Consider the following 56165-nt stretch of genomic DNA (forward strand, 5'->3'; position numbering starts at 1 on the left):
ATGCCGATCTTGCCGAGCTTCGCGGCAGGCTTGCGCTTGTCCCGCAGGACGTCGCACTGTTTGCCGACACCGTCGCCGAAAACATTCGTTACGGTACGCCGAACGCAACACTGGCGGATATTCGACAGGCGGCGATCGCGGCCCAGGCCGACGGCTTCATCAGCGCGTTGCCCGGTGGATATGACTGCAAGCTCGGCGAGCGCGGTGCGCTGCTGTCGGGTGGCCAGCGCCAGCGCATCGCCATCGCCCGCGCGATTTTGAAGAATGCGCCGATCTTGCTCCTCGACGAAGCCACGAGCGCGCTCGATGCCGAAAGCGAGCATGCCGTGCAGCACGCGCTCGACGGCTTGGTGAACGATCGCACGACACTGGTGATCGCCCACCGCCTCGCAACCGTGCAGAAGGCCGACCGCATCCTTGTCATGGAAAAGGGCCGCATCGTCGAAGCTGGCACGCACGCCGAGCTGGTCCGCCGGAACGGAACGTACGCGCGGCTCGCCGAGCTTCAGTTCGGTCGCGAAGCGGCGGAATAAGCGGGCGCCGGACGCCGGTTAGCTGCAGTCTTAACTGCCGGTTAACGCCCGCCACTCATGATGGTCGCATGAGAGGATTGCTCGCCATCGTCATCCTGTTCGCGGCCTTTGCTTACGACATGTCGTACAACGGCGGCGCAGGCATCGATTGGGTTCTGACAACCTTGGGCGTGCGATAGCGCGCTCGACGTCTACCCCTCGACCAACGTCTACGCCTCGGCGCCGCGCCCAACTCAGCGGCTGGTCAGCTTCAGCTCGATACGCCGGTTGCGCTGGTAAGCCTCTTCCGTGTTGGAAGCATCCACCGGCTGAAATTCTCCATAACCCGCCGCAACGAGCCGGTCTGCCGGAACGCCCCGCAACACCAGATATTTCACGACGGAGGCCGCGCGCGCCGTCGACAGTTCCCAGTTCGACGGATACTGCGGATTCGAAATCGGGCGCGCATCGGTGTGACCGTTGATCTGCAAAGCCCAGTCGATGTCGCCAGGAATTTCCTTCTGAAGTTCCAGGATCGCTTCAGCGATCTGATCCATCGCCGCCATACCTTCCGGCGTCAGCGAGGCGGAGCCGGATGAAAACAGAACTTCCGATTCAAACACGAAGCGGTCGCCGACGACGCGGATATCCTTGCGATCCTTCAGCAGCTCCCTGAGACGCCCGAAGAAGTCCGAACGATAGCGCTTCAGCTCCTGCACCTGCTGCGCCAGCGCCGCATTGAGACGCGCGCCGAGATCCTTGATCGTCTTGTCGCTCTCAGCGCCTTTCTTTTCTGCCGCGTCGAGCGCGTCGCTCAAGCCCGCGATCTGCCGGCGCAATGCAATGAGCTGCTGATTCAAAAGATCGACTTTCGAAAGCGCTTCATCCGAAATGTTCTTTTGCGACTGCAGGTCGGAGCTGAGCCCGGCAAGCTTGTCCTCAGCGGACTTGGCGCGCTCATCGGCTCCAAGGCCGACGCCTGTCAGCTTCTCGTTTTCCGTCTTGAGGCTCGAAAGCGTCGCCTGCAGCGCCGCAAGCTCATCCTGCGAGGACTGCGCCTTTCCTTTTTCGAGCGACAGCATCGACGTCAGCTCGCTGATCTGCCGCGTCAGGCGCTTCAACGCGGAGTCTTTTCCTGACGCTTCCTCGGCGGAAAAATACTGCGCGATCATGAAGATCGACATCAGAAGCGTGACGACGAGCAGCAGCGTCGAAAGCACGTCGACGTAGGCAGGCCAGAACTCTCCGTATTCTCCGCCGCGGCGGGAGCGTCCGCGCGCCATGGCTCTAGTCTCCGCGCTTCATTGCGTCAGCGAGGTTCTTCAGCATGCTCGCGACTTCCGCCTGCTGTTGCGCCTGCTCGTCGACCCACTCGCGAACGACCTTCTGTTCCGAACGCATCTGCGTCACGAGCTGATTGACGCCGCGCGCGAGGTCGCGAACCTCTTCCGGATTGGCGCCCTGCGGCTGCCCCAGCATACGCGGCGGAACGACGGGCTGCTCGCCGAGGCGAGCCGTGAAATCTTCCAGCGCCTTCTGCATGTCGACGACCGCGCCGAGAAGCTGTCGGTTGACGTAATCGCTGGAACCGACCGCCGTGCCGCCCGGCGTCAGCTCGGTGATGCCCGACAGCCATTCTTCCAGTTCGTTATAGAAGCGATTGTGCGCGTGGCTCGCCTGCAGTTCGAGGAAACCCAGAATGAGCGATCCTGACAAACCGAGCAGCGAGGATGAAAACGCCGTGCCCATGCCTGCGAGCGGGGCGGAAAGACCTGCTTTCAAATCGCTGAAGAGTTGGACATTGTCCGACGCTTTCGTGTCGAGTGTATCGATCGCACGGCCGACGGATTGGATCGTCTCAAGCAAGCCCCAGAACGTTCCGAGCAGGCCGAGGAACACGAGCAGCCCGACCATATAGCGGCCGGTATCGCGCGCTTCGTCCAGGCGCGAGCCGATCGAATCCATGAACGAGCGCATCGCCGCCGTCGACAGCGAGATCGTTCCCGTCCGGTCGCGCAGCATCGTCGCCATAGGCGCGAGCAGCACCGGCTTGGCGCTGATCGAGAGTCCAGGGTCGGCGATGCGGAACGCGTTGACCCAGCGGATTTCAGGATAAAGCCGGAAGACTTGCCGGTAGGCGTAGATGATGCCGAGCGCCAGCGTGCCGACGATCAGTCCGTTAAGGCCCGGATTGTTCAGAAACGAATGCTTGAGCTGATCGAACAGAATGGCAGCCAGAAAGCCGACCAGCGTCAGAAATATCGTCATGCGCAGCAAAAAGACACCGGGCGGTGTCAAACGGCGCGAAACCGGTGCGAGTGCCGCGGTATCGCCCGGGCGGATCTTGGCCATTGGTGGTCTCCCCGAACGTCCCCCGCGGACTATCACCAAACCTTAGCGCAAGCGTCTCCCATCGAAAACCGGCAACATCATGCCGAAATGGCGTTGCATTCCGATCTCAGGTCACGCTTTCGTAAAAAGCAATCCACCAAATGCCTTATGAAGCGTCGTGTTCGCGGCAAGAATATCTCCGCTTTCGAGGAATTTATCCCCGCCGCTCAGATCGCTGACCAGTCCTCCCGCTTCCCGAACCATGACGATCCCGGCCGCGATATCCCAGGGCTTTAGGCCATGTTCCCAGTAGGCATCGAAGCGTCCCGCAGCCACGAACGCGAGATCCAGAGCCGCTGAACCGGAGCGCCGGATGCCGGCGACTTCCTGCATCAGGGTTCCCATCTCTTGCAGGAACCGGGAATGGTTGGCACGGCCCCGATGCGGAATGCCGGTCGTGACCAGCGAATCCGCCAGCGTCTTGCGCGACGCGACGCGCAGGCGCCGGTCGTTCATGTACGCGCCTTTGCCCTTCTCGGCGGTGAAAAGCTCGTCGCTGGCCGGGTTATAGATGACGCCCGCGATCAGCTGGCCTTCGCGTTCGAGCGCGATCGAAATCGCGAACAGCGGATTGGAATGCAGAAAGTTCGTCGTGCCGTCGAGCGGATCGACGATCCAGCGATGCGTTTTGTCGGCGCCTTCGATTTCGCCGCGCTCTTCCATCAGGAAGCCGTAGCCCGGACGCGCCTTCGACAGTTCCTTGAAGATGATGTCTTCGGCTTTGTGATCCGCCGCCGACACGAAATTCGCCGGACCCTTGATCGAAACCTGTAGCTGCTCGACCTCGCCGAAGTCGCGGGACAGGCTGCGTCCAGCCTTGCGGGCTGCCGTAATCATGACGTTGAGGGTAGGCGATACGTTGATCATCGGGATGAAGGTCCGGGCGCGCTGCGCAAATGGCGAGAAAGGGCGGCTCTAGCCCCTCTCTAAACAACAAGCAAGGCTTGCAATGGCTTAGAGGTTTACACGGGCTTTGCGAGCGGCGTTAGGGCGCGGACCCGACCTGAATCTGGTCATGCCAGGCCGACGCCGCCGCTTCCGCTTTCTGGCGCTGGGCCTTAGGCAGCTTGGCAACCATCGCGTCGAGTTCTTTGTCTTCAAAGCCGTTTTTCTTGGCGATCAGCCGCCATGTCGCCGCTTCGACCGGGTCTTTGTCGACCTTGATGCCGTCGCGATAGAGATAGGCCATGCGGTTCTGCGCGCCCGGAACGCCTTTGTCGGCCGCCGCCTTCATCAGCACCGCGATCTTGGATTCATCCTTCGAAAGTCCGAACCCCTGCAACAGTTTGACCGCGTAGTCATATTGCGCCGGTGTCAGCCCTTGCTCGGCCGCACGTGACAGCCATCTCGCCGCCTCGAGCGCATTGGCTTCGGTCCCGGTGCCCGTCTGATAGAGTTCGGCGAGATCGTATTGCGCTTCCGGAACGCCCTTCTCGGCCGCGTAGCGGATATGCTGAAACGCGCGGATCGGGCTCTGTGGTTTGCCGTCCCCTTTGAGGAACAGCATTCCGAGATTGTAATTCGCTTCCGCGTTTCCGGTGAGCGCCGCCTTCTCGAAAAGCTCCGCCGCGACCTTGCGGTCTTTCTTGACGCCGCGTCCCTCGGCAAGCGCCAAAGCAGCCGCAAACGATCCCGGCACGTCGCCGAGCTGCGACGCCTTCATGTAATACTCGTAGGCCTTCCGCTCGTCCTTCTGGACGCCGAGACCGTCGCCGTAGATACGGCCGATCAGCGTATTGGCTTGCGCTTCGCCGCGTTGGGCCGCTTCCTCCGCGAGCTTCAACGCCGTCAGGTATTGCCCCTGATCGAACGCGAGGTAAGCGGCGTTGTCGCCGGTCGCAGGCACCAGCGATGGGATCGCCTTCTTGATCCCCGTCGCACCGGAATCCTGCGCGGCTTCGGGCGAAGGCGCTCTGGGCGGCGGCAGTGGGGACGCTGACGGCGCCGGAGACGATTTTGGCACCGACGTTTCGCGCGCCGACCATGAACTCGTCTCGGCGCTGAGCGGACTTGCCGCGCAGAGCAGCAGCGCTGTCGTCCCAAGGCGCAGGATGAGGTTCGGATTGCGCGTCACGTTGCATCCTCGTGGACCGAAACCGCTTCGCTGTAGGCGCGAACGCGTGCTGCGGCATCGGAAGCCGATTGGTCCGAAGTGATCGTGATGCCGACGAAATCCGCCCCGGCGGCGCTGAGGGCGCGTGCATGCTCGGCATCGACAACATCAAGCGCCACGCACGGAATTTCGAAGACCTCGCTCCACCATGCAACAAGATCGAGCTGCCGTTCGGCGGCGCGGCTGCGGTCGTCCACATGCGGCGGAATTCCAAACGCAACGTAATCGGCGTCCGCCTCGCCGATCTGCATGGCGTCGTCGCGCGTTCGACCTGCGTCCGCTCCGACGATCAGGTCCCGGCTGGCCGCTTGCCGAACGCCTTTGTAGTGTTCGACGACATCGGCGGACCACGCGACGTGAACGCCGTCTGCGCCCACGTCACGGGCAACGCGCACGTCATTGACGAGAACAGCGACGCCCTGCTTCTGCGCGAGCGCCGTCAACTCTCGAACGACTTGGGCATCATACGCTGCGCCAGGCCCTGGACGCATCAAAAGGCTCGCGACCGGCGCCGCTTCGAGTACCGCAGACAACACGGCACGAGCCGGTGCCGATGGTCCGGTAATCACATAGTCTAGATAGAGCTTCGACCCGCTCGACACGCTCAATTCTCCGCATTTGCGTTCGCTCTTCGAAGCCGATTGCGGCGGAAACAAGAACGACTTTTGCTGCCTGGGACTTCTGGTTACACTCAAATAGGGTTTTCCGGGACACAGCACTGTTTTTTCGCCGGATTTTTCTTGGCCGACGGTTTACCAGACCATGCGAACGGGCCATGTTCCGCTTAAGCCCCATTTTTTCGGCGTTTTTCCGCCAACATGAGGGCTCACCAACTGTCAGACGGGTACCTGACGTCGGCGTGCTTCTCGCCTAACGGAGCCATTTGGGAAATGAACAAGCTTTCCGCTCTGCGCGCTTTCAGCTTTGGAGTTTTGGCGTTCTGTACGGCTGGGAGTGTAGCGGCGCTCGCTGAAACAAGTTCCGACACGTCGGGAAGCGGCGCGACGACGACATATTTTCCGCCTGCGAATAATTCGACAGCACCGGTTCCGCAGACGACGAGCGCACTTCCTGAGACGGATAGGTCCGCGCCGCCATTAGCGGAGCCTGCTCCCGCCGCCGCAGTGGCGCCGTCAGAACCAGCCCCAGCTAATGCTGCTCCTGCAACTGAAACGCAGCCCGCGCCGTCGACGGCTGCCGTGACACCACCCGCGGAAACGCCCGCTACCGCCCCGGCGCCGACGTCAACCGAATCCGCGACAGCCGCACCCACGGCAACGCCGGCTCAGCCGGAAGCTCAGCCATCGACGCAGCCTGCTGCCGCTGCAGCCGCGCCTGAAACGCTGGTCAGCCCGGTCGTCGAAGCTGCGCGCAGAAAGCTGGCCGACAAGTCGCTCTCCGGTAGGGACAACGTATCGTCTGACATCGCCGCAGCCGCTGACTACTACAACTCGCGCAAGGAGCCGATCTGGGTTCACGACGGCAGCTTCGACGAAAAAGCCAAATCCGTCATCTCCGAGCTTCGCAAGGCGGACGACTGGGGCCTCGAGTCCTCCGATTTCACCATTCCCAATCTTGCCAGCGGCGCTGACGTCGACGCGCAGGGGGCGGCGGAAGTCCAGCTGACGCTTTCGGCGTTGAAGTATGCGCGTTTTGCGCGTGGCGGGCGTCTTGATCCCGTGTCGCTCAGCAACATCCTCGACATGAAGCCGCCGGTGAAGGATCCGAAATCCGTGATGCGGGAACTCGCCGATGCGTCGCATCCCGGCACGTTCCTGCGCGGCCTCAATCCACGTCATGACGGTTTCGAAAAGCTCCGTCAGGAGCTTCTGAAGGCCCGCGGCGCAACCGTCGAGGAAGAGCCCACGAACGATCCGGCCGAAGAGGTGAAGCTGCCGCGCGGTAAGGTGCTCCGGCTCGGAACGCGAGATGATCAGGTCGCACTGCTTCGTCAGCGCCTGAAAGTCCCGTCCGAAAACCCCGATAGCAATGATCTTTACGACGACGCCTTGCTCGATGCCGTGAAGGATTATCAGCGCGCGAACGGTCTTGCGGCTGACGGCCTTGTCGGCAACGGCGTGCGCAATGCGCTGAATGGTGGCGGCAAGTCGAAACGCATCGATCCGACGCGCAACGTCGATCGCCTCATCGCCAACATGGAGCGCTGGCGCTGGCTGCCGGAAAATCTCGGCTCATTCTACGTGATGAACAACATTCCTGAGTTCACCAGCGAAATCTGGAAGGGCAAGGAACGCGTTCTCAATCAGAGAATGATCGTCGGTCAGCCATCGTGGCCGACGCCCGTCCTCGCCGCCAACATGCAATACGTCATCTTCCGGCCCAGCTGGGGCATGCCCGACGGCATCAAAGCCAAGGAGCTTGCGCCGCGTCTCAGGAAAGCGTCGAACACCGGCTTTGATTTCTTCGATCAGCTTTTCGGCGGCGGTGGAAACAGCGGCGGCGCGCGCGTTCTGCAAGCCTATAAGCTGCAGGTGTCTTACAATGGGCGTCCGGTCGATCCCAATTCGGTCAACTGGAACACGGCCGATCTGAGAAGCTACAGCTTCGTGCAGCCGCCCGGCCCCGATAACCCGCTCGGCATGGTCAAGTTCCGTTTTCCGAACAAGCACGACGTTTACATGCACGACACGCCGGAACGCGGTCTGTTCGGACAGAGCAGTCGCGCGCTGAGCCACGGCTGCCTGCGCGTCGGTGATCCGCGCCGCACGGCGGAAGTGATCTTGCAGGAAGACAAAGGCTATTCGCCCGAAAAGGTCGGAGAGCTTTGGAACGGCGGCGCGGACGTCACGCTCAGCAAGCCCGTTCCGGTCTACCTCGTGTACTTCACGGCGCGCGTTGACGAGGACGGCAAGCTGCGAACTTACGGCGATATCTACGGCAACGATAATCGCGTCATGTCGGCGTTGCGCGGACACCCCGTTCGCTACAACGCGCCGGAAGCCATCGACCCGACCGAAGCCGATGCACCCGGCGCCATCAGCGACGGCTCGGACTCTATGAGTGATGCGCCGCCTGTTGCCCGCAACAACCGCAACAGCAAGAAGACCGCGTCATCCAAGAAAAACCCGATCACGCCGGCAACGACGCTGCAGGATGCGCTTTCAAGCATCTTCCTGAACTAGGCCCGGTCGCGGCTCGGCTGAGCCTGATCGTCGGACAAGAAAAAGGGCGGCTTCGAGCCGCCCTTTTGATTTTCAAACGCGACGCCGCGTGGCGGCGAAAGCCGCGTTGATTACGCGGCCTTCTCCAGCGATTGGCTCCATTTGCCGAGCGCCGCCAGTCCGTTCATCTTTGCGCGATGCGCGAACGCGCGCTGGCCGGCGGCGACGTTCTCCGGCTTCCCGGCCCAGGTCTTGATCGCAGCCGCCTGCAATGCGCGGCCGTAGGAGAAGGTCAGCGCCCACGGCAACGGACCCGACGCGTTCATCAGCGACAGATGCTCTGTCGCGACCTCGTCGGATTGTCCGCCGGAGAGGAACGCGATGCCCGGAACCGCCGCAGGCACGGTTTCCTTCAGCACCTTCACGGTCTTTTCCGCGACCTCGGCCGCGCTCGCCTGCTTCGGCGACTTCTGGCCCGCGATGATCATGTTCGGCTTCAACACGATGCCTTCGAGATTGACCCGCGCGTCGTAGAGTTCACGGAACACGGTGCGCAGCGTCCACTCCGTCACGCGATAGCATTCGTCGATATCGTGCGAGGAATGCGGACCGTCCATCAGCACTTCCGGCTCGACGATCGGAACGATGTTGGCTTCCTGCGCGAGCGCGGCATAACGGGCGAGCGCGTGCGCGTTGGCCTTGACGCAATTCCACGTCGGATAACCGTCCGCGATCGTGATGACCGCGCGCCACTTCGCGAAGCGCGCGCCGAGCTTGTGGTATTCCGCGAAGCGCTCGCGAAGTCCGTCCAGGCCTTCGGTGATCGTCTCGACCTTTGACGTCGGCCCCGCCAGCGGCTTCGCGCCCGTGTCGACCTTGATGCCCGGGATCGATCCTGCGGCCTTCATGATGTCGACGAGCGGCGTGCCGTCCTTCGCCTTCTGACGGATCGTCTCGTCATAGAGAATGACGCCCGAGACGTGATTTTTCATGGCCTCGGTCGAGCGGAAAAGCATTTCGCGATAATCGCGGCGGCTGTCCTCGGTCGAGGCGAGGTTGATCGTGTCGAACCGCTTCTTGATGGTGCTGGTGCTTTCGTCCGCGGCCAGGATGCCCTTGCCGGGCGCAACGAGAGCGCGGGCGATATCTTCGAGTTTCTCGCTCATAAATGCCTCCGAATGGCCTTTGAGGTTTTTGTTCTTTAAACAAAGACGGGCGCCGATCAGGGCGCCCGTCCGAGTTTCATAAAAGGGTTAGATCAGTTTTCCCATCGCGACGGCGGTGTCCGCCATACGGTTCGAAAAACCCCACTCGTTGTCATACCAGGCGAGAACGCGAACGAGCTTGCCGTCCAGAACCTTGGTCTGATCGAGGTGGAAGATCGACGACCGAGCATCGTGGTTGAAGTCGATCGAAACGTTCGGCTGGTCTGTAACCCCGAGGATGCCCGAGAGTTCCTGCGACGCGGCGCGCTGGATCGCAGCGTTGATGTCGTCCTTCGTCGTTTCGCGCTTGGCGACGAACTTGAAGTCGACGACCGAGACGTTCGGCGTCGGCACGCGGATCGATGTGCCGTCCAGGCGTCCATTGAGTTCCGGCAGCACGAGGCCGACGGCCTTGGCGGCGCCCGTTGACGTCGGGATCATCGACATCGCGGCGGAGCGGCCGCGATAAAGATCCTTGTGCAGCGTATCGAGCGTCGGCTGATCGCCCGTGTAGGCGTGGATCGTCGTCATGAAGCCTTTGTCGATGCCGACGAAGTCATTGAGCACCTTGGCGACCGGCGCCAGGCAGTTCGTCGTGCACGACGCGTTCGAGACGACGAGATGATCCTTCGTCAGCTTGTCGTTGTTGACGCCGTAGACGACGGTCAGGTCGGCGCCGTCAGCCGGAGCCGAAACGAGCACGCGCTTCGCGCCCGCATCGAGATGCGCCTTGGCTTTTTCTTTCGATGTGAAGATGCCCGTGCATTCGAGCGCGATATCAACGCCGAGAGCTTTATGCGGAAGTTCGGCGGGGTTCTTGATCGCCGTCACCTTGATCGGTCCGCGACCGGCGTCGATCGTATCGCCAGAAACTTTCACTTCGTGCGGGAAGCGGCCGTGGACGCTGTCGAAGCGCAGAAGATGCGCGTTCGTTTCAACCGGACCGAGATCGTTGATGGCGACGACTTCGATATCCGTGCGTCCGCTCTCGATGATTGCGCGCAGCACATTGCGACCGATGCGGCCGAAACCGTTGATCGCGACCTTCACTGTCATTCTTAGGAATCCTCCAGATCAGGAAGAAAGATCGGGCTCAAACAGCAAACGGGGTTTGACCAGACCGTTTCTCGTGTTCTCTCGATATTTAAGGGGTCTTAAACGTGACGGTATAGGACTCTGTCAATGTGGCAAGGTCCGACTCCAGTTGGCCGCTCTTCAAATTTTCATCGGAATGCGCCCAAACACGCTGTCGTTTATTGACGTCGTTTACGATACGCACGTAACGTAGGAAACGAGACTTTGGTGATACGCGTGTCAATCGTGTCGCCCGAAAGGGCGTAGAGAGGCCATGACTGTACGCAACACCGCAAAGCGGGCTGATAATATTAAGCCTGCCAGGAAGCCCGCCATTGACGGCGACGTGCGGGCGGAGAACGCTCGGCTCCGGGCCGAACTCGCAACCGCTCAGCAGCGCATCGCAGAGCTGGAACAACGCACCGCAGACGCCCTAAATCGGATTGATTGGGCTCTCGATTCGCTTCATAACCATTCCCCAGGCGAATGAGGTGCGCGTCATTCGATCGGGGGGACGGCTGCGCCGTCGACGTGAGTGGCTGACGTTGCAATAAACTTCAACGGCCGCAGCTATCGTTTCGCTTGTGGCGATAACGAAGTTCAGCGCCTCGAAGAAATCGCGAAATATCTGACCGGCAAGCTCGAAGCCTTAACGCGCGAGCACGGCAACATCGGCGACGAACGGCTGATGCTGATGGCGGCCCTGCTCGTCGCCGACGAGCTTTTCGACGCTCGCGCCGATATCGACGAGCTTTTGCAAGGCCCGTCCGACAAAACGGACTCGACCGAGCCGGCTGCGACCCGGCGCACGGCTTTCGGCTGAGCACATCCATCGCGCCGAGGTTGGCTCTGGATTTTTGACGGCTACTCGCCTACTTCTGGGATGCTGCGGGGCTCGTTAGGGGCAATATGACCCGGGGGCCTATAAGATCCGCACGGGCGCTGTCCCTGACCGGAGCCGTGGCTTCGGACACACGGTGCCCACCTACGCTCGTAGGGACCACGCGGGATCATGATCCCGACGGCCTTCGCGGCACTTGATTTCCTAGAGGTAATGCTGGGTGACGGACGAAACGAAGCTTGAGGCTAAAAAGAAGTTGCGCGCCGAAGCGCTTGAGCGCCGCAAGGCCGCTTTCGCACAGCATGGCGCCGAAGCGAGCCGCAAGATCGCGGCGCACGGCGTCGATTTTCTGAGCGCTGCCCCGGGCGCAATCGTGTCTGGTTTCGCGGCCATCAATGACGAAATCAATCCCGCGCCCCTGATGACATGGCTGCAGGCCGAGGGCTTTCGCCTGGCGCTGCCGGTGATGCAGGGGCGGGGCAAGCCGCTGCTGATGCGCGCCTGGACGCCGGGCGATGCGATGAACGTCGCGGCTTGGGGAATTGCGGAGCCGATGGAAGACAAGCCGGCCGTCGATCCCGATATTCTGCTCGTGCCGTTGCTGGCCTTCGATGCGCGCGGCTATCGCTTGGGTTACGGCGGCGGTTTTTACGATCGCACGCTGCAAAGGTTAAGAAAGCTGAAGCCGATCGTGGCTGTCGGTCTCGCCTACAATGAACTGAGGGTCGACGCCGTGCCTGCCGAAAGCTATGACGAGCGCCTGGACTGGGTGCTGACGCCTTCCGGTCCGATCCATTGCCTCGACTCCTGATCCAGGCCTGCTGATGCGATTGTTGTTTCTCGGCGATATTGTTGGTCGGCCGGGCCGTACCGCGATTTGTAACGCGCTTCCCGCCCTCATTACGCGCTACGGGATCGATTTCGTCGTCATCAACGGCGAGAACGCCGCCGGTGGCTTCGGCATTACTGAAGCGATCTTGAACGACGTGCTCGACGCTGGCGCCGATTGCGTCACGCTTGGCAACCACTCGTTCGATCAGAAAGACACGCTCGTTTTCATCGAGCGCCACGACCGCCTGATCCGCCCTCTCAATTATCCGAAGGGCACGCCCGGCAAGGGCTCGACATTGCTGAAGGCCAGGAACGGCGCCGACGTCCTCGTCATCAATGCGATGGGCCTCGTCTTCATGCCCGATCTCAATTGCCCCTTCCGCGCCGTCGATGCGGAATTGACCGCGTGCGCGCTGAAGCGCGGCGCCGACGTCATCCTCGTTGACTTTCACGCCGAGGCGACGAGCGAAAAGCAGGCGATGGGACTTTTCCTCGATGGCCGCGCCAGCGTCGTCGTCGGAACGCACACCCACACACCGACCGCCGATGCCCGCGTTCTGCCCGCCGGAACTGCCTACATGACCGACGCTGGCATGTGCGGTGACTACAACTCGGTGCTCGGAATGGACAGCGACGAGCCGATCAATCGCTTCCTGACCAAAATCCCGCGCAGCCGCTACGAGCCAGCGACCGGCCCCGGCACGCTGTCCGGCCTCCTCGTGGACATCGACGATGCGACCGGCCTCGCGACGCGCGTCCAGCCGCTCCGCCAGGGGCCCTGCCTGGCGCCCGCAACGCCGGAAGTGTGAGGGACGCCGCGCGAGGCTTGACCGTGGCAATCGGAGCCGCGAAAAGGAGCGGCAATCTTCAGAAACTGGACGCTCGACGGACTAGGACTCATGGCCGGCCATTCGCAATTCAAGAACATCATGCATCGCAAGGGCAAGCAGGACGCCATGCGTTCCAAGCTGTTTGCGAAGCTCGCACGCGAAATCACCGTTGCAGCCAAGTCCGGCACGCCCGACCCCGACATGAACCCGCGCCTGCGCCTCGCGATCCAGGAAGCACGCGCCGAAAACATGCCCAAGGACAACGTCGAGCGCGCGATCAAGAAGGCCGCGGGCGGCGATCTCGCGAACTACGAAGCGGTGCGTTACGAGGGCTATGCACCCGGCGGCGTCGCGATCATCTGCGAAGCGTTGACCGACAATCGCAATCGCACGGGCGGCGTCGTGCGCAGCGTGTTCACGAAATACAACGGCAATCTCGGCTCGACGGGCTCCGTCAGCCACATGTTCAATCACATCGGCGAAATTACCTATAAGCCCGAGACCGGCTCGGCCGAAGCCGTGCTCGACGCCGCGATCGAGGCTGGAGCCGACGACGTCCAGTCCGATGCGAACGGCCACGTCATCGTCTGCGCGTTTGAAACGCTCGGCTCGACGGCGGCGGCGCTCGAAAAGGCGCTCGGAGAAGCACAAAGCGTCAAGGCTGTCTGGAAACCCAATCTCACGACGCAGGTCGATGAGGACAACGCTCAAGCGATCATGAAGATGCTCGCGGCGCTCGAAGACGACGACGACGTTCAGAACGTCTTCGCCAACTTCGAAATCTCTGACGAGGTGCTGAAGAAGCTGACGGCGGCCTGATCAGGCGCCGCTTCAGCTTGCGACGTAGAAGATGCCGAGGAAGATCGCCATCAACCCGGCGAGCATCATCAGAAAGCCGACGATCCCGAAAAATTGCGACATCGCGCGTCGGAAGCTTCCCGGCGGGGATGCCTTCGCGCCTGCCTGACCCTTCAAAATCTTTCCGAAGTTCGCATCGCGCTGCCCGGCGGTCGTCCGCGCCGGCGCACCGAGACGCCGGGCCCATCGGAACAACAAAAAGCCGACAAAGACCAGCAAGACGCCGGACGCGATCCAAAGCGGATGACCGAATGTCGGGTCCATTTCGCCCCCCATTTCTGGCAACGGATGTGAGGCTGCGCCTCCCTGATTGAGTGACAAGTAGTTAAAGGGAAAGAATGGACTTGGCGAGCCTTGTCGGTTCACGCGTTTTGGGTCGCGCGGCGGAAAAAAGGCTTTATAATTAGGTCGGTGTAGCCGGTCGCGTGGGAGACGGGCATGTCGTCGGACGTGCGAGCTAGGGGAGGGAGCCGGACGCGTATCGGCTTGGTGGTCGTCCAAGGTGTTGGTGACACCGAGCCCGGATATTGCGTTAACGCTCTTCTCGATACCCTCGCCTCGACAAGGCCCGGCTATAGCGTCCTGCCGGCGAACGAATTCAATCGCATCGCGGAGCCGGGCGTCGAAGACCCGGCGCCGGTGTTTCCGGTCATCCGCCGAGGCGGACGTCACACCAGCGGCGTCGATATCGAAGCCGTCGAAGTCCATCTCGCCGATCTCGCGGCGATGGGCTCGGGCCGTGTCGACACGATGCTCGGCTTGTTCCGGGTCATTTTCGAATCCCACCATCTCGTTGACGCGATGCTGTCGCGCTCGCTGGGTCTGATGGCCGTCGTCGTGCGAACGATCCTCTGGTTCTCCGCCTGGTTGCTGCGCGGTCCGATCGCGGGGCTGACCGTTGCGACGTCGCTGATCTGCGCCGTCTATCTCTACGAGCCGAAATGGCTCGGCATCGATCGCTTCGATGCAGGATTGCAATTCATCGTCGTGCAGACGGCGTTATGCGCGGCCGGGCTCTATCTCGGCTATCGCATCGTCAAGGGCCAGGATTACTCGTGGTACGACGCGGCGTTCTGGCTGGTGTTTACGAGCGCGGCGCTGGTCGTGCTTGCCGCAAACGGCGCCCTGATCCCACTGACCGATCTCTTTCCGCCTCTGAAAGTCCGCGGCGCTCAGATCGCGATGGAGACGAGCAACTGCCTGCCGAGCGACCCGTTGGCGGCGTGTTACGTCAACGGTCTCTATCGCGTCATCATCTACGGCTGGCGCTTCTGGGGTGCGCTGATCCTGGTCGCGACGCTGCTGTTGCTGACCGCGCTGGGCGGCAAGCGGCGCTCCGGCGACCCGTCGCGGCTCGCAGCGCTTTCGACGAGCGTCGGCATCCTGATCATGCAGTTCCTGCTGTGGACGACGATCGTCGTGACCATCATCTACACGATGCTGACGCGCGCCGAGACCGGCTCGTCGCTGCAGGCGGTGCGCGACGCTGTCCTGAGCGCCGTGCGCGAGAAACGGATCGCCGTCGACAACCCGATCCTTCCTTACCTGCAGGTGCCTGACCTGAAGCTCGAATGGATCGCGCGGTTCAAGTTCATCTATGCCGCCGCGGCGCTGACCGTCATGGCGTTCCTGCTCGGCGCCTGGCTGCTGATGAAAATCCGGCGCTACCGCGCTCGCACCGGCCTCGACGATCTCGAGCACACCTCGCGGACCATGCCCCGGCTACTGTTCAATCCGTGGCTGGTGGCGCTGTTGATCGGGTCGTTTGTGATCGTGCTGACGTTCGTTTTCTTCCAGCCCGAAATGGAATCGAGCCACGCATTCATCTCGTTCCGCAGCTTCGTGCTGCCGCTGGCGGCGGTTGCGGCGCTTCTCGTGCCGCTGTCGTTCGGCCATCGCGTCGCGAACGTCATCCAGATCGCGCGCGACCTGATCGATCACAACTATCGTCCGACCCTTGAGGCCGCGATGTTCTTCATCCCGGCGCGATTCCGCCCGGCCTCCGAACGCCCGCGCCGCGCCCGCATTCAGGAGCGGCTGAAACTCGTCCTCAAAACCTTCGTTCAGCATCAGGGCTACGATGGCGTCATCTTCCTGGCGCACAGCCAGGGCTCGATCGTCGCCTACGACTATCTCCGCGACAACGGCCCGGTTTACCCGGAACTCGGCGACGCGGCGCCCGCTCTTCTGACGTTCGGATCGCCGCTCGGGACGATCTACCAGAAGTATTTCCACGAATACGCTGCTTCGCATCCCGTCCCGCATGGCATCGCGGCGCGTTTGAAATGCTGGATCAACCTGTATCGCGTCGACGACTACATTGGAGGACGCGTGATCGCGCCGTCCGGACTGCGCGTCGACAATCACGTGATGGGGCCCGGCGGCCACACCGGCTACTGGACCGAGCCCGATGTCGCCGAGGCACTGGACGCGATTTTAACGGGAAAAGTCGCCGATGCGACCAAGCCGCCGCCACTTCCGCCGCTGCTCGCTTCGCCTTCGGCCTCCTATGCGGTTCGTGCTATGCGCAATGCATGACTGCACGAGCGATTCGCATCATCGGATTTGATCCCGGCCTTCGGCGCACGGGCTGGGGCGTCGTCGAAAGCGACGGAGTGCGCCTCGTTTACGTGGCCTCCGGCGTCATCACACCGCCGAAGGAAGACGATCTTGCCTATCGCCTCTCGGCCCTGTTCGATGCCGTGACCGGTGTCATCCAGAGCTTCAGCCCGTCGGAAGCCGCTGTCGAGGAAACCTTCGTCAACGAGAACCCGCGCTCGACGCTGAAGCTCGGACAGGCGCGCGGTGCCGTACTGCTCGCCCCTGCGCGGCTCGGTCTGCGCGTCGCCGAATACACGCCGAACCTGATCAAGAAATCCGTCACCGGCACGGGCCACGCCGAAAAGCAGCAGATCCAGGCGATGATCTCGTTCCTGCTGCCCAAGGCGACGTTCGACTCCGCCGACGAGGCCGACGCGCTCGCCATCGCGATCACCCACGCGCATCATCGTTCCAGCCGCCAGCGGCTCGCGACGGTCGCAGCGAAAGTCGCCGGCACATGATCGGCAAGCTCAAAGGCAAGGTCGACGCGATCGGCGAGAGCTTCCTCATCGTCGATGTGCATGGCGTCGGTTACGAGGTCCAGGCCTCCTCGCGGACGCTGCGCAATTTGAAGCCCGGCGACGACGTCACGCTGACGATCGACACGCACGTCCGCGAGGACGCGATCCGCCTGTTCGGATTTCAGAGCGAATTCGAGCGCAGTTGGTTCCGCACACTGCAAACGATCCAGGGCGTCGGCGCCAAGGTCGCCTTGAGCGTTCTCGGCGTGCTCGGGCCGCAGGAGATCGCCAACGCGGTGGTGCTCGGAAACTGGGCGGCGGTCGAGGAAGCGCCTGGCGTCGGCAAGAAGCTCGCGCTGCGCATCGTCGCGGAATTGAAGGACAAGGCGCCGTCGTTGTCCCTGGCCGGGCTTCCCGCAACTCCAGGCGGCGGACCAGTCGCAGCCGTCGCGCCGGTCGGCCTCCCAGCCGCCGAAGCCATCTCTGCGCTGACCAATCTCGGCTATAATCCGGCGCAGGCTAATCAGGCCGTGGCGCTCGCGTCGCGCGATCTCGGCGAAGCCGCCGACACGGCCGCGCTCATCAAACGCGCCCTCAAGGAACTTGCGCGCTAGAGTGCTTCCGGAAAAGTGGGCACCGGGTTTCCGATAAGAAGCACGACCAAACAAATGACCTGAAGCCGTTCCGCTATTCAACGAAAAGCGGAATGGATCTAGGTTTCACCGCGAACAGGATTGAATGAAAGTGAACGACGTGAGCAACGGACAACGTGCCCTCTGGATGGTGCTGATCACGTCGCTGGCCGCGCCGTTTTTCGCGAGCCTGCTGTGCACTGGACTGGCGCTCGCACGGCCGCTGACCGAGTTCTTGATGCCGGAAGCCCCGATGCCGGCGCCGGGCGAGTTCGCCGTCGATGTCTTCGCCTGGAGCGCGCTTCCCGCAACCGTCGCGGCGCTCGGCCTGACACCGTTCGTTCTTCAGCAAGGCACCTATTCGTGGCTGCATGCCGCCGTCGCAGGCGTTCTTGCGTTCACCGCCGCGTCGATCATCTTTCCGTTTCCGAACCAGGCCGCGTTGCCGGTTCTGGCATTTCTGGCCGGCCTTATCGCCATCGGCATGCGGCAGCTGCTGATCACGGGCCGCATTCTGCTCGAAACTCCGAAATCCTGATTTTGACTGCGCCGGCCTTTGTCGTTGGCGATTGGAACGCTCAGCTTGACGTCATCGCCGAATAGCCCCACGAACAAACCATGACCGACCGGCTCGTCAGCAGCGCGCGCAAGGAAGTGGACGCCTACGAGGCGACGATCCGCCCGCAATCGCTTGATGAATTCATCGGCCAGGAGCAGGCGCGCGCCAACCTCCGTATTTTCATCACGGCGGCGCGCGGACGCGGCGATGCTCTCGATCATGTGCTGTTTGCTGGACCTCCGGGCCTCGGCAAGACGACGCTGGCGCAGATCATGGCCAAGGAGCTTGGCGTCGGATTTCGCGCGACGTCGGGCCCGGTGATCTCGAAGGCCGGCGACCTCGCGGCTCTGCTGACCAATCTCGAAGAACGCGACGTGCTGTTCATCGACGAAATCCATCGCCTCAACCCTGCGGTTGAAGAAATTCTCTATCCCGCGATGGAGGACTTCCAACTCGATCTGATGATCGGCGAAGGTCCTGCCGCCCGCTCGGTTCGCATCGATCTTCCGAAATTCACGCTCGTCGGTGCCACGACGCGCGCCGGACTGCTGACCAATCCGCTGCGCGATCGCTTCGGCATTCCGGTGCGATTGAATTTCTATTCCGTGTCCGAATTGGAGTTGGTCGTGTCGCGCGGCGCGCGTGTGCTCGGCGCCAACATGGCGAGCGACGGCGCGCGTGAAATCGCCAAGAGATCGCGAGGAACGCCGCGCATTGCCGGACGCCTGCTGCGCCGGGTTCGCGATTTCGCGGCGGTCGAAGGCGCGGCCGTCGTCAATGCAGCCGTCGCCGATCGGGCTCTCAAGATGCTGGAGGTCGACGGCGAGGGGCTCGACGCCCTCGATCACCGTTACCTCGGTTGCATCCTGAAAAATTACGAAGGCGGACCGGTCGGCATCGAAACGCTGGCGGCGGCACTCTCCGAACCCCGCGACGCGCTCGAGGAAATCGTCGAGCCATATCTCTTGCAGCAGGGTTTCATCAGCCGCACCCCCCGCGGCCGCGTCCTGACGCTCAAAGCCTACCGCCACCTCGGCGTCAGCGGTCCGGCACGGACGGCGACCCCCGATTTGCCGATTTTTGACGACGGCGCTGACGAGACTTAACGCCGCTATCGTATGCGCGCGCGGTAAATATTCACGATTCTGTCCGCATTTTCGGGCCATCATCCGGCGCTCACAGTATAGATTGCGCCTCATCGGTCGAAGGACTGCCTCGTGATCACCCGCCGCGATTTGCTGAAGATGCTTGCTGCCGTAGGGGTCGGCTCCACGGCGCTGAGCAGCTATGCCGTCGCGGAATCGTTTGGCGAATGGGTAACGCCTTACTCCCTGACGCCGCCCGGATGGACGCCCGGCTTGCGACTGCGCCTTGCGGTGCTCGCCGATCTCCACGTCTGCGAACCCTGGATGTCCGTCGATCGCGTCGCGGCCATCGTCGATCAGACCAACAGTCTCAAACCGGACGCGATACTGCTGCTCGGAGATTACGTCGTCGGGCGAAGCCTCCGCAGATTGTCGACCTCGGTTGTCAGCGCCGGAAGCTGGGCGACGGCGCTCGGAGGCCTCAAGGCGCCGCTCGGCGTGCACGCGGTTCTTGGCAATCACGATTGGTGGGATGACCCCAGCGTGCAGAAGCGGCGGGCAGGGCCGACACGCGCGGGACTTGCGTTACAGGCTGTCGGCATCCCCGTTTATGAGAACCAGGCAGTCCGGCTGCAGAAGGACGGGCAAGCATTCTGGATCGCAGGCCTCGGCGATCAGTGGGCGTTCCGTTCGCGAGAGGGGGACGACGAAATCCCGCCCAGCAAAGGCTTCCGCTATCAAGGCGTCGACGATCTCCCGCGCACGCTGGCGCAAGTGACCGATGATGCGCCGGTGATCCTGATGGCGCACGAGCCCGACATTTTTCCTGAAGTGCCCGACCGCGTTTCGCTGACAATTTCCGGCCATACGCACGGCGGTCAGGTTCGAATTTTCGGCTTTGCGCCGATGGTGCCGTCACGGTACGGGCTGCGTTACGTGTACGGCCATAAAGTAGAGCAAGGCCGCAACCTGATCGTGTCCGGAGGCCTCGGCTGCTCGACGCTTCCCGTGCGGCTCGGATCGCCGCCCGAGATCGTCACGATCGACCTCGGCGGCAGCGGGGGCGAAGTGTGACCGATAAGAAATGGCCGGATCTCGCTGGCCGTATTTTCCGCGACGAAGCAGGCCAGCGCCATGTGCTGCCGGTGCGCGTCTATTTCGAGGATACCGACGCGGGCGGCGTCGTCTACCACGCGTCCTACGTCCGCTTTTGCGAACGCGGGCGGACGGATTTCCTGCGCCTGCTGGGAACCGACGCGCGCCGTTTGATCGACGGCTCCGACAACCGCGAGCCTGCCGCGTTCGTCGTCCGCCGGATGACGTTCGATTTCTTCCGCCCTGCGCGCATGGACGACCTGCTAGAGGTCGAGACCCGCGTCAAGGAAATCGGCGGCGCGAGTGTCACGCTCATTCAGACGGTCACGCGCGACGGCAATCGCATCGCCGAGGCCGAAGTGACCGTGGTGCTGATATCGGTATCGGGAAAGCCGTTGCGTCTGAGCCAGGCGGTGCGCGGCGCATTTCTCGCGCATACGCACGCGCAGGTTAGCTAGCTAACGCGGGACCTTTCAGCGAAAGCCTTACGGATTGCGACGCTTCCAGGCTTCCCAGTTGACCCGCGCCATACGGTAGGCATCCGGGATCGACAGCGCCCACACGAACAGGCCGAGCGCCGATCGCCCGATGATCGAACGATCCGGCGGCGCGAATTGCCAGGTGACCAGGGCGAGCAGCAGCGTGAACAGCGCGAACATGAATCCGCGCTGCTGCTGGCCGATCGCAACGTGTCCCATCCCCGGAAGAACGATCGCAAGGGCAAGGACGAGATACGGGTTGATCGGTTTGCGATCGGCTTGCAGCGCATTCATGCAGCGGACACCAGCTTGACGTTGAGAAGCAGACCCTCGACTTCGAGCACGTCCGCGAGGAGTGCTCCAAGGTCGTCCGGGTTCAGCCGTGCGTTTTCGAACACGATCTGTCTGAGAATGAGGTGGTCGCCGCGTTTGCCTTCGGCAAGTTGGCGCATGATGCGAATGCCGCGCGGCGTGATCACGACCTCCTTGACGTAGGGATCGCGAAGAAGACCGGCGACGTAGGGCGCAACCCGCTCGAAGATATGACGCGCGCCGGGGCCGTCGCCCTTGATCAGGCACATTTCGGGAAAGTTCGCAGGCGGCTCGATCCGGTCGGTCAAGCGATCGGTCATCGAGAAATAATCAGCGCCCGTCGGGCGGATCAGAATGGCGACGCTGCCATCGATCGGCAGGCTGCGCTTCATCGTGACGTCGAGCCAAAGCTGCGGCAGCCGGCGGAACGTCAACGTGTCGGGAACGAGGGCAACGCGGAATGCGCGTCCGCGGAACGTTCCGTCCATTTTCGGAAAGCTGCACGTATCGATTTCAACGCGCGCGTCCTCGAGGACGTTCTTTGCGGAATCGAGAATGGAATGTCGGGCGGCGGCGGCGATGCGTGCCTCGCGGCGACCGTAAATGACGAAAAACGCGATCGCTGCAGCGATCAGCAAAGCGGCAAGCGTGAGAGGCATGAACGGGTTTCCCGCAAAAGAGGAAGGTGGCGCATCGCGAGGATGCGCCACCTTTGGGTTAGCGTTCTCAGTAGCCCTTCGGCCGCGGCCAGTTCATCGTGAACTGGTCGCCGCGACGGACGTACTTGTAGCGGTGGAAGTGGAACCAGAGCGAAGCGACGATGAAGAACACCATCATCGCGACGAGCTGGGTGCCGTATCCGAGGAACACCGCGAAGTACGTTGCCGAGCAGATGGTCAGCAGAACAAGCGCCGGGATCGGATGGAACGGATGCACGTATCCGCGTTTGATCATGTCCAGCGGCCACATCTGCCGGAAGAAGATCACCTGGATCGACATGTACGTATATCCGAGCAGACCCGACAGGATCGAGAACGTGATCACCTGATCGAGCGGCGCGAAGTACGCAAAGGTCAGGGCGACGGGCACCAGGAACACGATCGACCGGAAGGGCGTTCTGTTCTTGGGATGCACGGCGCCGAACCAGGTCGGCAGATAACGGTCGCGGCCCATCGAGAACCAGGCGCGCGACGCGTCGTTGATGCAGCCGTTGGCGGATGCAAGCGTCGAGAACATCGTGCCGATGAACAGCAGGACCATCAGCGGCGTCGAGCTTGTCAGCCGTGCGGCGTCGAAGAGCGGCGTCGTGGCCTGACCGAGGTATTCCCACGGCATCAGACCGGAGCAGAGGTACCACGTCATCGTTGCTGCGATGAGCAGGGTCATGATGCCTGCCATCGTTCCGAGCGGCAGCGAGCGAGCCGGCGAGCGGACCTCTTCGGCAGCCTGACACGTTCCCTCGATGCCGAGGTAGTACCAGAGACCGAAGTGGAGCGAAGCAAGCACGCCGATCCAGCCATAGGGCAATCCGTTCAGGATTTCCTTATGATTGAGCAGCTCTGTCGACCACGGCTTCACGGCAGTGAACAGGATGATGACAGCAATGAAGGCCGTTGCGGTCAGCACCAGGTTCACCGTCAGCGTCGCATAGACGCCGCGATAGTTCAGCCATGCGAGAAAGACGATGGATAAAACGATGAACGGTTTATCCTGTGCTTCTGCGAATCCGGCCATCTGTCCGACAGTCTGAACGAGATAGCCAAGCGTGATGGCATTCGCGGCTTCCAGCATCGTGTAGGCAAACACGAGATAGAGACCGACGTTGAACGCCATCAACGGTCCGATGATGTGTTTCGACTGCGCGTACTGGCCACCGGCGGCAGCGACGGTCGACGTCACTTCCGAGTCGATCATGGCGACGCAGGTATAGAGAAGGCCGGCAGCCCAGCAGGCGATCAAGGCCGCGATCGCGCCGCCCTTGCCCACCGCGAAGTTCCAGCCCATGTACTCGCCGACGAGCACGATGCCGACGCCCAATGCCCACACATGTGCAGGACCGAGGACGCGGAGCAGAGAGATTTTCTCTCCGTGAACAGCAGTTGTCTGATTCACAGGTGCCCCCCTTGGTGCGGCGGATCGATAACGAGCGCGTCATCGATTTCGCCTTCGCGCGACGATGTCAGCAAGTCTTCGCTGTAAGCGCGATTGGTTCTGATGGTGTCGAAGAGCATGTAGAGACCGAGCACGATCGAAAGTGCCCAGGCCGCGTATTCAATGAGTTGAAAATTATTCATCGCTGCCTCTCACTTTCTGCCGAAGCGCTCTTCGAGCACTTCGATGTATTCACGCTTCGAGAACATAAACAGCAGCACGAAGTACCCGATCACCACCACCGCGGTGATGCCGAGTTCGAGCGGGCTGAAGCTGTAATCGAATCTGGACGTGATGAGCGGTGCAGCAGTGTCGGGAGTGAAACCGAGCTTTTCCCATTGTCCGGCTTGCGCGGCGTTCTGGCCGAGTCCGGTCCACGTCGATTTGTCGGCAACGGGAAGATCGATTTTGCCGCCGCCGGCGAGTTTCAAATAGAGAGGCGTGAAGAGCGCGGCGAGCACGAGGACAAGCAGGAACAAGCTGTCGAAGAGCTGACCGAGTGCGGATTGCTTTGGAGGTTCGTAGTGAGGCTTTTCCACGGTACCACCTATCAGCTGTAAGATTTTTTCTTGGCGAGATCGACGTAGTGAAGATCCAGCCCATAGATCTCATCACGCTCCTCGCTGAGGTGCGCGACCATCGCCAGAATGGCGGCGGTATTGAATAAGAGGACGAGCCCACCAAATACTGCGAGCGTCCAAGCAACCTGTTGGTCGACGTAGTCCTTCACTTCGTAGAAGACGAAAGCGTAGAGCGCCCACAGAACGCCAACTGCGACAAATGACCAGTTACGGTCACCCGCAAACTTCTTGGCTATTCGTGGGTCAGCTTGAGGATTTTGCTTGTTCATCAGCGTTTCCCTGTCATTCAACGTGTACGGATTAGTTTCTTTTTTTGATGCGCATTTGAGCACGGGCCAAAGCAAAGTGTGTCACTTTGCCTGATTGCCCAAGCTCGTACCAACTCGCGTATCTGTTGGCTCCTAGTCAACTTTTTTTCGTAACATGAAAACAAAATTCGATGACGCGCTGCGCATAACGCAGTGCAGTCAAGCTGGATATTTTTGATAGAAATCAAATCATTGAGCGCGTGTTGCGACGCGAAATGCATAAAATTTGATCAATTGCTTAAATAGAGTGCATTCATTCTTGGCCTCGATCAGCGCGGCGAGCGCTCCGAGCCCGCACGAAGGACTTTATTTCCGCGGCCGGGACGGCGCCAACACCCGACGCGCGCGATTGTCGCATGTTTTGCGTGGATAAACCACCGTCTGCGCCATCGCGTCTGCGGCGCAGGGGCCCTTGTTTCGTCATATTGCGCGGCGAAAGCTCTGATCCACGAAAAGCGCATGCGGCGGGGCATGTCAGTCAGGGTGGACGTCATATCATCGCCACACGCTATCGCGAGCGACCCGCGGCGCGCGATTGCCGGCGTCTTCTGGCTTTAATCTCATGCGCGCTCCGACCGAGCCCTGCATTTCTTCGACATGGATGGTGAAATGAATCCCGCGGATGTCGCTCAAGGCGTCGTTGCTCCGGTCAATGCAGCTGGATTTTCCTTCATCGAACTATTCATGCAGGCCAGCCTCGTCGTCAAAATCGTGATGACGGGATTGGGCCTCGCCTCGATCTGGTCGTGGGCGATCATTTTCGAGAAGCTGCTGGCGTTCCGCCGCGCCCGCGTCGAGAGCGATAAGTTCGAGCAGATGTTCTGGTCCGGCCAGTCGCTCGACGAGCTTTACGCCAATCTCTCGCGCGGACGGACGATCACGATGGCTGCGCTGTTCGTCGCCGCGATGCGCGAATGGAAACGCTCCGTCGAAGGCAACATCCGCGCGCTCGGCGGCATTCAGCTGCGCGTCGAGAAGGTGATGGACGTCACGATCAGCCGGGAGATGGAACGCCTCGATCGCCGGCTGCTCTTTCTCGCAACCGTTGGCTCGACTGCGCCGTTCGTCGGTCTCTTCGGTACGGTCTGGGGCATCATGACGAGCTTCCAGTCGATCGCTGTTTCGAAGAACACGTCGCTGGCCGTCGTTGCACCGGGTATCGCGGAAGCGCTGTTCGCAACGGCGCTCGGTCTCATGGCCGCTATTCCGGCCGTCGTATTCTACAACAAATTTTCCGCCGATTCGTCTGCGATTTCTCAACGCCTGTATGCGTTTTCCGATGAGTTCGCCGCGATCGTATCGCGTCAGATCGACGTGAGGACCTGATTACATGGGCGCCAGCATCAAGGTAGGCGGCGGGGGCGGCGGTCGTGGCCGCCGGCGTCGCGGCCGCAACGCTCCGATGAGCGAAATCAACGTCACGCCGATGGTCGACGTGATGCTCGTGCTTCTGATCATCTTCATGGTCGCCGCGCCGCTTCTGCAGGTCGGCATCCCGGTCGATCTGCCGGAAGCGAAAGGCCAGCAGATCCCGACGCCGAAGCAGGAGCCGCTCGCGGTCACCGTGAAGGTCAACGGCGACGTCTTCATCGGCGATACGCAGATCAGTCTCGATGAACTGGCGGGCAAGCTCAAGGCCATCGCGAAAAACGGATACGACGAGACGATTTTCGTGCGCGGCGATAGAGGCGTGCCCTATGGCGTCGTCATGAAGGTGATGGGACGCATCAACGACGGCGGATTCAAGAAGCTGTCGTTCGTTCTCGATCAGGAGAAGGGAGGCACTTAGCGGTGCCCTTCGGACTTGTCCTGTCGCTAGCATTTCATGCCGCGCTCCTCGGATGGGCGCTTTTTTCCATGCGCTCAGTTCCGTCGCTGACGCCGGACACGCCGGCGATTGCTGCCGACATCATCACACCGTCGGAATTCCTGCGCCTGAAACAGGGGAGCGAGGACGCGAAGAACCTCGAAACGAAGGCCAAGGAAGAACCGAAACCCGACGACAGCCAGAACGACACCGCCAAGCCGAGCAACGCGGCGCCGCCGCCACCTCCGCCGCCGCAGGAGCAGCAGGTCGCCAAAGCTGAGCCGCCACCCGAGGCGGCCGAGCCTCCTCCGCCCGCCGAGCCCCCGAAGGCAGCCGAGCAGGTGAAGCCTCCGCCGCCGCCCGATCCGATCGCGAAAAAACTGGAGGAGCCGCCCCCGCCGCCGGAGCCGGCCCCCGGCCCGACGCCGGATGAAAAGAAAATCCTCGAGCAGAAGCTCGAGGAAGAGCGCAAGGCTGAGGAAGCCAAGAAGAAGGCCGAGGACGAAGCGCGCAAGAAAGCCGAGGACGAAGCAAAGAAGAAGGCTGAAGCAGAAGCCAAAAAGAAAGCCGAGGAGGCCGAGAAGAAAAAGCGCGCTGCCGAGCTGAAGAAAAAGAAACAGGAAGAAGCCAGGAAAAAAGCCGAAGCCGCGAAAAAGCAATTCGATCCGAGCCGCATCGCCTCAATCCTCGACAAGTCGCCGAACGATGCGCCACCGAAGGCGCTGCTCGACAAGGACCCGAGGAAAAAAGGTCAGCAGGCGGCCGGCTCGAGCGCCACCGCGGAAAAAACCGGCCGCGAAGCCGGAACCGCGACCGGCACAGACACCGTGCTGTCACTGCGCGAGCAGGATATGCTGAAAGGCATGATAAAATCGCAGCTCAACGGCTGCTGGCGTCCGCCCGGCACCGGCGGCGGCGAGGAGGTTCCGGTTGTCGAACTGCATTGGGAAATGAATCCCGACGGCAGCCTCTCGGGCGAGCCTCGCGTCACCTCCGCGCCACCAACCACGGCGGGGCAGGTTTATACGGAAGCCGCACTCCGCGCGGTACGAATGTGCGCGCCGTTCAGATTGCCTCCTGACAAATACAACGCATGGAAGATCGTCGACTGGACTTTCGATCCGCGCCAGATGTTGTAAACGCCAAAAAGTTGCTTCATTCGACCGTGAAGCGAACACGACCTGTGATGGCCAACGATTGACGGATGAGAGATCGAGCATGAGCCCGAAAAATCCACTGCAGCACGCGCTTGCCTTCATCTGTTTGATCGCCGTCGGGCTCGCGCTCGATTGTGGTTTGGCAACGAGGGCGCAGGCACAACTCAAAGGCACGCAGACGGAAGGCACCATCGCGCCGATCCCGATCGCGATTCCGCTCTTCGTCGGTGACGATCCGCAACTCGCGGCCAACGTCTCCGATGTGCTGCAAGCAGATCTCGAACGGTCCGGCCTGTTCCGGCCCCTCGATCGCGCGTCCTTCCTGGAGCAGATCAGGGACGTCAACGCCGTGCCGCGCTTCGGCGACTGGCGCTCCGTGCAGGCCGATGCCCTGGTCGTTGGGCGCATCGTCAACGCAGGTGACGGCCGTGTGGGCGCCGAGTTCCGGCTTTGGGACGTCGCAAGCGGCAAGCAGCTCGCCGGCCAGCGATTCTCGACGTCAGCGCAGAACTGGCGTCGCATCGCGCATATGATCGCCGACAGCGTCTATGAGCGTCTCACGGGCGAAAAGGGCTACTTCGATACGCGCGTCGTGTTCGTCGACGAGACGGGCCCGGCGCAGAATCGCGTCAAGCGCCTCGCGATCATGGATCAGGACGGCGCCAACGTGCGCCTGCTGACGCAAGGCAAGGAACTCGTGCTCACACCGCGGTTCTCGCCGACGAACCAGGAAATCACCTACATGTCCTACACGTCCGACCAGCCGAAGGTTTTCATCATGAACCTCGAGTCGGGACGGCGTGAGCTTGTGGGCGACTTTCCCGGCATGACGTTCGCGCCGCGCTTCTCGCCGGACGGCCAACGCGTCGTGATGAGTCTCGGCACGCCGGACGGACGCTCCAGCATCTACGAGATGGACCTGCGGACACGGCAGCCGCGACGCCTGACCGAGTCGAGCGGCATCGACACCAGCCCGAGCTATTCCCCTGATGGCCGCCAGATCGTGTTCGAGAGCGACCGTGACGGTACGCAGAAGCTTTATGTCATGAACGCCGACGGCTCTGGCGCACACCCGATCTCGCTCGGTGGCGGCAGCTACTCGACGCCGGTCTGGTCACCGCGTGGCGACTACATCGCCTTCACTCAGCAGGCCGGCGGCCGATTCTTGATTGGCGTGATGAAACCCGACGGCTCCGGAGAGCGCGTTCTGACAGAGGGTTTCCATAATGAAGGGCCGACTTGGGCCCCCAACGGCCGCGTCCTGATGTTCTGGCGCGATTCCCAGTCAACGAGCGGCGGACCGAAGATTTACTCGGTCGACATTACCGGCTTCAACGAGCGCCAAGTGACGACGCCGTCCTTCGCGTCAGACCCCGCTTGGTCACCGCTTCTAAATTAACACCTTCTTTAGAAATGGCGGGCTCCGGAACTTCGAGCAGGTTTCGGAGCAGATCAAATATCATGGTTAAAACAACGAGTTAGGTGCGTTTTCGACGTCCGCAAAAGTGTTGACTTTCCCACACGCGCCGTCGTTGCATTTTCGCATCTATAGGATTGGAAAACTTGGTTTTTGTCGCCTCTGTCCTTGATCGTGCGACGCCCTCCCGGTACCCCAGAGTACGGCTTTTGCCGGAATCGTATCAGGAGATATGACCATGCAGGGTGTGAAGGGGCTGATCCTTTTGTCAGTCATAGCCACGGCTGTCGCAGTTAGCGCATGCCGTCGCGAAGCTGAGCACGTTCCTTTGAAGCTCGGCGGTCCTACCGCAAGCAGCCAGGCCGTTCGCTAATAGCGGACTGTTTGGAACTCAAAGGAGACTACACATGAAGAGCGCAATCGTTCTTGCTGCAGTTCTAGTTGCTGTTGCTGTCGGCGCATGCCGGAAAGAAGTTGAGCATCAGCCTCTGAAGCTCGGCGGTCCGGCCGCTTCGGCTCAGGCAGTGCGCTAAGCACCGCCTGTTGTCTTAGTAACGCGTTTTTCATACCGATCTTCAAGACCGAGTTGTTGGCGATTTCCTCGCCACCATCTCGGTCTTGAGCTTTTTGGCGTATCGATTCGTCGGCTGTCGAATTTCGGTGAGCAACCGAGTCGAAAATGTGCTGACCGCATGACCACATTTTGCATGTGGGAAATTCTGCAAAATCGAATTGGTCGCACGTGCGCCGCAAAGCCGCGATGTTACATACCGTTGGGTCGGCTGAAGGTCTCGCTGCGCTGTCAATTGCGTCGGCATTCGATGCACATGAAATCGCTGTGAATCTGCGGAATCGGCCATATTTTCGGCTGAACATTCCACTAAACGCTGACAGAACAAAGATGGCCTCTTGCGGAGCGGATTAAACGCGATCTGGCTTGCTCGAGAGTTGCGATCGAGACGAAAGGGACAAACGAAATGCTGGCAACGATAGCGCGGAGCATGTGGCTGCGCCTCGCCGCCGTTTCGATTCTCGCAGCGACTGTCGGTGCGTGCGCGAGCAATAAAGAGCTTCAGCCGGACGCTTTGAGCGGCAAATACGGCGCCGCGACTCCCGGATCTCAGCGCGACTTCAGTCAGAACGTCGGCGACATCGTCTACTTCTCGACCGACTCGATCGACCTGACGCCGGAAGCGCAGCAGACGCTCTCGAAGCAGGCGCAGTGGCTGCAACAGTACTCGCAGTACGCAATCACGATCGAAGGTCATGCCGACGAACGCGGCACGCGCGAATACAACATCGCGCTCGGTGCTCGCCGCGCCACGACGGTGCGCAGTTTCCTGTCTCAGCACGGGATCAACGGCGCGCGCATCCGCACGATCTCGTACGGCAAGGAACGTCCGGTCGCGGTTTGCAACGACATTTCCTGCTGGTCGCAGAACCGGCGTGCTCAGACAGTGCTGAACAGCGGCGGCGTCGTAAGCCAGCGCTAAGCACTGTACGTAAATTCAGATTGGCGCGGGGGGCTGAATTAAATTAGCCACACGCGCCAATTGCTTTTGACGGGCTCTAAATCGGCAAAGTTTAGCCTAATTGGACGGCCATAACGGGCGCGAAAGACGAAATACGCGCACCCCGTCCAATGCAGAAATCGCTGTCATCCAGGTTCGTGATTGGCGTCATGTCGGCGGTACTCGCCCTCATGATGGCGTTTACGCTGTCTGCGATTGCGCAGGAAGACGACGACGGTCCGAACGGCGAGACGGCTGCGGAACTGCTTGTCGATGGAATGGACGCGGCTTCGGATCGCGCATACGATTCCGCGCGCCGGCTATTCCAGAAATTGATTTCCGCATTTCCGAATTCGCCCGAAGCAGCGCGCGCGCGCCGGGCGCTGTCGTCTCTCGGCTCCGAAGGAGATACCGAGGAAGGCCGCGCCGCAATCCGCGCCGATGAAGCCGAACGAACGGCCGAGTATCGCCATGCGTTTCTGGTCAGCGTCGGCGATCGGGTATTTTTTGCGGAAAGCAGCGCGGAACTCGGCGGTCGCGCGCTCGCCATTATCGAGGGCCAGGCCCGCTGGCTGAAACTCCGGCCGAATCTGACGGTCACGGTGATCGGCCGCTCCGACGATGGCGGTGATCGCCGATCCGCGCAAACCTTGTCCACGCAGCGGGCTGAAGCTGTGCGTGATCGCCTGATCGCGTCGGGACTCGATGCGAGTCGCGTCGACCTGAGACCAACCGGCAACGACGACAAGGTTGCGGTGTGCTCGACGTCGATGTGCCGGGCGCAGAATCGCAATGCCGAAGTTTTTATTAATGATCTTCGCGATCAGGATCCGATAAGATCGAGCATGCAGTCGTCCGCATCGCGGCCGCCCAGAGGATTGTCGGGCCGCCCCGCCGAGACGGGCCAAGTGGCGCAATAAGCAGGCTTGGCTTCGCCGCGATTGCCGCATGGGCGGGGAAGCTCATGACTCTTCATTTGATTTTGCCCAATATCGGGCGCACGAGACAGTTCGATACGCGATAGCTGTGCTAGACTCGGCGCCGATATCGAAACGAGTAGCTTTGATTGAATCATACGGAGCAGGGCCAGGGCATGGCTAAGCGCAAACTGATTCCAGTCCGATTCGGAATTCCTGTGGCGGCAGTCGCATTGCTTGTCGCGGCGACGCCAGCGCTTGCTCAGTCCAAGGATAAAGCGCCGAAGGCGGCTGACAGTGGCTTGCAGACGCGCGTTCAGTCGCTCGAAGAACAACTCGTCGACATGCAGGTCGTCGTCGGGACGCTCGAAACGTTGGCGAAGAGCGGCGGCTCCGCGCCCGCGCCATTTCCGGCTTCGACAGCCGGAGGCGACGGCGATGCGGCGCGCATCGAAAGTCTCGAGACACAGATCCGAGCGCTGACCGCTCAGGTTCAGCAGCTCTCCGATCAGGTCCGCAGCCTCGGCGGTACGCCGCGCCGGTCGGACATCCCGCCATCCTCTGCCACTGCGTCGGCTGCTGACGGAACCTATCCGCAAGCGCACGATGGCGAGCCAAGCCCCGGATTCGGCTCGACGACGGTCGCGGCAGGTGAGGACGCGATCGGCGGTTTGCTCAACAGCGATAGCGCGCATTCGCCGAACGCTGCTCCGGCCGCTGGAAACCCGGCCGCGGAAGCGCCTCCGGCCTCGGTCGCAACGGCGGCGTTGGCTCCGGCCAGTGAGTCGAGCAACGATCCGAAGCAGCTCTATGAGCAGGCTTACGGCTATCTCTTGCAGCGCGACTACGGCGCGGCGGAAACGTCTTTCACTGAGTTCTTGAAGAAGTTTCCGAACGACTCGCTTTCCGGCAACGCGCAATACTGGCTCGGCGAAACGCATTTCGTTCGTGGGCAATACAAGGCTGCCGCAAGCGCATTCTTGAAGGGCTATCAAACGTACGCGCAGGGCGCGAAGGCCCCCGACAGCTTGCTGAAACTCGCGATGTCGCTCGATCGTCTCGGTCAGAAAGATGCGGCGTGCTCCTCGTTCGCTGAGTTGGCGACCAAGTTTCCGACGGCTCCCAAGAGCGTCAAGACGCGCGCACAAAGCGAACGTCAGCGCGTCGGGTGCCAGTAACGCGTAGCTGGCGGTGAAGAGCGATGTCGCGTGGCTCACATCTGCCGATCACACCCGACGAAGCGGACGCCGCGTTCGAGCCGCTCGCGAAGTTTGAGCACGTCGTCCTCGCAGTTTCGGGCGGACCGGATAGCATGGCTCTGCTCGTGCTGGCCTCCGAATGGCGTCAACGCCGAAACGGCGCTCCGCCATCGCTCTCCGTCGCAACGGTCGATCACGGACTGCGTCCCGAATCTCCGCGCGAGGCCGAGTTTGTCGCGAGCGAAGCGCGGCGATTAGGACTTCCGCACGTCACATTGCCTTGGACGGGGGAGAAGCCATCGCGCGGCATTCCCGACGCCGCGCGCCGCGCACGTTACCGGCTGCTCGATGATCATGCACGCGCGCTGAGCGCGAGCGATGTCGCCGTCGTCACCGCACACCATCAAGGCGATCAGGCAGAGACGTTCGCCATGCGCCTCGCACGAGGAGCAGGCGTCAACGGGCTTGCCGGAATGCCGGCCGAACGCATGTTGCACGAAGGCTCGACCGTTAGCCTCGTGCGGCCGCTGCTGGCGTTCGCCAAATCCCGCCTCATCGCAACGCTTGAAGCACGCGGGCTATCGAGTGTCGATGATCCGAGCAACACGGATCATCGCTATGAGCGCGCGCGCATGCGAAGTGCGCTCTCCGATCTCGATGCGGCCGGAATTTCGCCTGCCGCGCTCGCAACGTCCGCGCGGCGTCTCGGTGAGGCGGAAGCCGCGTTGCGTTTCGCCGACGAATGCTTCGCTGCGACTCTCGCTCTCTCGTTCGGAAACGAAGTCTTCGCCGCGTTCGACCGCAACTCCTTCCGCGCCGGCCCCGCGTTACTCCGCCAGCGCCTTCTCGCGAGCCTCATCGCGCGTTACGGCGGCGCCAGCGAACGACCCGACCTCGTCGAAATCGAAGACCTCACGGCAAAACTTCAGACGGAAGACAAAAGCACCGCAACGCTCGGCGGCGTGATGGTCTCCAGCGGAAGCCGTTTCGTCCGCGTCTGGCGTGAGGCGGGGCGGCTCACGCAGTCTGACCTTATTCTATCTCCAGGCGAGAGCCGGACGTGGGATCGCAGGTTCATTGTCCAGCGCGCGGCGGACGCGATCGGGGCGGTAAAAGTACGTCCGCTCGGCGCGGAGAATTACGCGAGGATTGCTGGCCGTCTCGCCGCTAAATATCGGCCGCCGTCGCGGGCGGCGCATGCGCTGCCGTCGTTCTGGCAAGGTGACGATTTGGTCGCGGTGCCGTCGCTCGCCCCCTTCGCTGTCGCATCGCAAGTGTCGCTCGAGGAGGCGGGTTGCCAACTCAAGGCGTTGGCAGCCGCGGCTGCTTGTTAAGGATTTATAGCCACGCTGTAGGCCGAACTTGTGCGGATGTGCCGAGCCTCCTATGTTAAGCAGGAAATCCGGCTCCATGCTCAGCCGGAGCCCAGAACGCTGGCCGCGTCACTGGCCTAAACAGGGAACCAAATGAACCCTAATTATCAGAAGCTTGCGATCTGGGCGGCGCTGCTCGTCCTGCTGCTCGCGTTATACAACCTGGTTAGCAACCCGAGCCAGTCCAGGCATTCAAACGAGATTCAATATTCGGAATTTCTTGACGCTGTCGATAAGGGTACTGTGTCGGAAGCGGTTCTGGCAGGTAATCGTATCACCGGCACGAAGCGCGATGCGTCGGGCACCGAAGCCGCCTTCGCGACGTATGCACCTGAAGACCCGAATCTCGTGACCCGCCTGCGTGAGAAGGGTGTGAAGTTCAAAGCGCGGCCTGCAGAGGATGAAGTGCAGTCGATCACGAGCATTCTGCTGAGTTGGTTCCCGATGCTGCTTCTGATCGGCGTCTGGATCTTTTTCATGCGCCAGATGCAGTCGGGCTCGGGGCGGGCCATGGGCTTTGGAAAATCGCGCGCGAAGCTCCTGACCGAGCGCCACGGCCGCGTCACGTTCGATGACGTCGCCGGCGTCGACGAGGCGAAATCCGATCTCGAGGAGATCGTCGAGTTCCTTCGCGATCCGCAGAAGTTCCAGCGACTCGGCGGACGCATTCCGCGCGGCTGTCTGCTCGTCGGCCCTCCCGGCACCGGTAAGACGCTGATCGCGCGCGCCGTTGCTGGCGAAGCCAACGTGCCGTTCTTCACGATCTCGGGCTCCGACTTCGTCGAAATGTTCGTCGGTGTCGGCGCGAGCCGAGTCCGCGACATGTTCGAGCAGGCGAAGAAGAACGCGCCGTGCATCATCTTCATCGACGAAATCGACGCCGTCGGCCGCCATCGCGGCGCCGGTCTCGGCGGCGGCAACGACGAGCGTGAGCAGACTCTCAATCAGTTGCTCGTCGAGATGGACGGCTTCGAGGCCAACGAAGGCATCATCATCATCGCGGCGACCAACCGCCCCGACGTGCTCGATCCCGCGTTGCTGCGTCCCGGCCGTTTCGACCGCCAGATCATGGTGCCGAATCCGGACGTGAACGGACGCGAAAAGATCCTCCGCGTGCACATGAAGAAAGTGCCGCTTGCACCCGACGTCGATCCGAAGGTTATCGCGCGCGGTACGCCGGGCTTCTCGGGCGCCGACCTCGCGAACCTCGTCAACGAGGCAGCGCTGCTTGCCGCTCGCCGCAACAAGCGGCTCGTGACGCAGGCCGAGTTCGAGGATTCCAAAGACAAGGTCATGATGGGCGCTGAGCGCAAGACCATGGCCATGACCCAGGAAGAAAAGCTTGCGACCGCCTATCACGAAGCGGGCCACGCCATCGTCAACCTCGTCGTGCCGGGCAACGATCCGCTGCACAAGGTGACGATCGTACCGCGCGGCCGCGCGCTGGGCGTAACGATGAGTTTGCCCGAGCGCGATCGCCTCAGCTATTCGAAGCAGTGGTGCGAAGGCAAGATTGCGATGGCCTTCGGTGGCCGCGTCGCCGAGCAGATCATCTACGGCCGCGAGCACTTGAACACCGGCGCGTCGAGCGACATCAGCCAGGCCACCGGCATCGCCAAGCGCATGGTCACGGAATGGGGCATGAGCGATAAGCTCGGTCCGCTGCTCTATTCCGAGAATTCCCAGGAAGTCTTCCTCGGGCATTCGATTACGCAGCAGAAGAACATGAGCGAGGAAACGGCCAAGCTCATCGACGAAGAGACGCGCCGCATCGTAACCACCGGCCAGAGCATCGCCTGGGAAGTGCTGACGAAGCATAAGGGTGAGCTCGAAACCATGGCGCAGGCGCTCATGGAGTACGAGACGATCAGCGGCGAAGAGTGCCAGGCGATCATGCGCGGCGAGAAGATCGCCCGTCGCGATGACGACGATGGCACGAAGGGTCCGGCAGGTTCGGCCGTGCCGTCGGCAGGGCGTCAACCGCCCCGTCCGCGCAGCGAGCCGTCGGGCGGCATCGACATCGGGCCGGAACCCCAGCCGCAAGGCTGAGCCTCCGCTCAAACACACGATCCACGATCAAACGGCCGCGACCCACTCGCGGCCGTTTTGTTTGCCGACCTCCAACAGGGCCATCGCGCATCCACCTGCCTCATGGTTTTCGCAGCCCATCAGATGCCGGCGACGCCCATCAGATTTCGACGACGCACGTCTTCGTCGAAGTCCTCGCTCCAATTCCCCTCCCCTTAACGGGGAGGGGTTAGGGGTGGGGTGAAAACCCAGGCCGAATACCAACGGCCCGAACAACCCCATCAGCGACCAACGTCTTCGAACTCGTCCAACGGCTCGCCCATCTCCGCCCACTTCGACGGCGTGGCGTGAAAATCCAGGCGCACGTTTGAAACTTTTCTCGTAAGAACACCTGCACACCGATGGACACGGACGCCGAATGAAACGCTCGATCTACCTCCAGCCGACTGCGATCTTCTGGGACAGGAGCGGCCGCCGCGCCATCGACGAGCCCGACATCCCCGAATGGCGGGGATTGCCGCTCGCAGGCGGGCGCTTGTCGTTCGCCGCGCTCGATGTGTTGACGCGCGCAACGCCGGAAACGAAGCGGCGCACGATCGTCCTCGGCGATGCGTTCAGCGGCGACTGGGGCCGCGAGGCTCTGGCGGCCGCCGACATCCTCGAGGAACTGTCCACGCAGCGTCCGCGCATCGCCGGTCTGTCGCTCGACCGGCCGCGCATCATGGGCATCGTCAACGTCACGCCGGACAGCTTCTCCGACGGCGGCGAAAATCTCGATGCCGAGAAAGCAATCGCGCACGGTCTCGCGCTCGTCGCCGAAGGCGCCGACATTCTGGACATCGGCGGCGAGAGCACGCGCCCGCAGTCGGACGCTGTTGCACTCGACGAGGAATTGCGTCGCGTCATCCCGGTCATCGAAGGCCTGTGCGCCAAGACCGACGCCGTGATCTCAATTGACACGCGCAAGGCCGAGGTAATGCGCCGCGCCGCTGCTGCCGGGGCCGACATTCTGAATGACGTCTCGGCGTTCACGCATGATCCGGACTCGCTCGCCATCGCGGCTGAAACCGAGCTGCCCGTCGTCATCATGCACGCGCAGGGCGATCCGAAAACGATGAACGACAATCCGCAGTATGACGATGTCGTCCTCGACGTATTCGATTACCTCGAAAGCCGCGTGCAGGCCTGTGTCGCCGCTGGAATCCCGAAATCAAAAATCGTCGTCGATCCTGGCATCGGCTTCGGCAAGCACCTTCATCACAACGTCGCCGTGATGGCGGGGCTGTCGCTCTATCACGGTCTCGGCGTGCCGGTCCTTCTCGGTGCGAGCCGCAAGAAAATGATCGGTCAGCTCTGCAACGTCGACGATGCAAAGGATCGCGTGTCGGGATCGCTGGCGACTGCTATCGCGGGCGTCGGATCGGGCGTGCAGATCGTGCGCGTTCACGACGTCAAGGAAACGAAGCAGGCGATCGAAGTCTGGCGCGCCTGCACGGCGGGCACCGAAAAAGGTCTCGACTAAACGCGAGAAACGGCGCGGCGCTCAAAGCTCCGGCGTCTTGCGTCCATGCAGAACCGCGTAGAGCGCGGCGCTTCCGATCAGAAGCAGCGCGGCGATCGCCGGAGCACGCCAGTCGCTGCTCGCCAGTCGAGTCAAAAGCAGGCCCGCGCAAACGGCCATTCCGGCGAGCGGCAGGATCACGGGAATTTCGAACTGACCCGGCTTTTCGCCCGCGCGTCGCTTGAGTGCGATCAGCGACGCGTTGACGGCGATGAACACCACAAGAAGCAGCAGGACGGTCGCCGCAGCAAGATCGGCGATGCCACCCGCAATCACGAGCAGCAGGGACACCGCCAGTAGGGCCATCACGGCGATATGAGGCGTGCGTTGCTTCGCGTGGACCCGCGCGAAATGATCCGGCAGCAATCCTTGTCCCGCCATGCCGTAGATCAGGCGCGAGGCCGTGACGTAATTCACGAGCGCCGTGTTCGCGACCGAGAACAGCGCAATGAATGTCATGATACCGGGCGGAATACCCGGCGCGCTGCGGCGCATGACTTCAGTCAGCGGGCTCGATGTCGTCGCCAGCTCATGCCACGGGACAACCGACACGGCGGTGACCGCGACCGCTATGTAGAGCAGCGCCGCCGTAAAGGTCGCGATGATCAGACCGCGTGGAATAGTCCGCTCCGGATCTTTGCATTCCTCCGCGACGTTGATCGCATCCTCGAATCCGATGAACGCGAAGAACGTCAGAACCGACGCTTGCAGCACGATCACGCCGAAGGCCGTATCCGCGCGTTCCGGCGGCGTCTGGAAGTAGTCGACGCTGCCCCAGTAGGAAATGCCGGATGCGATCACGAGCAGCAAACCGCCGACTTCCATCAGCGTGCAAACCACGTTGACCCACATGCTCTCACGGATGCCGCGAAAGACGATGCCGCCGAGAATGAGAAGAAATCCGATGGCGATGAATGCCGGTGAAAGCTGTTCGAGGCCCACCATGTCCGCCAGGATGGTAGCGAAAATCTTGGATTGCGTCGCGATCGACGTCAGGCCCGATGCCACGAGCGCGAGGCCGATGATGAAGCTCACGATTGGAATGCGAAACGCGCGCCCCGTCACGTAGGCGGCGCCACCCGCCCTCGGATAGCGCGAGCCGAGCGACGCATAGGAAAGCGACGTCAGGAGAGCAGCGCAGAGCGCGACGACAAACGACAGCCAGACTGCAGATCCGGCCTCGCCGGCAGCCTTTCCGATCAGCCCGTAAATTCCAGATCCGACCATGCTGCCGAGCGCGTAAAGCGCGAGCTGCGTCGTGCCGATCGAGCGGCGCAGGACAGGCCCGTCCCGTTGCGTCTGGTCATTTGCGTTGTCGCTCATGCGGTGCTCCGATGCGCGACGACACGCGGATGGGATTGAGGCTCAGCTCGCGGCAGCCTTGCGGTCGGCGAGACGCTGCTCCGCGGCCGCGACGATGGCTTTGCGGATATCGTCCAGCCGCCGGAGCTTGGCGTCGACGGGAACGTGTTGCGCTTCCGCGAACGCCCGCAGATTTTCAACCGTCTTGATTTCCTGCAGACGCTTGCTCAGTCCATCGCGGCCCTGCTTCGCGAGCACCACGATCGCCGAAAACAGATACGGATTAAAGTTCTCGGCGCGGGCATGACGAGCCGCGAGTTCCGGCGCGGCGTCGCCCTTCGCGGCGGCCTGCTCGGTGCGAGGAACGTCGTCCGGCATATCCCAGACGAGCATCCGGTTGACGGCTTTCGTCAACGCTTCGGCGAGCCGCTCGGCGGCCGTATCGTCGAGTGATGTCTCACGCCGGATATGCGCGCTGAAAAAGCTGCGCATCTTATCGCCGGGCCAGAGCTGTGTGCCTTTGCTCATGATCGATGCGCTTTTCGACTGATGGCTTTAGGAAACCGCAACCTTGGTTTTCTTGTTTGCGGAGATCGAGTCAATGATCCGCGAGATTTCCTGGTAAAGTTCTTTCACGTCGCCCGCCGCGTCCGAATATTTCGCGTCGATCGAACGGAGCTGCCCGACATAGTCGAAGGCATTGGCGATGCCGTTTCGCTGCGGCAGGAACGTCTCCAGGACCGGATGCACGAGGCTGATTTCCTCGATCATCATATAATCCTTGTCGTCGTTCCGCACGTAGTTTGCAAGGCAGGCGTAGCGCCGGTCGTCCATCGGAATTTCCGAAAGGTCGTCGAGGTTCCGGGTGTCTTCGATCAGCATCGCCACGCGGTCGACCGCGAGCTGCGAAACATAGTCCGGGCGGAACGGAACGATGACCTTGTCCGCCGTCTTGAGCGCGGCAAGCGCCGCGAACGACAGCCCCGGCGCGCAGTCGAGGATCACGACGTCGTAGTCGCCCTCGAAACGCCGGATCAGGCTTTCCATGCGTCCGCGTACCCGGTTCGCGACGACGTCCGGAATGTTGCTCTGATTGGCCTGCTTTAGATAAAGCTCGCCCTGGATATCCTCGAGCAGCAGCGATCCGGGCACGAGCGAGATCGGCGCGGGCTTGCCGTTGGCCGCCGAAACGTCACCGGCGTTCTTGGAAACGTAATCGCGCGCGTTGGCCGGGATACCGTCGAACAGGTCGTAGAAATAGTCGGCAATCGTCTTTCCGGCCTTGCGCGCCTCGTTCCATCCCTGGCCGCCCATCAGGATCAACGATGCATTACACTGCGAATCGAGATCGATGAGCAACACGCGCTTGCCGCCGTGAACCGCCAGCGCGTGCGCCAGCATCACGGAGACGGTGGATTTCCCGACCCCGCCCTTGCGGTTCGCCACCGCCAGAAACACTGCCATAAACCTTTTACCCCTCGCTATGCCGGCCCTGACCCTCATCGCCGGCAGACGCAAAACAAACCTAGCCGACCTATGGGCCGATTCCGTGGCCCTATCCAAGAGCGGCCGAAGCCGCCATGATGGTCGCTATGTCACTACAACGCGGGGGAAAATGGTCGGAAATTTGCGTAAGCTCAACCTTCGAAGTGGCATGATCGTACGATCCGCACCGAGTGTGGCCCGTAATCAGCGGCGAGAGTCGCTGCGCCAAGCTCGCCTTCCGCGGTAACTTTGGATAATGAATCTCGGGAATAGACCTTCCAGCAGGGGCACGTCGGGAGAGCACATGTCACGCCGCTATTTTGGGACAGACGGTATTCGCGGCCAGGCCAACCGCCATCCGATGACGTCGGAGATCGCGCTGAAAGTCGGCATGGCGGCCGGGACCATGTTCCGCTCCGGCAACCATCGGCATCGTGTGGTGATCGGCAAGGATACGCGGCTCTCGGGCTATATGCTGGAAGCTGCGCTCATGTCCGGCTTCACGTCGGTCGGCATGGACGTCTTTCTCTTGGGGCCGATGCCGACGCCGGCCGTCGCGATGCTGACGCGCTCGCTCCGCGCCGATCTGGGGGTGATGCTGTCGGCGTCCCACAACCCGTCGAGCGACAACGGCATCAAGCTCTTCGACGCCGAGGGCTACAAGCTGTCCGACGAGATGGAGCGCCAGATCGAGGATCTGATCGACACCGACTCCAAGACCTTGCTGGCCCCAGCCGAGCAGATCGGCCGGGCGACGCGGGTTGAAAGCGCACAGGAACGCTATATCGAATTCGCCAAGCGCACGATGCCGAAGCACCTGCGCCTCGCTGGCCTTCGCATCGTCATCGATTGCGCCAACGGCGCCGCTTACAAGGTCGCCCCCGAAGCGCTCTGGGAACTCGGCGCGGAAGTAATCAAGATCGGCGTCGAACCCAACGGCCAGAACATCAACCTCAATTGCGGCTCGACCGCACCCGATCTTCTGGTCGAAAAAGTCAAGGAATTCCGGGCTGATATCGGCATCGGCCTCGACGGCGACGCGGACCGCGTCGTCATCGTCGACGAGAAGGGCCGGATCGTCAACGGCGACCAGCTGATGGCGGTCATCGCCGACAGCTGGCAGCGTTCTGGACAACTGACGGCGGGCGGCATCGTCGCGACGGTGATGAGCAACCTCGGCCTCGAACGCTATCTGAAGTCGATCGGCTTGACGATGGCGCGCACGCCCGTCGGCGATCGCTACGTCACCGAACACATGCGCAAGCATGGCTTCAACGTCGGAGGCGAACAGTCCGGCCACATCGTGCTGTCGGACTTCACGACGACCGGCGACGGTCTCGTCTCCGCTCTGCAAATCCTCGCCTGCGTCGTCGCAACCGGCAAGACCGTCTCGGAAGTCTGCGACCGCTTTCATCCGCTTCCGCAAATCCTGCGCAATGTGCGCTACGGCAGCGGCAAGCCGCTGGACGATAACCGCGTCGTCAAGGCGATCGAGGGCGCGAAGGCGAAACTCGGCGAAAACGGCCGCCTCGTCATTCGCCCGTCGGGCACCGAGCCCGTCATTCGCGTGATGGCGGAAGGGGACGACGAGCAGGTCGTCTCGAGCATCGTCGGCGACATCGTAGACGCCGTGAAATCCGCCGCTGCAGCCTGATCGGCGTTCTGAGCCGCGTCTCGATCAACGTCCGGGTACGCTCGGCGAAGCGCGAGCGAACGCGATGATTGCCGCCGACTGAGCGTTCTGATTTCCGGCGTTGCAATATAGTCCGTTTACGCCGCGTTCTACTGCCGAAGTCGCCCCAGCGTGCCAATTCCCAACGCTGATTAAGTGTCCTTTAATCGTTTCGTCTGCATTGTCCTCACCGGTTCATTATCCGGCTCGGCCGCTTTGTTCGCACCGCGTCGGAGCGAAAAGGAAATGTCAGATGTTCAACGCGCGCAAAGTATCGATTCTCGGCGCGGCCTTCGTTCTCGGTAGTGTTCTGAGTGCGTCGGCTGCAGATCTCGGTGGCTTGAAGGACGAACCCGTCGCGGCACCGGCCGCAGCCGGTCCCTCCGGCTGGTACATTCGCGCCGACGGCGGATACGCCTGGTACAACAAGCCCGGCATCGAAATCACCGACCCTTTCAGCGCGCATGACACGAACATGGACGGCGCATGGAGCGTCGGCGGCGGCATCGGCCGTTACTTCGGTCGCGGCTTCCGCGGTGACATCACCGTCGATCATCTGTTTGACGCCTCGGCGAAAACGACGCTGTGCGAATGCGGCACCGACGTCGGTCACGCAAAGTTCGACTTCAGCAGCACTGTCGTGCTCGCCAACCTATATTACGACATCAATCGCGGCGGCCGCTTCATGCCGTACATCGGCGGCGGCGTCGGCTTTGCGCACAACGAAGCCTCCAGCGGTACGATCGATCCGGAATGCGGCTGCGAAGGCACCATCGGAGGCGGATCGAGCAACAGCTTTGCAGCTGCAGGTATGGCCGGCTTTGCCTGGCGCATTCGCGGCGGCGAAATGCGTTACATGGGCGGCGGAATGAAGGACGAGCCGGTGGCTGTCAGCAGCGGCAACGCGCTCTACCTCGATGTCGGCTATCGCTTCCTCTATCTCGGCGACGTCAAGACGGGTTCGGCTGACTGGAGCGGCAACTCGGTTGACGAAGTCAAGGTGAAGGACGTGACGGCGCATCAGATCCGCGTCGGCCTTCGTTACGACTTGAACTAGTTCGCGTTGGCGCGCCTCGCGCGCCGCGAAGAGACGGCCGGGAGCAGGGGCGCGTTTGCGCCTGCTCTCGAACTAAGCGTAAATGCCAACGGTGTGGTTCGTTCCATGGCGTTTTGCTGCGAGCATCCCGAGTGTGGATCGCAGCAAGCCGTCTGTCCCTCGTGTGGCTCGGTTAGCGCATGCGTAGCGTTGAACAGAGTCCTGAGCGGCGCATTTCGCGTCCGCTTGCATGGGGAAGAGGCGGCTATGACGTTTTCGAAAGCGCTCGCATTGGCGGGCCTCACGCTGATTGGAGCTGCGACGCCGGGCTGGGCAGCCGATTGGGGCGGCGTCAGAGACATGGGCGGCGGAGTTCCGATTCCCGTTCCCGCGCCAGCTCCGGTTCCCACATACGATTACGACTCCGACTGGTACGTCGGCCTCGGGATCGGCGCCAACATCTCGCAAAGCGCCAAGATCAAAGATAGCGATATCGACTATCTGGGCAATTCAACCCCTGGCTATCTGGCGCGAGACAGCGGTGACATTGGCGCGTCGCCGATCTTCAGCGGCAGTTTCGGTCGCTACATCACACCGTCGCTGCGCGCAGAAGTCGTTTTCGATTATTCGCCCGACGCCGAGATCAGCGATTCACGCAAACTCGGATATGCTGTTATGAACAGCGCTCCAAAGATTTCTGGAGGCGTCGTCAGCATCGATACGAACGCCTATGCAGTCACACGCACGGACACGGTAAAGCTCGCGCGCACGACGGGGCTGGTCAATCTACTTTACGATATACAAACTGGTACGCGCTTCACGCCTTACATCGGCGGCGGCGTCGGGTTCACGTGGCGCAGTTTGCGCCGAAATTACACGGAAAATGCGACGTGCATCGGAGCAACGAATTCGGTCGATGGGCTGTACTTGCCTTTAGGAACGTGCTCCGGAAACACGTATCTGCCTGCAAACGGCACGATCTCAGGCTCGAGCTCCAAACAGCAGTTCGACTTCGCAGCCGCCGTGCAAGCAGGCTTGGCCTACAACATTACGGACTCGATCATCTGGGATAATGGCTGGCAGATGCTCTGGGAAAGCAACGCCATCGCATCGTCAGCGCCTTCTGCATCGGGCGAAAATCGCATCGTGTTTAAGGACTCGACTGTGCAGCAATTCCGCTCCGGCATCCGCATCAGGTTCGACTGAAAGCTGCGCACCTTTGTTGTCGGTGCCCAAAGGCGGCCGAAATGGCCGCCTTTTTTCGTTTCCGCCCTCAGTCAAGCCGCGTCGCTACAGCCAATTTTTAGCTTGAGCGATCTCGTGCTAAGAGGCCCGGCCCGTCGCAGTGACGGGACCAACGACGGGAATGAAATGTCCGCACCAGAAAAGCCAAAAAACAAGCCGAACCGGCCGTTCTTTTCCTCCGGCCCTTGCGCCAAGCGTCCAGGCTGGACCGCGAACGCGCTGAACAGTGCTCTCACCGGACGCTCGCATCGTTCGCCCGAGGGACGGGAACGGCTGAAGCGCGCGATCACGCTGACGCATGAAGTTCTGCGTGTTCCCGAAGGCTACAAGGTCGCGATCCTTCCCGGTTCCGATACCGGCGCGGTCGAGCTTGCGATGTGGAATCTCCTCGGCGCGCGCGGCGTCGATGTCCTCGCCTGGGACGTGTTCGGACGCGTCTGGCTGCGCGACGTAGCGGAAGAGCTGAAGCTCCCCGGCGCGCGCACGATGGACGCCGAGCCCGGCCACCTGCCGGACTTATCGAAAGTCGATTTCGCGCGCGATGTGGTCTTCACTTGGAACGGCACGACGACCGGTGTGCGCATCCCTGACGCAAATTGGATTCCCGATGATCGCCAGGGACTGACGATCTGCGACGCGACGTCGGCGCTGATGGGACAGACGATCGATCTCAACAAGATCGACGTGCTGACTTATTCCTGGCAGAAGGCGTTCGGCGCCGAAGCCGCGCACGGCATGGCGATCATGTCGCCGCGCGCGCTCGAACGGCTCGCGTCCTACACGCCAGCTTGGCCGATCCCGCGCTTGTTCCGCATCAAGAACCGTGGCGAGATCGTTCATGACGTCTTCGAAGGCGTGACGATCAACACGCCGTCGATGCTCTGCGTCGAGGATTATCTCGATGGGCTCAACTGGGTGAAGGAAATTGGCGGCATCGACGCCACCATCGCGCGCGCGCACGCCAACGCCGAAGTGCTCTATGCCTGGATCGAGCGAACGCCCTGGGCGGAAGCGCTGCCTGTCGATCCGAAGACGCGCTCGGAAACGTCCGTTGCGATCCGTTTCGTCGAGCCGGATCTCCTCGCGCTCGGCGAGGCGAAAGCGCTCGCCGTGCAGAACGACATGGTGCGCATCCTCGCCAGCGAGAAGGCGGCGTTCGACCTTGGCGCCTATCGTGGTATGCCCATCGGCCTGCGCATCTGGTGCGGTCCGACGATCGAGAAGGCCGACCTGCTCGACCTTCTGCCCTGGCTCGAATGGTCATACGCCGAGGCGCGCCGCCAAAACGGGCTGTGAAGCCATAATTTGAGCCCGTCGAAAGGTTAACGCGGCCATGAGTCAAAGCTTTTGCTGTGGCAGCGTATCGGCGATAATAACGGCCGTGCGCCCCTGGCTGCGGGAAGGGCGGCGCTTGTCGATCCGTAACAATAACGAAGGTTCCAGCGCGATGCGTTTTGCCCTTGCGGCAGTTCTTGTGGCTGCCCAGTCTGTGAGTGCGCTTGCCGCCGACGTTCCCGCGACGTCTTCGGTGGACGCGGTGACCGTGTTTCTGTCGGGCGCGGAAGTCACGCGCCTCGCCAAGGTGAAGCTCGACAAGGGTGAGAACACGATCATTCTGGGCGACGTTCCGGCGAGCGCTGTTCCGGGGTCGATCCGCGTCGAAGGCAAGGCGACGGGCAAGATCGAGATCGGTTCCGTCGATACCGCTCGCAAGCTTCTGCAGCGTGAGGAAAGCCAGGCCGCCGACGTTAAACGCAAAGAACTCGAAGATCGCGTTGAGCAGCTCAAGGATGAACGATCGACGATCGACGCGCAGGCTCAGGCCGCGGCGATCCAGAAGAAGCTGATCGCAAATCTGGCGGAGCTTCCGAAACGGCCGCGGCCCTCAGACACAACGCCCGGCGCCGGCGAGGACTGGCAGAAGATCCTCTCGCTCATTCCGCAAGTCGCTGGCGAGTCCGGCAAGCTCGCCCTCGATGCGCAACAGAAAATCCGCGCCATCGATCGCAGCATCAAGGACCTGAAGAACCAGCTCGCGTCTCTCGCGCCCGCCAAGACGCAGCAAACCGAAATCCGTGTTTTCGTTTTCGCGCAGACGCCGGTCGATGCCGATCTGACGATCCGCTATCAGGTGCCGGACGCGAACTGGGCTCCGATTTACGACGCCCGCCTCCAGACAGGCACGAAGACCGAGCCGCCGAAGTTGACGCTCGCCCGCCGCGCCGCGATTTCGCAAAAGTCTGGCGAGGATTGGACGGGCGTATCGCTGCAGCTTTCGACCTCGCGTCCCTCCGACGGTGCATCCGCACCGGCGCTCGATACGCAATTCGTCGATTACGAGCAGCCGCCAAGGCCCGTTGCCGCGGCTCCGGCCTCGGCAAACTTCGAGCTTGCGAAACGTGACCGGCTTGCCGATGGACGCGCGCTCGCAGGCGCTGCGCCGCCGCCGCCAGTCGAGCAGCAAGCGGAAGAAGTCGCGGCCCCGGAACCTGTCGTCGAAACCGTGGCGAAGCTCGACAGCGCGCCGTTTGAAGCGACGTTCGAAGTGCCGGGTCGCACGACGGTCACAGGCAACGGCGACGCCAAGCGCGTGCTGCTGATGGCGGATGAAATCGAGCCGGCGCTCGGCAGCAGGGCTGTGCCGAAGCTTGATTCCAACGCCTATCTCTACGCCACCCTCAAGATCGCCAAGGGCACGCCGCTGCTGCCCGGCCGTGTCTATCTCTTCCGCGACGGAACGTTTGTCGGAACCGGAGATGTGCCACTGCTGCCGCCCGGCGAAGAATACAAGCTTGGCTTCGGCATCGACGATCAGGTCAAGGTGAAGTACGCGGTGCTTGAAGAAAAGCGCGGCGAAAGCGGGATTATTTCGACATCGCATGTCGATAGCCGCAGCTTCCGCGTCAACGTCAAGAACCTGCACGAGCGGCCGATCAACGTGACGATCCTCGACCGTGTTCCCGTTTCGCAGAACGACGAGATCAAGGTCGAATACACGGGTCGCGCGACTCCGACGACGCAGAATGTCGATGATCGTCGCGGCGTCGTGGCCTTCGAGGCCAAGCTCGATCCCGATGAAGAGAAGATTCTGGAATACGGCTATCGCATCTCGTGGCCGGCGTCGAAGTCGATTGTCTACGGTCCATAAGCGAGCCTGCGGGTAGTTGAGTTTCCGAAACGAAATCTGAAAAACGCGCGGTGTCACCGCATGGCCTCGGCTTCTGCCGGGGCCAAGTCATGAGAAGGTGTGAGAATGACGAACGTTGTCGTGGTCGGTGCCCAGTGGGGCGACGAGGGCAAAGGCAAGATCGTGGATTGGCTGTCGGAGCGCGCCGATGTCGTCGTGCGCTTTCAAGGCGGCCATAACGCGGGGCACACGCTCGTCATCGACGGCAAGACGTTCAAGCTGTCGCTGCTTCCGTCCGGTGTCGTCAGGTCCGACAAGCTCTCCGTCATCGGCAACGGCGTCGTCGTCGATCCGTGGGCTCTCGTTGCAGAAATCGACAAGCTGAAGAATCAAGGCTTGTCGATCACGCGTGACAATCTCCGCGTTGCCGAGAATGCGACGCTGATTTTGCCCTTGCACCGCGAACTCGATCAGCTTCGCGAGGAAGCCGCAGGCACCGAAAAGATCGGCACCACCGGACGCGGCATCGGCCCTGCGTATGAAGACAAGGTCGGCCGCCGTGCGATCCGCGTGCAGGATCTGGCGTCGCCCGAAACCCTCGGGCCGAAAATCGATCGCGTCCTGGCGCATCACAACGCCTTGCGTCGCGGTCTCGGCCAGCCTGAAGTCGCAAAAGAAAAACTCATCGCGGATTTGACCGGTATCGCACCGCAAGTGCTCCCCTACATGGATGTCTCGTGGGAGCTGCTCGATGTTGCGCGCCGGCAGGGCAAGCGCATCCTGTTCGAAGGTGCGCAAGGCGCGCTGCTCGACATCGATCACGGCACGTACCCCTACGTCACGTCGTCGAACACCGTTGCGGCTCAGGCAGCGACGGGTTCGGGCATCGGTCCGCGTTACGCTGGATATGTGCTGGGAATTGCAAAAGCCTACACAACCCGCGTGGGCTCAGGTCCGTTTCCGACGGAGCTGACGGACGCAGTCGGCGAAAAGATCGGCGAGCGCGGGCACGAGTTTGGCACGGTTACCGGACGCAAGCGCCGCTGCGGCTGGTTTGATAGCGTACTTGTGCGGCAGGTCGCGAAGGTGTCGGGAATCGATGGAATAGCTCTGACGAAGCTCGATGTTCTCGACGGCTTCGATACGATCCGCATCTGCGTCGGCTATACGCTCGACGGCGAACGGCTCAATCGGCTGCCGGCGAGCGCCAGCGCGCAGGCAAGAATTATTCCTGTCTATGAAGATTTCGAGGGCTGGTCCGAGTCGACACAAGGCGCGCGCCGTTGGGCCGATCTTCCGGCTCAAGCCGTCAAATACGTTCGCCGCGTCGAGGAACTTATCGAATGCCCGGTCACGCTTTTATCGACGAGTCCTGAGCGTGCCGACACCATCCTGATGAAAGACCCATTCGAATGAGTGAATATCGTAGTAGTCCGATTGACCAATTGTCATGTTGAATATGGGTCGGCTTAGCTGGCAAGGTGGGCGCGTAAAAGTTTGAGATGGTAGGTGCGTGATGAGAGGGAACATCGCACGTGAACCCGTCGACGCAATACGAACGATTGACGACACTGCGACGCAATCAATCGTTCGATTCCGAAGCCAGTCACGCCTCGTTAACCCTTCAATTCCAATCCGAGCCCATTGTCAGGATTAGGACAAAGGGGCAGCGCACGTTTTATCTGCGCCGCCATCTCCTGAAGGAAGACGAGCATCTCATTGTCTACCAGGTTTTCGTCGACGAGCGGTCGGCCAAAGAAGGCGAAAACGACGTTGCCTTCTGCCGGATGACGAAACCGGAAAACGGCATTGCCACCATCGTGAGAGCCGAGGTCAAAGAGGCGTTTCGCAAGAAAGGCATCGCCACCGCCGTTTATGATTGCATCGCGCGCGATCTGGAGCGTGCAGGCGCGCTTCTATGGCCGGCTGCTCCCACAAAAATGGCTGACGCGGAATTCAAGATGTGGTGGCGGTGCTCGCCCGCTTTGGTGTTCTATTATCCGCATCGCGAACGGCTCGGCTTCGAGCCGCGGCACGAATTCGAGGAATTGCTCAGCGACGGCGACGCGACAAAGTTTTCGCGTCTTGCGCGCTCGAACGCTCCCGAAGCCTCGGGATTCCGGCACAGATTTCTGCGCGTGCGACGCTGGCTGTTCCGCGCCAGCGATTGAAACGGCTGAACCGAGTCCCGATACCGGTCAACGCTTCGTCAATGCAGAAATCAGCGCGCGCAGATTTGGCTCTCGCACTTTCCGGCTCGCGGTCTCCGCGTCGAACCAGACGCGATTGCGCTCCGCCTTTTCCTTCCACTGCTTCTTTTCTTTTTTGACCCAGAGCAGGTAGACGTCGACCTCGATCAGCCGAACGCTTTCCTTTTCGATTTTCCGGTATCGATAATTGCCGACGGGCTTCTTCGCGATCTTGCCGACGACGCCGGCCTCTTGTTTGGCCTCGCGTGCTGCAGCGGCGCTGTCGACCATGCGTTTTGACGGCCATCCTTTGGGGATGACCCATCTTCCTGTGTCCCGGGATGAGACGAGAAGCACTTCAATCGTGTTGCTCGGCGCTTTGCGCAGCGGCAATGCGCCGACCTGTTTCAATAACGGCATGACCCGATGATGGTTTGAATTGGCAACAAAAGAAAGCCTGAGCGGCAGACTTCGTGTGTACGGCGCGCAAGACTCCGAATCTTACGAATTTGACAGCGGCAGATGAGCAACTGCCGCTTGGAAGGAGCACGCCGTATCGGGTAAACCCAAACGGTTCGCTGTAATCCGGGGACCTTGAAATGCAGGCCGCACGTATTCTGACGCTCGCAGCAGTTGCAATGGCGACAGTGGCGCTCGCGGCCGATATCGCGGAAGCCGGCGAGCAAGCCTGCGCTGCGGGCACGCTCGGCATTTCGCGAACGATCGAGGTCGATACGACAGGCGGCCCGTGGTTTGGCACCCCGAAGGGCGATCCAAAATTCCTGCAACCGAAAGAAGTCGTCCTGACGTTCGATGATGGGCCCTCGCCCGCGAACACGCGCAAGATTTTGGCCGCGCTCGCCAAGGAATGCACGACGGCGACATTCTTCGTCGTGGGTGAGATGGTCGCCGTGCACCCGGAGGTGATCAAAGAGATCGCCGAGCAGGGACACACGATCGGAACTCATACCTGGTCGCATCCCAATCTTGCGCGTCGGGATATCGATGACGTCAAGCACGAGGTCGAAGCGACATTCAATGCCGCTCAAAAGGCGAGCCCGGCGCCGATCGCGCCATTCTTCCGGTATCCCTATTTGAGCAGCAGCGACGTTACCGAAGACTATATGAAAAGCCGCAACATCGGGCAGTTCGCGGTCGATATAGATTCGCAGGATTGGCGGGTGCGCAGCGCGAAACCGGTTGTCGCGCGTGTCATGGCCGGACTGAAAGCGCGCGGTCGTGGCATCATTCTGATGCACGATATTCACCGGTCGACGGCGGATGCCGTTCCGCAACTCCTCGCGCAATTGAAGGCTGGCGGCTATCAGGTCGTTCAACTTAAGCCCAAAGAAAAAGTCGATCTGATTGCCGATGTGACGCCGCCCGAAAAGCCCGCCCACACGCAGCGCGCACGCAAGCGCTCGAAAGCGGCTGCTGGGAAAACTCAGCGCAAAATGGCTTTGCGCACGCGCAAGCCAGCCGCGTAACTCGATCGACACCGTTTAGATTTCGAGATCTAGCTCAGGGCGATGGATGAATGGCGCTTTCGCCCGATCCCGGTGTGGGGGAGCCGCTGATCGTCGCCATGTCGGCGCCGGACTGCCCAGCCATCGGCGTCGCATAAAAATACCAGCTCGCCAGAGCAAACGCGACGAGTAAAACCATAAGCAGAACGTTCAGCGTATTGTCGCCCGAATGAACAGCGTCATTCAACGATCCACGTCTTCTTGATCCATGAAAGATGGCCATAGCCGCCTCCTTGTTTGGAGGCTAACGGATCACCCGCCGCACTTGTTCCAGCGTTATCTTCTGCTGAGAATGGTGATCGCAGGATTGGTCTGAGTAATATCGCTGTTGTTGATGTCATACATCGCCGAGAACCTCGCCAGGAATTTTTTGAGCTTTTCCGGGTCCTGCAGATCGGCGATTTTCAGTTTTTTCGTGATCATGTTGGCCTGCACGTCGATATCCGCATTCGACATCGACGTCGGCAATCCGAGCGCCGTTTGAGCCACCTGAAGCAACGCTTTGTCGGCGAGGATCGAATAGGCCGACGTGATCGACGGCGCCAAGCGCTGGAAGTAGAGCGCCAGGCGCGCGCCCTCGTTCTGGTCGCCGGCGTTTTCTTCGAGCGTTTGCCGCGCATAGGCGTCGGTCGTCGCCACCATCTGGCTGCGCGTCTGCACTTGCTGATTAGGCGTCGTGAGATCCTTGCCGTCCGTGCCGAAATTGAACGCAACGGCCATCGAACGATAGGCTGAATTTTCAGGCTTGTTGATGAAGCTCTTCGGGTCCGTCGGATCGCTGGTCAGAATTTTGCGCAGAGTATCGTTCGAAAGCGCCTTGTCCTGCAGATCGAAGGCGGTAAGCGCGAACGTCACGAGGCGCTTGTTCTTCAGAAACTCGTCGACGTTCTTGATGGTACCGATCGTGTTGCCGTAATAAGTGTCTTCATCGGACGTCTGCTTTTTTTCCGCCTTCGCATCGCCCATCTCGCTGTTGTAGAGCTTGATCGTCGAAACGAGACTTGCATTCACCTGCGCCGAGCTCGCGGTCTTGGCCTTTCCGTCAGCATCGAAATTGAACGCGGCCGCCAGTTTGCTGTAGGCGGAGTTGTGAGACATGTTCGCGTAGCTGCTCGGATTGCTGGCGTCGCTTTCCAGAACCTTTTCGATCGTGAGCTTCGACGTTTTGCTCGGATCAATTCCGAACGCGCTCAAGACAAAACCATAAAGCCCGGTGTCTTTGATGAAATCCGAAACACTCGCGATCTTGGCGATGTCCGTCTTGTAGAAATTGATTTGGCTGGATTGATACTTTTCAACCGCGGTCGTGTTGTTCGCCATGAATGACGAAACGGTGCTGTCGATCTGAGATGCGGTCTGCGCCTCGCTTCCGTTGATCGAGCCGTCAGTGTTGAAATTGAACGCGGCCGCAAGTGCACGATAGGCGTCGTTCGTCTGCTGATTTGCGTAGCTGTTGGGGTCTGAGAGATCACTCGTCAGAACATTGCGTAGAATCGCGGGCGATTGCTCCGACGGGTCGAGGCCGAATGCCGTTTCGAGATAGGTGAAGAGGCGCGCATTACCGAGCAGGTCGTCGACGGAACTCACGCTCGCGATCGCGTCCTGATAGTATTGCGATTTGAACGCTGCTGCAGGCGCGCTACCGCCGGTTCCCGATGCATCATAGTACCGGTAGACGGTGAAGCTGACGTCGTCGCTCGACTGCGCCGAGGCGCCGTTGATCGAACCATCGGTGTTGAATGAGAAGGCTTGCGCCAACAGCTTGTAGTTGCCCGGCAGCTGATTTGCGATGCTGTCGGGATCGGAGAGATCGCTCGTCAGAACCTGTTTGATCGCCGAGGCCGACGCGATGCTGGCATCGATGCCGTAAGCCGTCAGAGCGTAGTTCAGCAGGCGCGTGTTGCCGACGAGGTCGTCGACCGATGCGACGTTGCCGATGTTCGCCTGATAGTAGGCGGAATCGTCGGCAGCGGTCGCGCCCTTGTTGACCTGCTGCTGGGTATAGAGATTGATGAGATCGGATTGGTCGTTCGCCTGCTGCGCCGTCACGGGCTGCGTGGCGACTTTCCCATCCGTCGAAAACTGAAACGCCTGCGCGAATTTCAGAAACCGCGGATCGGTCAGTTTTCCGACGAAGCTCTTCTGCAGATTGGTCGAGGTGCTGATATCGCTCGTCAGCACCTTCTTCATGAAAGCCTTGGCATAGGTCATGTCCTCCAGTCCGTAAGCCTTCATGGCGTAGGAGAAGAGGCGATGATTGTTCATGAAATCGTCGACCGATTTCACCTTGCCGATGTTCGCATTGTAGTAGGCGGTCGCGCTCGAAACGTCCGCTTGCCCCGAAACCCGCGCGAGCGAGCGCGACATGTCCGAGGCGTAGCTGGTGTACGTGAGGAATGTTGAGATCATCGCCGGCCTTCGCGTCGCGTCACGCCTGACACGTGGTGAACGAGAGCCTCGAGGCTAGGACGGGCAACTTGCATGAACCTGCCTCGATGGGAGCGATCGGAGATGGCGCGGAATGCGCATGCAATCCGCCCGCGCCGGGACTCCGGAATGGTCCAGTGAATCGTTTACGAAAAGGTTATCAGCGGCCCGTGCGTGGGGTCGGCGTCAGCCCCGCCTAGGCATGCAGCCCATTCGACGGGATGGCGGCGATAAGCCCCCGGAATTCGGCGAGCGCGCCATCCTTTAATTCACGCACGAGCAGGCGCGCCGGATTGACGGGGCCGGGAAATACGATCTGGCCTGCGGGTACAACCTTGAAGCCAAAGCGGCCGTAATACGGATCGTCGCCAACGAGAACGACAAGGGACGTGCCTCCGACGCGCGCCGCCTCGATGGCTTCGTTCATAAGCTTGGTGCCGAGCCCGATGTTGCGATGGTCGGGATCGACGGCGACCGGCCCGAGCAGAGCGGCGCCCGGACGGCCCCCGATCGTGATCTCGGTCATCCGGAGAGACGCGATGAGCTGCCCGCCGAGATGTGCAACTAGGCAATACCGCGAAAGATGACCTTTGCCCTCGCGCACCCGGTAGGCCGATCGCGCAAACCGTCCCGGCCCGAAAACGCGGGCATGCAGCCGCGAGATTTCGGGGACGTCTTTCGGAGCGGCCTTTCGGATAACGAGCGGCGACGACATTGCGTTTGAAGCTTCCGGTGTGAGATTGCGCGCCTTCTAGCATACTTCGAACGGCGCGCGACCCTCGGCAGCTTGGCGAATGCGCGCGGCATCCTGCGACGGCAATCCCGGCGGCAGGGCGTCGAGGCCGAAAAATGACAATCCAGCAGCCGGTGCGGCGTCCTGGCGCCAGTGTCGCACAACGTAAAGACCCGTCATGCCGTGCCGCTCCGCCTGGCTTTCTTCATACATCCAGAAAAGCTCCGGCCGGGATGCGAGGCGAATGCGATAATCGGCCACCAGAAAGCGCTGAAGCGCGTCATCGAGCGCTTCATCTTTGTGAACTTCGCTTCGCGGCAATTGCCAGCCGCGTCCCGTGGCGCTTTGGACGAGCGCAACCCTGTCTTCGCCGTCGATCAGGCATGCTTCGGCCGCCAGCGTGAAGCTCCGCGTCGCCCGCCAGTAAACCCTGAACCCGCTCGTGACGATCCTGCTGACGAAGGCCATCGTTCCCGCCCAGATGCGTCCTCCGCCCGGACGCATTTGCTAATTAGCACAGTGTGCTAGATTGCACCTGCTCCGCCCCGGTTTGAACTCTCCAGAATGACAGAAACGTTTACGCTCGCGCATTTTTCCGACGTGCACATGTCTCCGGTCGTCGGCTTCGGCTGGCGGTATTGGAACGCCAAGCGCGTGCTCGGCTATCTCAATTGGCAGCGCAAACGCCGCCGCGTGCATGTCACGGCCGTCGCGGATCGTTTGATTGCCGACGCGCACTCGCTAAGGCCGGATCATATCGCGATCACGGGGGATCTCGTAAACCTCGGGCTGCCGGCCGAGCATGAAGCGGCGCTCGCGTGGTTGCGCAGCGTCGGCTCGCCTGCGAGCGTGACCGTTGTACCGGGCAATCACGACATCTATTCGAGCATGCACGGGGATCGCGGCGTCGTGCGCTGGGCGGCCTATATGGGCGGCGAAGAAGACACGCTCGCGTTTCCGTTCGTGCGCCGCGTCGGACCGTTGGCGCTCGTCGGCTTGAATTCCGCCGTCGAGACGCCGCCATTCTTCGCGAGCGGCTCTCTCGGATCGCACCAGCTCGAAATCGCGCGCGAGCAACTTTTGCGTCTTGATGAAGATGGTGCGATCCGCGTCGTGCTCATTCATCATCCGCCGCTCGCTGATATGACAACGCCGCGCCGCCGCCTGAACGATGCCGCGCATTTCGTGCATCTTCTCGAACGCACCGGCGCCGAGCTCGTCCTCTACGGACACAACCACACGCCCGCGATCGATTGGTTGCCGTCGCGAAAAAAACCGATCCCGCTGATCGGTGCTGCCTCTGCGTCGGCAGGCACAGTGCACGGAGACGAACCGCTCGCGCGCTATAATCTCTTCACGTTTTTCCGCAGTTCATCGGGCCTTCGCATTCGTCACGTCGTGCGCGGATTCGAAACACCCGACGGCCCCGTCACAAAACTCAGCGAGAAATTTTTGGACGCTTCCGCCTGATTCATACCGGCAGTTTTGTAGCGGCCAATTGACACGCGAACGAGCGCTCCCTCTGACATAATCGTGGTCCGAAAAATGCGAATGCTTTGGCGCCGAGCAGGATGGCGCCTAAATGGAGCGTCGCTGCTCGACAGGTATGCAATTCGCCACGAACTGTTGTGCGAATGCAGCTTGTGTCTTTGAAATTAATGCGTGTGAAAGATCGGGCGTCGTGCCGCAGGTGCGGTGACATCGGACTGCCGCGAGCGCTAGTGATATTCGACGCCGGTGCCGCTTCGCAGTTTTAAGCGGCGCCTGCGGGGAGCAGCACAATTTGCCGAAAACGGCTGACATAAATCTCGCCCTGCAAGGCGGCGGGGCTCATGGTGCCTTCACCTGGGGCGTTCTCGATCGTCTTCTCGAAGACGATACGATGCGCTTCGGCTGGATCAGCGCGACGAGCGCCGGCGCTGTCAACGCTGTCGCGATGGCTGCGGGACTTGCGGAAGGCTCGCGCGATAAAGCGCGCGAGAAAATGTACAAGATCTGGCACGCGATCTATCAGGCGGGCGTGCCCGATCTCACGCGGCTCAATCCGTTTCTCAACGGTCTCGTGCGGCCATCGCAGTTGACCACGCACCTCGCGACGATGCTGTCGCCTTACGAATTCAATCCGCTCGGCTTCGATCCGCTTCGCCGCGTGATTACGGATCACGTCGATTTCGATCTCGTGCGAACCAAATCGCCGGTCGAGCTTCTGATAGCCGCAACACACGTTGCGACCGGCCGCGCACGCCTCTTCCGTCACGACGAAATCAGCATCGAAGCGGTGCTTGCTTCGGCGTGCCTGCCGGTGCTGCATCACGCCGTCGAAATCGAAGGCTCTGCGTATTGGGATGGCGGCTTCTCGGCCAATCCCGATCTCGTGACGCTCGCCAGCGAAAGCCCGGTCAGCGACACGCT

General features: G+C 61.5%; 56 protein-coding genes and 1 other RNA gene (2 of these 57 running past the window's edge). 35 read left to right on the forward strand and 22 right to left on the reverse strand.

The features are described from left to right. Positions 1-533, forward strand: the end of a protein-coding gene (locus HYPGJ_RS16965; RefSeq protein ID WP_083984167.1) for an ABC transporter transmembrane domain-containing protein. 1285 nt of this gene lie to the left of the window's left edge; only the last 533 of its 1818 coding nucleotides appear in the window; the start codon falls outside the window, past its left edge; its stop codon occupies positions 531-533. Between the two features lie 233 nt (positions 534-766). On the opposite strand, the gene HYPGJ_RS16970 is transcribed toward HYPGJ_RS16965, so the two are convergent. The 5 genes from HYPGJ_RS16970 to HYPGJ_RS16990 form a co-directional block, all read right to left on the reverse strand. Further along, a complete protein-coding gene (locus tag HYPGJ_RS16970; protein ID WP_013216409.1) occupies positions 767-1795 on the reverse strand; it encodes a peptidoglycan -binding protein in 1029 nt (342 codons plus the stop codon). 4 nt (positions 1796-1799) lie between these two features. Further along, positions 1800-2864, reverse strand: a complete 1065-nt coding sequence (locus tag HYPGJ_RS16975) for a hypothetical protein (protein WP_046848142.1) — start codon at positions 2862-2864, stop codon at positions 1800-1802. A gap of 111 nt (positions 2865-2975) precedes the next feature. Beyond that, on the reverse strand, positions 2976-3770 hold the full coding sequence (locus HYPGJ_RS16980; protein WP_046848143.1) for an inositol monophosphatase family protein: 795 nt from the start codon (positions 3768-3770) through the stop codon (positions 2976-2978). A gap of 118 nt (positions 3771-3888) precedes the next feature. Further along, positions 3889-4977, reverse strand: a complete 1089-nt coding sequence (locus tag HYPGJ_RS16985) for a tetratricopeptide repeat protein (RefSeq protein WP_052750945.1) — start codon at positions 4975-4977, stop codon at positions 3889-3891. Then, complete coding sequence (locus HYPGJ_RS16990) at positions 4974-5618, reverse strand: thiamine phosphate synthase (protein WP_046848514.1); 645 nt, start codon at positions 5616-5618, stop codon at positions 4974-4976. Before HYPGJ_RS16990 ends, HYPGJ_RS16985 begins: the two co-directional genes overlap by 4 nt. Before the next feature lie 288 nt (positions 5619-5906). Between HYPGJ_RS16990 and HYPGJ_RS16995 the strand changes: the two genes are divergently transcribed. Further along, positions 5907-8159 (forward strand): L,D-transpeptidase family protein, encoded by a 2253-nt coding sequence (locus HYPGJ_RS16995; protein WP_046848144.1) that lies wholly within the window; start codon positions 5907-5909, stop codon positions 8157-8159. Between the two features lie 110 nt (positions 8160-8269). Here the strand turns inward: HYPGJ_RS16995 and HYPGJ_RS17000 are convergent, their stop codons facing one another. Continuing rightward, the gene (locus HYPGJ_RS17000; protein WP_046848145.1) at positions 8270-9304 is read right to left on the reverse strand and encodes a class I fructose-bisphosphate aldolase; all 1035 of its coding nucleotides are present in this window, start codon (positions 9302-9304) and stop codon (positions 8270-8272) included. 87 nt (positions 9305-9391) lie between these two features. Then, positions 9392-10399 (reverse strand): type I glyceraldehyde-3-phosphate dehydrogenase, encoded by a 1008-nt coding sequence (gene gap, locus HYPGJ_RS17005; protein WP_046848146.1) that lies wholly within the window; start codon positions 10397-10399, stop codon positions 9392-9394. A 553-nt stretch (positions 10400-10952) separates the two neighbouring features. On the opposite strand from gap, the gene HYPGJ_RS17015 reads away from it, so the two are divergent. The 5 genes from HYPGJ_RS17015 (at position 10953) to HYPGJ_RS17030 (ending at position 13738) form a co-directional block, all read left to right on the forward strand. Then, on the forward strand, positions 10953-11240 hold the full coding sequence (locus tag HYPGJ_RS17015) for a cell division protein ZapA (RefSeq protein ID WP_046848147.1): 288 nt from the start codon (positions 10953-10955) through the stop codon (positions 11238-11240). 57 nt (positions 11241-11297) lie between these two features. After that, a non-coding RNA gene (gene ssrS, locus HYPGJ_RS18590) (6S RNA) lies at positions 11298-11458 on the forward strand. Between the two features lie 20 nt (positions 11459-11478). Continuing rightward, positions 11479-12069: a 5-formyltetrahydrofolate cyclo-ligase gene (locus HYPGJ_RS17020; protein ID WP_046848148.1), complete on the forward strand. Its 591-nt coding sequence runs from the start codon at positions 11479-11481 to the stop codon at positions 12067-12069. Positions 12070-12082: 13 nt separating this feature from the next. Further along, positions 12083-12898 carry a TIGR00282 family metallophosphoesterase gene (locus tag HYPGJ_RS17025; protein WP_046848149.1) on the forward strand — a complete coding sequence of 272 codons (816 nt, stop codon included), beginning with the start codon at positions 12083-12085 and terminating at the stop codon, positions 12896-12898. Between the two features lie 90 nt (positions 12899-12988). Continuing rightward, a complete protein-coding gene (locus tag HYPGJ_RS17030) occupies positions 12989-13738 on the forward strand; it encodes a YebC/PmpR family DNA-binding transcriptional regulator (protein ID WP_013216397.1) in 750 nt (249 codons plus the stop codon). 12 nt (positions 13739-13750) lie between these two features. On the opposite strand, the gene HYPGJ_RS17035 is transcribed toward HYPGJ_RS17030, so the two are convergent. Then, positions 13751-14041, reverse strand: coding sequence for a hypothetical protein (locus HYPGJ_RS17035; protein WP_046848150.1), 291 nt, complete (start codon positions 14039-14041; stop codon positions 13751-13753). Positions 14042-14215: 174 nt separating this feature from the next. Here HYPGJ_RS17035 and HYPGJ_RS17040 point away from each other — a divergent pair, with 174 nt between their 5' ends. The 7 genes from HYPGJ_RS17040 (at position 14216) to ybgC (ending at position 20668) form a co-directional block, all read left to right on the forward strand. Next, positions 14216-16315, forward strand: coding sequence for a hypothetical protein (locus HYPGJ_RS17040; RefSeq protein ID WP_046848151.1), 2100 nt, complete (start codon positions 14216-14218; stop codon positions 16313-16315). Beyond that, a complete protein-coding gene (gene ruvC, locus HYPGJ_RS17045; RefSeq protein WP_046848152.1) occupies positions 16312-16839 on the forward strand; it encodes a crossover junction endodeoxyribonuclease RuvC in 528 nt (175 codons plus the stop codon). Before HYPGJ_RS17040 ends, ruvC begins: the two co-directional genes overlap by 4 nt. Continuing rightward, on the forward strand, positions 16836-17453 hold the full coding sequence (gene ruvA, locus HYPGJ_RS17050) for a Holliday junction branch migration protein RuvA (RefSeq protein WP_046848153.1): 618 nt from the start codon (positions 16836-16838) through the stop codon (positions 17451-17453). The genes ruvC and ruvA overlap by 4 nt, the downstream gene beginning before the upstream one ends. A gap of 124 nt (positions 17454-17577) precedes the next feature. Beyond that, on the forward strand, positions 17578-18009 hold the full coding sequence (locus tag HYPGJ_RS17055) for a hypothetical protein (RefSeq protein WP_013216392.1): 432 nt from the start codon (positions 17578-17580) through the stop codon (positions 18007-18009). 80 nt (positions 18010-18089) lie between these two features. Then, a complete protein-coding gene (gene ruvB / locus HYPGJ_RS17060; protein WP_046848154.1) occupies positions 18090-19136 on the forward strand; it encodes a Holliday junction branch migration DNA helicase RuvB in 1047 nt (348 codons plus the stop codon). A gap of 111 nt (positions 19137-19247) precedes the next feature. Next, positions 19248-20189 carry a metallophosphoesterase gene (locus HYPGJ_RS17065; RefSeq protein WP_046848155.1) on the forward strand — a complete coding sequence of 314 codons (942 nt, stop codon included), beginning with the start codon at positions 19248-19250 and terminating at the stop codon, positions 20187-20189. Further along, entirely contained in the window at positions 20186-20668 is a 483-nt protein-coding gene (ybgC, locus tag HYPGJ_RS17070; protein ID WP_046848156.1) for a tol-pal system-associated acyl-CoA thioesterase, read from the forward strand. The genes HYPGJ_RS17065 and ybgC overlap by 4 nt, the downstream gene beginning before the upstream one ends. Before the next feature lie 27 nt (positions 20669-20695). On the opposite strand, the gene HYPGJ_RS17075 is transcribed toward ybgC, so the two are convergent. The 6 genes from HYPGJ_RS17075 to HYPGJ_RS17100 form a co-directional block, all read right to left on the reverse strand. Continuing rightward, positions 20696-20983 (reverse strand): hypothetical protein, encoded by a 288-nt coding sequence (locus HYPGJ_RS17075; RefSeq protein WP_046848157.1) that lies wholly within the window; start codon positions 20981-20983, stop codon positions 20696-20698. Continuing rightward, complete coding sequence (locus HYPGJ_RS17080; protein ID WP_046848158.1) at positions 20980-21660, reverse strand: hypothetical protein; 681 nt, start codon at positions 21658-21660, stop codon at positions 20980-20982. The genes HYPGJ_RS17075 and HYPGJ_RS17080 overlap by 4 nt, the downstream gene beginning before the upstream one ends. Before the next feature lie 67 nt (positions 21661-21727). Then, positions 21728-23113 carry an APC family permease gene (locus HYPGJ_RS17085; RefSeq protein WP_046848159.1) on the reverse strand — a complete coding sequence of 462 codons (1386 nt, stop codon included), beginning with the start codon at positions 23111-23113 and terminating at the stop codon, positions 21728-21730. Next, on the reverse strand, positions 23110-23295 hold the full coding sequence (locus HYPGJ_RS17090; protein ID WP_046848160.1) for a hypothetical protein: 186 nt from the start codon (positions 23293-23295) through the stop codon (positions 23110-23112). Before HYPGJ_RS17090 ends, HYPGJ_RS17085 begins: the two co-directional genes overlap by 4 nt. A gap of 9 nt (positions 23296-23304) precedes the next feature. Then, entirely contained in the window at positions 23305-23691 is a 387-nt protein-coding gene (locus tag HYPGJ_RS17095) for a hypothetical protein (protein ID WP_046848161.1), read from the reverse strand. Positions 23692-23702: 11 nt separating this feature from the next. After that, a complete protein-coding gene (locus tag HYPGJ_RS17100) occupies positions 23703-24002 on the reverse strand; it encodes a hypothetical protein (RefSeq protein WP_046848515.1) in 300 nt (99 codons plus the stop codon). 648 nt (positions 24003-24650) lie between these two features. Between HYPGJ_RS17100 and tolQ the strand changes: the two genes are divergently transcribed. From tolQ to folP, 11 genes are all read left to right on the forward strand, one after another. After that, the gene (gene tolQ, locus HYPGJ_RS17105; RefSeq protein WP_013216382.1) at positions 24651-25367 is read left to right on the forward strand and encodes a protein TolQ; all 717 of its coding nucleotides are present in this window, start codon (positions 24651-24653) and stop codon (positions 25365-25367) included. Between the two features lie 4 nt (positions 25368-25371). Continuing rightward, positions 25372-25830 carry a biopolymer transporter ExbD gene (locus HYPGJ_RS17110; protein WP_046848162.1) on the forward strand — a complete coding sequence of 153 codons (459 nt, stop codon included), beginning with the start codon at positions 25372-25374 and terminating at the stop codon, positions 25828-25830. Between the two features lie 2 nt (positions 25831-25832). Beyond that, positions 25833-26987, forward strand: a complete 1155-nt coding sequence (tolA, locus tag HYPGJ_RS17115; RefSeq protein WP_046848163.1) for a cell envelope integrity protein TolA — start codon at positions 25833-25835, stop codon at positions 26985-26987. A gap of 79 nt (positions 26988-27066) precedes the next feature. Then, positions 27067-28404 carry a Tol-Pal system beta propeller repeat protein TolB gene (tolB, locus tag HYPGJ_RS17120; protein ID WP_046848164.1) on the forward strand — a complete coding sequence of 446 codons (1338 nt, stop codon included), beginning with the start codon at positions 27067-27069 and terminating at the stop codon, positions 28402-28404. 425 nt (positions 28405-28829) lie between these two features. Further along, complete coding sequence (locus tag HYPGJ_RS19565) at positions 28830-28955, forward strand: hypothetical protein (protein WP_013216377.1); 126 nt, start codon at positions 28830-28832, stop codon at positions 28953-28955. A gap of 444 nt (positions 28956-29399) precedes the next feature. After that, the gene (gene pal / locus HYPGJ_RS17125; RefSeq protein WP_046848165.1) at positions 29400-29915 is read left to right on the forward strand and encodes a peptidoglycan-associated lipoprotein Pal; all 516 of its coding nucleotides are present in this window, start codon (positions 29400-29402) and stop codon (positions 29913-29915) included. Positions 29916-30103: 188 nt separating this feature from the next. After that, the gene (locus HYPGJ_RS17130) at positions 30104-30853 is read left to right on the forward strand and encodes an OmpA family protein (protein WP_244466223.1); all 750 of its coding nucleotides are present in this window, start codon (positions 30104-30106) and stop codon (positions 30851-30853) included. 173 nt (positions 30854-31026) lie between these two features. Continuing rightward, positions 31027-32028, forward strand: a complete 1002-nt coding sequence (gene ybgF, locus HYPGJ_RS17135) for a tol-pal system protein YbgF (protein ID WP_046848167.1) — start codon at positions 31027-31029, stop codon at positions 32026-32028. Positions 32029-32051: 23 nt separating this feature from the next. After that, positions 32052-33383, forward strand: a complete 1332-nt coding sequence (tilS, locus tag HYPGJ_RS17140) for a tRNA lysidine(34) synthetase TilS (protein WP_046848168.1) — start codon at positions 32052-32054, stop codon at positions 33381-33383. A gap of 132 nt (positions 33384-33515) precedes the next feature. Further along, entirely contained in the window at positions 33516-35471 is a 1956-nt protein-coding gene (ftsH, locus tag HYPGJ_RS17145) for an ATP-dependent zinc metalloprotease FtsH (RefSeq protein ID WP_046848169.1), read from the forward strand. 397 nt (positions 35472-35868) lie between these two features. Further along, positions 35869-36972 (forward strand): dihydropteroate synthase, encoded by a 1104-nt coding sequence (gene folP, locus HYPGJ_RS17150; RefSeq protein WP_083984168.1) that lies wholly within the window; start codon positions 35869-35871, stop codon positions 36970-36972. 21 nt (positions 36973-36993) lie between these two features. Here the strand turns inward: folP and HYPGJ_RS17155 are convergent, their stop codons facing one another. The 3 genes from HYPGJ_RS17155 to HYPGJ_RS17165 are packed head-to-tail and all read right to left on the reverse strand — an operon-like array spanning position 36994 to position 39777. Beyond that, positions 36994-38334, reverse strand: a complete 1341-nt coding sequence (locus HYPGJ_RS17155; protein ID WP_046848170.1) for an APC family permease — start codon at positions 38332-38334, stop codon at positions 36994-36996. A 42-nt stretch (positions 38335-38376) separates the two neighbouring features. Beyond that, positions 38377-38841: a hypothetical protein gene (locus HYPGJ_RS17160; RefSeq protein ID WP_046848171.1), complete on the reverse strand. Its 465-nt coding sequence runs from the start codon at positions 38839-38841 to the stop codon at positions 38377-38379. Between the two features lie 27 nt (positions 38842-38868). Beyond that, positions 38869-39777, reverse strand: coding sequence for a ParA family protein (locus HYPGJ_RS17165; RefSeq protein WP_046848172.1), 909 nt, complete (start codon positions 39775-39777; stop codon positions 38869-38871). A 325-nt stretch (positions 39778-40102) separates the two neighbouring features. On the opposite strand from HYPGJ_RS17165, the gene glmM reads away from it, so the two are divergent. The 7 genes from glmM to HYPGJ_RS17200 all read left to right on the forward strand — a co-directional run bounded on the left by glmM (position 40103) and on the right by HYPGJ_RS17200 (position 49049). Beyond that, on the forward strand, positions 40103-41452 hold the full coding sequence (glmM, locus tag HYPGJ_RS17170) for a phosphoglucosamine mutase (RefSeq protein WP_046848173.1): 1350 nt from the start codon (positions 40103-40105) through the stop codon (positions 41450-41452). Between the two features lie 271 nt (positions 41453-41723). Continuing rightward, positions 41724-42527: an outer membrane beta-barrel protein gene (locus HYPGJ_RS17175; RefSeq protein WP_046848174.1), complete on the forward strand. Its 804-nt coding sequence runs from the start codon at positions 41724-41726 to the stop codon at positions 42525-42527. Between the two features lie 246 nt (positions 42528-42773). Further along, positions 42774-43712 carry a hypothetical protein gene (locus HYPGJ_RS17180; RefSeq protein ID WP_046848175.1) on the forward strand — a complete coding sequence of 313 codons (939 nt, stop codon included), beginning with the start codon at positions 42774-42776 and terminating at the stop codon, positions 43710-43712. A gap of 165 nt (positions 43713-43877) precedes the next feature. Next, positions 43878-45047 (forward strand): phosphoserine transaminase, encoded by a 1170-nt coding sequence (locus HYPGJ_RS17185; RefSeq protein ID WP_046848176.1) that lies wholly within the window; start codon positions 43878-43880, stop codon positions 45045-45047. A 151-nt stretch (positions 45048-45198) separates the two neighbouring features. Next, the gene (locus tag HYPGJ_RS17190) at positions 45199-46899 is read left to right on the forward strand and encodes a mucoidy inhibitor MuiA family protein (RefSeq protein WP_046848177.1); all 1701 of its coding nucleotides are present in this window, start codon (positions 45199-45201) and stop codon (positions 46897-46899) included. A 105-nt stretch (positions 46900-47004) separates the two neighbouring features. Continuing rightward, a complete protein-coding gene (locus HYPGJ_RS17195) occupies positions 47005-48294 on the forward strand; it encodes an adenylosuccinate synthase (RefSeq protein ID WP_046848178.1) in 1290 nt (429 codons plus the stop codon). A gap of 119 nt (positions 48295-48413) precedes the next feature. After that, positions 48414-49049: a GNAT family N-acetyltransferase gene (locus HYPGJ_RS17200; protein WP_046848179.1), complete on the forward strand. Its 636-nt coding sequence runs from the start codon at positions 48414-48416 to the stop codon at positions 49047-49049. A gap of 27 nt (positions 49050-49076) precedes the next feature. On the opposite strand, the gene HYPGJ_RS17205 is transcribed toward HYPGJ_RS17200, so the two are convergent. After that, on the reverse strand, positions 49077-49487 hold the full coding sequence (locus HYPGJ_RS17205) for an NUDIX hydrolase (protein WP_046848180.1): 411 nt from the start codon (positions 49485-49487) through the stop codon (positions 49077-49079). 179 nt (positions 49488-49666) lie between these two features. Here HYPGJ_RS17205 and HYPGJ_RS17210 point away from each other — a divergent pair, with 179 nt between their 5' ends. Continuing rightward, positions 49667-50554 (forward strand): polysaccharide deacetylase family protein, encoded by an 888-nt coding sequence (locus tag HYPGJ_RS17210; protein WP_046848181.1) that lies wholly within the window; start codon positions 49667-49669, stop codon positions 50552-50554. A gap of 34 nt (positions 50555-50588) precedes the next feature. Here HYPGJ_RS17210 and HYPGJ_RS17215 read toward each other — a convergent pair whose 3' ends face one another. The 4 genes from HYPGJ_RS17215 to HYPGJ_RS17230 form a co-directional block, all read right to left on the reverse strand. Beyond that, positions 50589-50780: a histone deacetylase gene (locus tag HYPGJ_RS17215; RefSeq protein ID WP_244466225.1), complete on the reverse strand. Its 192-nt coding sequence runs from the start codon at positions 50778-50780 to the stop codon at positions 50589-50591. 89 nt (positions 50781-50869) lie between these two features. Then, positions 50870-53002, reverse strand: coding sequence for a DUF1217 domain-containing protein (locus tag HYPGJ_RS17220; RefSeq protein ID WP_046848183.1), 2133 nt, complete (start codon positions 53000-53002; stop codon positions 50870-50872). A gap of 214 nt (positions 53003-53216) precedes the next feature. Next, positions 53217-53735, reverse strand: coding sequence for an N-acetyltransferase (locus HYPGJ_RS17225; RefSeq protein WP_046848184.1), 519 nt, complete (start codon positions 53733-53735; stop codon positions 53217-53219). A gap of 36 nt (positions 53736-53771) precedes the next feature. Continuing rightward, the gene (locus HYPGJ_RS17230; RefSeq protein WP_046848517.1) at positions 53772-54221 is read right to left on the reverse strand and encodes an NUDIX hydrolase; all 450 of its coding nucleotides are present in this window, start codon (positions 54219-54221) and stop codon (positions 53772-53774) included. 96 nt (positions 54222-54317) lie between these two features. Here HYPGJ_RS17230 and HYPGJ_RS17235 point away from each other — a divergent pair, with 96 nt between their 5' ends. Both HYPGJ_RS17235 and HYPGJ_RS17240 read left to right on the forward strand, forming a co-directional pair. Continuing rightward, on the forward strand, positions 54318-55223 hold the full coding sequence (locus HYPGJ_RS17235) for a metallophosphoesterase (protein ID WP_046848185.1): 906 nt from the start codon (positions 54318-54320) through the stop codon (positions 55221-55223). Positions 55224-55536: 313 nt separating this feature from the next. After that, positions 55537-56165, forward strand: the 5' portion of a protein-coding gene (locus HYPGJ_RS17240; protein ID WP_046848186.1) for a patatin-like phospholipase family protein. It continues 466 nt past the right edge of the window; 629 of the gene's 1095 nt are visible here — the first part of the coding sequence; it begins with the start codon at positions 55537-55539; its stop codon lies beyond the right edge, outside the window.

The organism is Hyphomicrobium sp. GJ21 (assembly GCF_001006785.1).
GTDB lineage: Bacteria > Pseudomonadota > Alphaproteobacteria > Rhizobiales > Hyphomicrobiaceae > Hyphomicrobium_B.

What these genes read in the sequence shown, in the direction of transcription:
- HYPGJ_RS16970 (WP_013216409.1), bottom strand. Translation starts at nt 1,795, where the DNA reads ATGGCGCGCGGACGCTCCCGCCGCGGCGGAGAATACGGAGAGTTCTGG.
- HYPGJ_RS16975 (WP_046848142.1), bottom strand. Translation starts at nt 2,864, where the DNA reads ATGGCCAAGATCCGCCCGGGCGATACCGCGGCACTCGCACCGGTTTCG.
- HYPGJ_RS16980 (WP_046848143.1), bottom strand. Translation starts at nt 3,770, where the DNA reads ATGATCAACGTATCGCCTACCCTCAACGTCATGATTACGGCAGCCCGC.
- HYPGJ_RS16995 (WP_046848144.1), top strand. Translation starts at nt 5,907, where the DNA reads ATGAACAAGCTTTCCGCTCTGCGCGCTTTCAGCTTTGGAGTTTTGGCG.
- HYPGJ_RS17000 (WP_046848145.1), bottom strand. Translation starts at nt 9,304, where the DNA reads ATGAGCGAGAAACTCGAAGATATCGCCCGCGCTCTCGTTGCGCCCGGC.
- gap (WP_046848146.1), bottom strand. Translation starts at nt 10,399, where the DNA reads ATGACAGTGAAGGTCGCGATCAACGGTTTCGGCCGCATCGGTCGCAAT.
- HYPGJ_RS17025 (WP_046848149.1), top strand. Translation starts at nt 12,083, where the DNA reads ATGCGATTGTTGTTTCTCGGCGATATTGTTGGTCGGCCGGGCCGTACC.
- HYPGJ_RS17030 (WP_013216397.1), top strand. Translation starts at nt 12,989, where the DNA reads ATGGCCGGCCATTCGCAATTCAAGAACATCATGCATCGCAAGGGCAAG.
- HYPGJ_RS17035 (WP_046848150.1), bottom strand. Translation starts at nt 14,041, where the DNA reads ATGGACCCGACATTCGGTCATCCGCTTTGGATCGCGTCCGGCGTCTTG.
- HYPGJ_RS17040 (WP_046848151.1), top strand. Translation starts at nt 14,216, where the DNA reads ATGTCGTCGGACGTGCGAGCTAGGGGAGGGAGCCGGACGCGTATCGGC.
- ruvC (WP_046848152.1), top strand. Translation starts at nt 16,312, where the DNA reads ATGACTGCACGAGCGATTCGCATCATCGGATTTGATCCCGGCCTTCGG.
- ruvA (WP_046848153.1), top strand. Translation starts at nt 16,836, where the DNA reads ATGATCGGCAAGCTCAAAGGCAAGGTCGACGCGATCGGCGAGAGCTTC.
- HYPGJ_RS17055 (WP_013216392.1), top strand. Translation starts at nt 17,578, where the DNA reads ATGAAAGTGAACGACGTGAGCAACGGACAACGTGCCCTCTGGATGGTG.
- ruvB (WP_046848154.1), top strand. Translation starts at nt 18,090, where the DNA reads ATGACCGACCGGCTCGTCAGCAGCGCGCGCAAGGAAGTGGACGCCTAC.
- HYPGJ_RS17075 (WP_046848157.1), bottom strand. Translation starts at nt 20,983, where the DNA reads ATGAATGCGCTGCAAGCCGATCGCAAACCGATCAACCCGTATCTCGTC.
- HYPGJ_RS17080 (WP_046848158.1), bottom strand. Translation starts at nt 21,660, where the DNA reads ATGCCTCTCACGCTTGCCGCTTTGCTGATCGCTGCAGCGATCGCGTTT.
- HYPGJ_RS17090 (WP_046848160.1), bottom strand. Translation starts at nt 23,295, where the DNA reads ATGAATAATTTTCAACTCATTGAATACGCGGCCTGGGCACTTTCGATC.
- HYPGJ_RS17100 (WP_046848515.1), bottom strand. Translation starts at nt 24,002, where the DNA reads ATGAACAAGCAAAATCCTCAAGCTGACCCACGAATAGCCAAGAAGTTT.
- tolQ (WP_013216382.1), top strand. Translation starts at nt 24,651, where the DNA reads ATGAATCCCGCGGATGTCGCTCAAGGCGTCGTTGCTCCGGTCAATGCA.
- HYPGJ_RS17110 (WP_046848162.1), top strand. Translation starts at nt 25,372, where the DNA reads ATGGGCGCCAGCATCAAGGTAGGCGGCGGGGGCGGCGGTCGTGGCCGC.
- tolB (WP_046848164.1), top strand. Translation starts at nt 27,067, where the DNA reads ATGAGCCCGAAAAATCCACTGCAGCACGCGCTTGCCTTCATCTGTTTG.
- HYPGJ_RS19565 (WP_013216377.1), top strand. Translation starts at nt 28,830, where the DNA reads ATGAAGAGCGCAATCGTTCTTGCTGCAGTTCTAGTTGCTGTTGCTGTC.
- pal (WP_046848165.1), top strand. Translation starts at nt 29,400, where the DNA reads ATGCTGGCAACGATAGCGCGGAGCATGTGGCTGCGCCTCGCCGCCGTT.
- HYPGJ_RS17130 (WP_244466223.1), top strand. Translation starts at nt 30,104, where the DNA reads ATGTCGGCGGTACTCGCCCTCATGATGGCGTTTACGCTGTCTGCGATT.
- ybgF (WP_046848167.1), top strand. Translation starts at nt 31,027, where the DNA reads ATGGCTAAGCGCAAACTGATTCCAGTCCGATTCGGAATTCCTGTGGCG.
- tilS (WP_046848168.1), top strand. Translation starts at nt 32,052, where the DNA reads ATGTCGCGTGGCTCACATCTGCCGATCACACCCGACGAAGCGGACGCC.
- ftsH (WP_046848169.1), top strand. Translation starts at nt 33,516, where the DNA reads ATGAACCCTAATTATCAGAAGCTTGCGATCTGGGCGGCGCTGCTCGTC.
- folP (WP_083984168.1), top strand. Translation starts at nt 35,869, where the DNA reads ATGAAACGCTCGATCTACCTCCAGCCGACTGCGATCTTCTGGGACAGG.
- HYPGJ_RS17155 (WP_046848170.1), bottom strand. Translation starts at nt 38,334, where the DNA reads ATGAGCGACAACGCAAATGACCAGACGCAACGGGACGGGCCTGTCCTG.
- HYPGJ_RS17160 (WP_046848171.1), bottom strand. Translation starts at nt 38,841, where the DNA reads ATGAGCAAAGGCACACAGCTCTGGCCCGGCGATAAGATGCGCAGCTTT.
- HYPGJ_RS17165 (WP_046848172.1), bottom strand. Translation starts at nt 39,777, where the DNA reads ATGGCAGTGTTTCTGGCGGTGGCGAACCGCAAGGGCGGGGTCGGGAAA.
- glmM (WP_046848173.1), top strand. Translation starts at nt 40,103, where the DNA reads ATGTCACGCCGCTATTTTGGGACAGACGGTATTCGCGGCCAGGCCAAC.
- HYPGJ_RS17175 (WP_046848174.1), top strand. Translation starts at nt 41,724, where the DNA reads ATGTTCAACGCGCGCAAAGTATCGATTCTCGGCGCGGCCTTCGTTCTC.
- HYPGJ_RS17180 (WP_046848175.1), top strand. Translation starts at nt 42,774, where the DNA reads ATGACGTTTTCGAAAGCGCTCGCATTGGCGGGCCTCACGCTGATTGGA.
- HYPGJ_RS17185 (WP_046848176.1), top strand. Translation starts at nt 43,878, where the DNA reads ATGTCCGCACCAGAAAAGCCAAAAAACAAGCCGAACCGGCCGTTCTTT.
- HYPGJ_RS17190 (WP_046848177.1), top strand. Translation starts at nt 45,199, where the DNA reads ATGCGTTTTGCCCTTGCGGCAGTTCTTGTGGCTGCCCAGTCTGTGAGT.
- HYPGJ_RS17195 (WP_046848178.1), top strand. Translation starts at nt 47,005, where the DNA reads ATGACGAACGTTGTCGTGGTCGGTGCCCAGTGGGGCGACGAGGGCAAA.
- HYPGJ_RS17205 (WP_046848180.1), bottom strand. Translation starts at nt 49,487, where the DNA reads ATGCCGTTATTGAAACAGGTCGGCGCATTGCCGCTGCGCAAAGCGCCG.
- HYPGJ_RS17210 (WP_046848181.1), top strand. Translation starts at nt 49,667, where the DNA reads ATGCAGGCCGCACGTATTCTGACGCTCGCAGCAGTTGCAATGGCGACA.
- HYPGJ_RS17220 (WP_046848183.1), bottom strand. Translation starts at nt 53,002, where the DNA reads ATGATCTCAACATTCCTCACGTACACCAGCTACGCCTCGGACATGTCG.
- HYPGJ_RS17225 (WP_046848184.1), bottom strand. Translation starts at nt 53,735, where the DNA reads ATGTCGTCGCCGCTCGTTATCCGAAAGGCCGCTCCGAAAGACGTCCCC.
- HYPGJ_RS17230 (WP_046848517.1), bottom strand. Translation starts at nt 54,221, where the DNA reads ATGGCCTTCGTCAGCAGGATCGTCACGAGCGGGTTCAGGGTTTACTGG.
- HYPGJ_RS17235 (WP_046848185.1), top strand. Translation starts at nt 54,318, where the DNA reads ATGACAGAAACGTTTACGCTCGCGCATTTTTCCGACGTGCACATGTCT.